The following is a 57,671-nucleotide window of genomic DNA, read 5'->3' as shown; positions in this document are numbered from 1 at the left end:
GACGTTCCAAAAAATCGAGTTTGGAACAAAAACATCACATTGGAACAGATTATTATGTTCCTGGAACAAAATAAAAGAAGTTCGTCACATAGTTAGGAACAGCAATCAACCTATGTCGTATAAGGGTTTGTAAAAAACATGTTCCAATGTTCCAAGAAAAATATGATATTAGGAAAATATAAGAATATAGGATAAAATCACGCAAATACGCATATACGCGCGTAAGAAAGTTTAAAAACGTTTGGAACAGGAGAGTTTGGAATGCGAGAAAAATCTATCGAGTTAAAATTAAGCAAAGCGGTCAAAAATATGAAGGGTTTATCTATTAAACTTACATCACCAGGTTTTGATGGATTGCCCGATCGGTTAGTGTTACTACCAAACGGGAAAATTGGCTTTATTGAAGTGAAATCCCCAGGAAATAAACTCAGACCGCTTCAGCAGAAAAGAAAACAGCAGTTAGAATCACTAGGTTTTATAGTCTTTTGTCTAGATGATCCTGAAAGTATTGGAGGGATGTTGGATGAAATTCAAGCCACATAAATATCAGGAGTTTGCAACAAACTTTATTATAGAAAATCCTATATCGGCAATATTTCTTGAAATGGGTCTAGGTAAGAGTGTTATTACATTGACTGCTATTTACGAATTGATGTTAGAGCGATTTGAAGTTAATAGTGTTTTAGTAATCGCACCGCTCAGGGTTGCTAGAAATACGTGGCCAGAAGAAATTGAAAAATGGAGGCACTTGAAAGGATTAACTTATGCAGTTGCTGTTGGGACAGAAAAAGAGCGCTTAGAAGCATTATATTTAGACGCGCACATTTATATCATTAACCGAGAAAATGTAGAATGGTTGATTGCTAGAAGCGGTATCGATTTTAATTTTGATATGGTCGTTATTGATGAATTATCATCGTTTAAATCTCATCAATCAAAACGCTTTAAAAGTTTGATGAAAGTGAGACCTAACATTAAAAGAATAGTTGGTTTAACAGGAACACCTTCATCGAATGGCTTAATGGACTTATGGGCGGAGTACCGATTACTTGATATGGGTGAAAGGCTTGGAAAATTCATTGGACGTTTTAGAGAATCCTACTTTGATCCTGACAAAAGAAATCAACATATGATTTTTTCATATAAACCAAAACCAGGGGCAGAAGAAGCGATATATGAAAAAATAAGCGATATCACTATCAGCATGAAAGGGACGGACTATTTAAAACTACCCGATTTAGTCATGAATGAAATGCCTGTTTCGTTAAATCAGAAAGAAAAAGAAACGCTTGATGTCATGAAACGTGATTTGATTACAACGATAAAAGGTGAGGACATAACCGCTTCAAATGCAGCGGCTTTATCAAATAAACTTCTTCAAATGGCAAATGGTGCAGTTTACGATGATAACGGTTCTGTCACTCAAATACATGACCGAAAACTCGAAAAGTTAGAAGATATCATTGAAGCGGCAAACGGTAAACCTGTATTAATTGCTTATTGGTTTAAACATGACCTTCTCCGAATACAAAATCGGTTTAAAGTAGAAATTTTAACAAGTAGTGATTCCATTAAAAAATGGAACGGGCGAAAGATTCAAATTGCAGCCATTCATCCCGCATCCGCAGGACATGGTTTAAATTTACAAGCGGGTGGTTCAACACTCGTATGGTTTGGACTAACCTGGAGCTTGGAGTTATACCAACAAACAAATGCAAGGCTGTACAGGCAAGGACAAACAGACACAGTGATTATCCATCATTTAATCGCAAAAGATACAATGGACGAACGAGTGATGGATGCTTTAAATAAAAAGAATAATACGCAGTCAGCACTCATTGATGCGGTGAAGGCAACATTAAAAGGGGGAATTCCTGTATGAATATTGTATGGCATTATTTGGATAAACGAGCAGCAACGATTGATGTGCTAAAAGATTACAATAGCATGAAACATATTATCGATAATACCGATGATGATATTGCAATCCTTCATGACGGAATGTTGTCCCCAAGTGCACCAGTGAATGATGGCATGCCTTCTGTTCACAATCCAAAAGCAAATGAAAATCGTATTGCATATAGCATCGATAAAATTGATGTGCTGAAAGAAAGATTAAGACAGGCCATCGAATATATGAATTGGTTCCAGCCTGCTTGGGATGAGTTAACTGAAGATGAACAGTTTGTTTTGTATGAATTTTATATGGTGGAAAACCAAAGACGAACCGATGCTGTGCATACGATTTGTGATTACTTTAAGATTGAAAGGTCATCCGCCTACAACAAAAAGAATAGAGCGTTGGATAGGTTGACACTACTGCTTTATGGCAAGTGAGTAAAATCGCGGATGCATTTAGACATTACGCAGGTTATAGTGGTAGTATGGAAAAAGTATCAAAGAGAAACAAAATGGACCTTTGAATATTCAAGTGAGTAATATTGCGGACGCTTTTTGACATTTAGCATGTTATGGTATTAATATAGACAAAATATTGAGAGCCTTCGTGGGAGAAATCCTGCGGGGGCTTTTTTGTTTGGAGGTGAAAGTTATGCCAAGGAAACCAAAGCGACCTTGTTCACAGCCAGGATGTCCTGAGTTAACGCGTGAACGCTTTTGTGATGAACACCGGAAGGCAGAGGCGAGAAGATATGAAAGGTATCAACGTGATCCAAACACCGCAAAGCGATACGGACGTGCCTGGAAGAGGATACGTGACCGTTACGTTTCAAAGAACCCGCTCTGCGAAGAGTGTAAACGAAACGGAAAGCTAACCCCAGTGCAAGAAGTACACCACATCCTACCGCTGTCAAGAGGTGGAACGCATGACGAAAGCAATCTGATGTCTGTTTGCACACCTTGTCACTCATCGATTACCGCACGAGATGGTGATCGTTGGCGAAGGGGTAGGGGGTAATCAATCTCTACAACTTATGATGTGGACAACGGGCGGGGAACGTCACGCAAAAAGTCGCGATTTCAAAGAGGGTATATAGGGGGCGAGCAGAAATGAGGTGTTGAAATGGCCAAGGATGGAACAAATAGGGGCGGTGCTCGGGTTGGTTCTGGGCGTAAAAGAAAGCCATTATACGAAAAATTAGAAGATGGAAATCCAGGTAGACGAAAATTAGAAGTGCTCGAATTTACACATGCACCTGACCTTCAAGGACAAGAAATGCCACCGCCAAGAGAGATGCTATCTGCCACTGAAAAGGACGGTTCAACTCTTGAAGCGGCAGAAATTTATGAAGAAACGTGGAATTGGTTAAATGAAAGGGACTGTGCTCATTTAATCATGCCGCAACTTTTAGAAAGGTATGCTATGAGTGCAGCAAGATGGATGCAGTGCGAGGCAGCTGTGACAGAGTTTGGCTTTTTAGCAAAACATCCAACAACGGGAAATGCTATGCAAAGCCCGTATGTTGCTATGAGTCAAAACTTCATGACACAAACCAATCGACTCTGGTTAGAAATTTACCAAATAATAAGAGAAAACAGTGCAACGGAATTTATTGGAGCGAACCCTCAGGATGATATGATGGAACGTCTATTAACGATGCGTAAAGGTAAATAAAAATTAATCGTAGCGGGCGAGCTCTCCTGTAACGATTTAGAGATAAATGAGGTGCATTAAAATATGATTATTGAAAAGATTAATTTAGAACAACTCATTCCCGCTGACTACAATCCGAGAAAAGATTTACAACCTGGTGATAGTGAATATGAAAAAATTAAACGGTCACTTGAAGAGTTTGGATATGTTGATCCCGTCATTTGGAACAAGACAACTGGAAGAGTGGTTGGGGGGCATCAACGTTTAAAAGTTTTGGCAAGCATGGGACGAACTGAAGTCGAATGTGTCGTGGTCGAATTAGATGAAGAAAAAGAGAAAGCATTAAACGTTGCTTTAAATAAAATTAGCGGTGATTGGGATAAAGAAAAATTAGCTGTACTGATGACAGATTTAGATGCAGCAGATTTTGATGTTTCACTCACAGGTTTTGACGCTGCTGAAATTGATGATTTGTTTAAAGATACACTTCGAGATGGAGTAGAAGATGATGACTTCGATGTCGATGAAGAACTTCAAAATCCACCAATAACAATGCAAGGTGATGTATGGATTTTAGGTAGACACCGACTTGTATGTGGGGATAGTACGAAAAAAGAAACGTTTGATAAGTTAATGGAGGATAAAAAGGCAAACTTGGTTGTCACTGATCCACCTTATAATGTTGATTATGAAGGCAGTGCGGGGAAAATTAAAAATGATAATATGGCAAATGATACATTTTACCAGTTTCTATTGGATGCTTTTAAGAACACAGAAGATGCGCTTGCGAAAGATGGCAGCATTTATGTGTTTCATGCGGATACAGAAGGTCTTAATTTCCGCAGAGCATTTGAAGAAGCTGGTTTTTATTTATCTGGAACTTGTATATGGAAGAAACAATCACTTGTACTTGGCCGTTCACCTTATCAGTGGAAACACGAACCGATATTATTTGGCTGGAAAAAGAATGGTAGACACCGCTGGTATTCAGATAGAAAGCAATCGACTATTTGGGAGTTTGATAAACCTAAACGAAATGCCGACCATCCAACGATGAAACCAATTGCCTTAATTGCCTATCCAATTATGAATTCAAGTTTAACAAACAGTATGGTACTTGACCCGTTTGGTGGTTCTGGTTCGACTTTAATTGCATCGGAACAAACCGACCGAATATGTTACATGATTGAATTAGATGAAAAGTTTTGTGATGTGATTGCGAAACGATACATTGAACAAGTTGGAACGGATGAGAACGTGTATGTCATTCGAAATAATAAAAAGATTGCTTATAGCGAACTTGAAGCGAGTAAGAGTGCTTAAAAATTAATATTAACTGTTCAAAACACTTGATATAAACACCTTTTAGAGTGATATATGTATGTACCAAAATTGAAAGGTGGAATAAAAAATGATTGTAAAATTTAATGTGAAGGGGAAGGAACGGAAAAAGCTGGTCGAATCTGTAAGCAAACATTTGAATATTCCTTTTGATTACAAAGGAACACCAAGCTTTGCATATCAGATTGGAGATTATGTAGTTGATAGGTTTGGCACATTGGAAGGACCACCTAATGACGAGTTAATCCAAACGTTGAAAAGTGAACATAGCTTTGAAGCACCGCAGGATGAGAAACTAGAAACTTATATCCTTTCTATCGAATACCCGCGGGAAGCCTTTGATGAACAAACAATCGAGAATTTAGAAAAACTGATTCAAAGTAAACGTACATTAATTAAGCGAGCACTAGCTATTAAAACAACTAAAATTGTACTGGAAGATGACCGTATAAGTTTTCCTTGGTTTGAAAGAGAGTTGACACCAGAGGAACTAGAAACATATACAAAATTCATTGTCGCATTATGCGAAACAGCCCTGAAACAAAAACGAGTGACGGCAGTTGAAAAACAAGTCGAAAACGAAAAATATGCATTTCGATGTTTCCTGTTAAAGCTGAATTTTATAGGCGGTGAATATAAAGCCGACAGAAAGCTTCTGATGTCAAAGTTGTCAGGTGATTCTTCATTTAAAAGAACAAAAAAGATGGAGGAAGCTTCATGAACAACATAACGAAAGAATCGCTGACCAAGTTAAAAAAGCAATATCAGCCTGGAACAAGAGTACGTTTGATTGAAATGGATGATCCATATTCAAATCTTATCCCAGGTGATGAAGGAACAGTTTCCTACGTTGATCATATAGGAACAATTCACATTAAGTGGGATAAAGGAAGTTCACTCGGCATTGTATTTGGAGTCGATAAGTGTCTAATCATCGAACAATAAAAACACAGCCCAAAAGTGTAGGTAACACTTGATATATAAGGCTTTTAGAGTGATATATGTATGTAACGAAAACACACATACACTCTAAAAGGGGATGATAAAATGTTAAACGAAAAGTTTGGAATTGAAATTGAATTTACAGGAATTACAAGAGAAAAAGCATCGAAGGTAGCGGCAAAGTTTCTTGAAGGAGAATACATCGAAGGTGGAACATATTACGATGTAAAGAAAGTGAAGGCTCCAGACGGACGGATATGGGAATTTGTTTATGACGGAAGTATTCGAACGCAAGTTAGTCGAAGCGGCAGAAGGGTTAATGCAAACAGAGATTACAGTGTTGAAATTGTAAGCCCAATTCTAACTTACCGAAAAGACATTGACACTTTACAGGAGCTTGTTCGAAGGATACGGAAAGCGGGAGCCTTTACAAATTCATCTTGTGGCATTCACATTCACTTAGACGGTAGTCCACATACACCAAGAAGCATAAGAAACTTTGTAAACATCATCGCAAGTAGAAACGACTTATTTTACAAAGCACTAGAAATCAAGAATGAGAGAATGCGTTATTGCAAACGGATGGATGACATTTTGGTTGAAAAGATGAACCGAAAAAAGCCAAAGACAATGCGAGAAATCGAGGACATTTGGTACGAAGGCTACAATGAAAGCAGAAGTAGACACTATCACAATAGCCGATACCACTTTCTAAACTTACACAGCTTTTTCAGAAGAAATCGAACCGTTGAGTTACGAGGCTTTAACAGCGTTCTTCACGCCGGGAAGATTAGAAGCTTTATCGTTTTGTCCTTAGCGATAAACAACCAAGCATTAACACAGAAAAGTGCATCATCGAAAAAGCCCCAAGTTGAAAATGAAAAATTCGCCATGCGAACATACCTCAATCGAATCGGATTGATTGGAGAAGAATTTGCAAACTGTAGAGCGCATTTAACTAAACCTTTATCAGGGTCAGCAGCATGGAGATTCCGGGTTGGTTAAGCCACCTGGGATCATTCAAAAGTAAATTGTGAAAGGATTGAAATGATGGTGAAATTATATATTGCCTACGGATCAAATTTAAATCTAGAGCAAATGGCAAACAGGTGTCCAACCGCAAAGGTAGTAGGAACAAGTGAAATAAAGGACCACAAACTCGTTTTTAGGGGGCCACACGCGCATGCAGTTGCAACGGTTGAACCATGCAAGGGGGAAAGCGTTCCAGCCCTTGTGTGGCAGATTACGCCCAATGACGAAAAAGCACTCGACCGGTATGAGGGATGGCCCCATCTATATAGAAAAGAAATGATGAAAGTTAAAGTTGATAAAAAGACAGTAAATGCGATGGTCTATATTATGAATGAAGGCAGACCACTTGATCAGCCGAGTTGTTACTATTACTCAACCATTTTAGAAGGTTATCAAAGTGCAGGATTTGATGATGAATATTTACATAGAGCAGTTGAAGGTTCATATGAAAAAGATAGTGTTACCTTAGAAAATGAGTCTAATGTGGGAGAATTAGAGAAGTTCGAATAATTATGATAATATATAAACAAAGTTGAATGTTCAGCAAAAGGACCGTTTTGCGTAAGAAAAGCTATGGTAAACCTTGTTAAATAAAATAGTGACATAAAATAAAGAAGGGTGAATTATATGAGCAAATTTAGTGAGGTTGAGATTGAAAATTGGATAAAGTATCAGGATGAAAATGTACTTTCGAAAGAAGAATTTTTAGGTCGATGTTTTGCATGTGGCGAATTTCTTAGTGAATTAGAGTTGCCTGAGGGTCCAGAAAAGAAAGTTGTTTGCTTAGAAGATCGAGGTTTTTTTGTAGAACAGTACGAAGAATTGAAGGAAATGGGAGAAATTTGATAACAATCAATGTCTAATCATTTCATAACAGCAAAGGAGGGAGAGCTAATGACAAGAAAAAGGTTTTATGATGAACATGGAAATGAGATTCGATCAAGACCACGAAAACCAATTTACAAGAAATGGTGGCTTTGGATGATCGTTGTACTCGGTGTAACATTCGGAATTATTGAGTTTTATACTTTTGGTAGTAAAGATGAAATTGTAGATGAACCAAAAGACCTGGAAGTAAGGGGAGAGACTGATAAAGAAGAAACAAGAGTGAAGGATCCGGAAATTGAAAGACCAGAGAATGAAATTGTTGAAAATCAAACGTATACATATGAAGATTTCAAAGGTACATATGTGGTATTTGAAGGCGAACCCTATAATTCGCCTATAATATCAAATATCCTAGTCTTAGGAGACGATGATTATCGAACTTTTAATCGTTGGGATTACGATATGACGTCTATCATTCAGGACAAACATATAGATGAAAACACTTTGGAAATAGATGTAGATAGCGATGAAAATGAAGCTTGGGGTTCTCATAGCGAAAGCGGAACAGAACAATTCGAGTTACGTTTTGATGGAGATCAAAAAGTTCTTTATCACCAAGATACGGAAGACTTTATTTATTACCCCATGTCTGACAAGGAATTACAAGAGAATTATAAGCAATCAGAAATCGATTATGCACGAATTATTATGACACTAAGGGGTGTACCAAGTCTTGATTTCTGGGAAGCATTTAGTTCAGAATATGACGGCGATAAACCAGTTATTGGTGTAACCTACAATAACAAAGGTGACTTTATTCCACATACTATTGATGAGGGTGACGTTGAATATCCAGAAGATGTCACTAATATATATTTAAAAAATAAAACAAGACGAGATGAAATTAGTTATACTTATTCATCTGTTGAGGATGGCTATATCAGAGTATATCCAATACCTTTAAATCATGCCCTAAAAACGGGAGAAGAAGTTATAGATGATGCTAAGGAACAGTATATAAAACCCTTTGAACCCTATGAGGTTGCGGATTTTATAGGGAATGTTGAGTTTGATGAAGAATAAAAAATTATTATTTTTTGTCATTAAATGCTTTCATGCTATCAATTCTCAATAAGTTATTGATTTAGTATATCACTTCTTTTTAGTGTTTTAGGTGATAATCGCATAATATATATAATTTTTATGAAAGACCGAACCGCCTCGATTGTTTAATAACTTTATTCAATCATCGGGTGCGATTGTGGAGCAATTAAATAGGTATTCTAAAGCTCAGACTTCGGTCTGGGCTTTTTTGACATGCAAATTTTTATAAATACATTTAATTTTTTAAAATTATTTGCTAGGGGAGGTGGTGGCAATTAGAAAGCTTGAAGTATATAAACCTACGATTTTTAAAGCGGAACAATCATACTATGACAAAGATGCGGCTGACATGGCAGTAAATTTTATTAATTGTTTAAAACACACAAAGGGTGAATGGTTCGGAAAAAACTTTGATTTGATTGATTGGCAAGAACAAATTATTCGAGATGTGTTTGGAACAATGAAGCCGAATGGTTATCGACAGTTTAATACTGCCTATATTGAGATAGCCAAGAAACAAGGAAAATCAGAACTTGCTGCTGCGGTTGCCTTACTTTTAACATGTGGTGATTTTGAACATGGTGGAGAAGTGTATGGATGTGCTGCGGATAGGCAACAAGCATCGATTGTATTTGACGTTGCTGTCGACATGGTGGAACAATCACCCGCACTTAAAGCACGATTTAAACCAGTCCTTTCACAAAAGCGATTGATTTATAAACCATTGGGTAGTTTTTATCAAGTGCTATCTGCGGAAGCTTATACAAAACATGGATTGAACGTTCATGGGGTTGTATTTGATGAGCTTCATGCACAACCGAATCGAAGGTTATATGATGTTATGACTCATGGTTCAGGAGATGCCAGGAAACAACCACTGTACTTCTTAATTACAACAGCAGGTAATGACCAACACTCAATTTGTTACGAAGTACATCAAAAAGCAAAAGATGTACTTGAAGGAAGAAAAATAGACCCTACTTTTTATCCTGTTATTTATGGTGCAGAAGAAGATGATGATTGGACAGATCCAGAAGTTTGGAAGAAGGCAAATCCATCACTAGGAATTACAGTTGATATTGAGAAAGTCGAACAAGCATGTGAAAGTGCGAAACAAAATCCAGCTGAGGAGAACTTGTTTAGGCAGTTACGACTGAATCAATGGGTAAAGCAATCTGTCAGATGGATGCCAATGGAAAAGTGGGACAGATGTGGTTTGCCAGTTGACCCTGAAAGTTTAATTGGTAGAGAGTGCTATGCGGGACTCGATTTATCATCGACAACAGATATAACCGCATTTGTCTTAATCTTTCCACCAGAATATGAAGATGATAAATATGTGATATTGCCATACTTTTGGATACCAGAAGAAAATATTAGACAACGTGTGGATAGAGACAGAGTACCTTACGATGTGTGGGAACAACAAGGTCACATGCTAACAACAGAAGGAAACGTTGTTCACTATGCTTATATTGAAAAGTTCATCGAAGAATTAGGAAAGAAATACAATATAAAGGAAATAGCATTTGACCGTTGGGGTGCTGTTCAGATGACGCAAAACCTCGAAGGATTAGGCTTTACTGTAGTTCCTTTTGGACAAGGTTTTAAAGATATGAGCCCATCATCAAAGGAATTAATGAAATTAACATTAGAAGAAAAACTTGCTCATGGTGGACACCCAGTTTTACGTTGGATGATGGATAACATTCATGTTCGAACGGATCCAGCTGGAAACATTAAACCTGACAAGGAAAAATCAACGGAAAAGATTGATGGTGCGGTGGCAACAATTATGGCACTTGACCGAGCGATAAGAAGAAGCGGAACAAGTGATTCAGTTTATGATGATAGAGGATTGATTGTGTTCTAAAGTTAAGGGGGTGATATTCATATGCGGTGGTTTACAAATTTATTTAAAGCAAGAGATAAACCACAAAACTATTCATTTGGGAGCAATTATAGTTTCTTCTTTGGAAATTCTAGTAGTGGAAAATCCGTTAATGAATTTACAGCAATGCAAATGACTGCAGTATATTCGTGTGTACGCATATTAGCTGAAGCGGTAGCTGGTTTACCACTGCACTTATATAAGTACACAGATACAGGTGGGAAGGAAAAAGCAATATCCCATACCTTATATTTTTTACTTCATGACGAACCAAATCCTGAGATGAGTTCATTTGTGTTTAGAGAAACATTAATGACTCATCTTTTATTATGGGGAAATGCGTATGCTCAGATCATTCGCAATGGAAAAGGGGAGGTTATTGCACTTTATCCACTTATGCCAAATAAAATGTCAGTCGAAAGAGATGCGAGAGGTAATCTGTATTATTTATACACAAAAACATTTGAGGAAATGAATGGGTCAGAGAAGACAACTATTGCATTAAAAGCTGAAGATGTACTTCATATACCCGGACTTGGTTTTGATGGTTTAGTTGGATATTCACCTATTGCGATGGCTAAAAATGCAGTGGGTCTAGCAATGGCAACTGAGGAATATGGTGCAAAGTTTTTTGCTAATGGAGCGGCACCAGGTGGTGTCTTAGAACATCCGGGAACTATCAAGGACCCCCAAAGAGTAAAGGATAGTTGGAATAAAGCTTATCAAGGTTCAAGTAATGCCCATCGAGTTGCTGTATTAGAAGAAGGGATGAAGTATCAACAAATCGCAATTGCACCCGATCAAGCACAATTTCTTGAAACAAGAAAATTTCAGATTAACGAGATTGCTCGAATTTTCCGAGTGCCACCTCACATGGTAGGTGACTTGGAAAAGTCGAGCTTTTCTAATATAGAGCAACAATCGTTAGAATTCGTTAAATACACACTTGATCCATGGGTTATTCGGTGGGAACAAGCAATTAGTCGTTCACTATTTACTAAAAGTGAAAAGAAAGCGTACTTTGTGAAATTTAATGTGGATGGATTGCTTAGAGGTGATTATGCTTCACGAATGAGTGGCTATGCAACAGCGAGGCAAAATGGCTGGATGAGTGCTAATGACATTCGTGAACTTGAGAATTTAGACCGGATACCGGATGAACTTGGGGGAGATTTATATTTAATCAATGGGAATATGACGAAACTCCAAGACGCAGGTGTGTTTGCAAAGAAATATGAAAAGGAGGAAACCGAAGATGAAGAAGTTTTGGAACTGGACAAAGAATAATGAAACTGATAAACGAACCCTTCATTTATATGGGGCAATAGCAGAGGAGAGTTGGTTTGATGATGAAGTCACACCATCTGCCTTTAGGGAAGAACTCGTGCAAGGCAAAGGCGATATTGAAGTTTGGATTAATTCGCCAGGGGGTGATTGTATTGCAGCTGCGCAAATTTACAACATGTTGATGGAATATCCAGGTGATGTCACTGTCAAAATTGATGGGATTGCCGCATCGGCAGCATCTGTGATTGCGATGGCAGGCACTGAAATTCAAATGTCACCAACGTCCCTAATGATGATTCATAATCCATTTACTGTCGCAATTGGTGATAGTGAAGAAATGAAAAAGACGGTGCATATGCTTGACGAAGTAAAAGAAAGCATTATTAACGCATATGAAATTAAAACAAGTTTATCAAGAAATAAACTATCCGAATTAATGGATGCTGAAACGTGGCTTAATGCACATAAAGCAATTGAACTCGGATTTGCGGATGCCATTATGTTCGCAAATGGTAAAGATGAAAACCAACCTGAGAACAGCTTTGTTTTTAGTAGACGAGCAGTAACAAATTCATTAATAAACAAGATACAAAAACCACAAAAAGGTCAATCGGTTGATCCGCTTTATGAGCGGCTTAATTTATTGAAATATTAGGAGGAAACCAATATGAATAAAATTTTAGAATTACGTGAGAAAAGAGCAAAAGCATGGGAGGCTGCTAAAACTTTTTTAGATACTAAACGTGGAAGTGATGGTTTGGTATCGGCTGAAGATGCACAGATGTATGATCGTATGGAAGAGGATATTATGAATTTAGGCAAAGAAATTCAACGATTAGAACGGCAAGAGGCTTTAGATGCAGAATTAAATCGTCCAATAAATACACCTATCATTGGAAATCCATCTGTTCCAGGAATGGAAACAAAGAGTGGACGAGCTTCTGAAGGTTATACAAAGGCATTCTGGAATGCGATGAGAAGTAAAAATCCAACACAAGAAATTATGAACTCACTATCAGTGGGAACAGATTCAGAAGGAGGATTTTTAGTTCCCGATGAATTCGAGCGTACACTTGTACAGTCATTAGAAGAAGAGAACGTATTCCGAAAACTTGCTAAGATTGTAAAAACGTCCAGTGGCGATCGTAAAATTCCAGTTGTCACTACTAAAGGTTCAGCGGCATGGTTGGATGAAGGAGAAGAATTTGAAGAAAGCGATTCAGTGTTTGGACAGACTTCAATCAGTGCTTATAAGTTAGGTACAATGATTAAAGTTTCGGATGAATTATTGAATGATAGTGTATTTAATTTAGAGAATTACATTTCAACTGAATTTGCTCGAAGAATTGGAGCAAAAGAAGAAGAAGCGTTTCTTGTCGGTGATGGAGCAGGAAAGCCGACTGGAGTGTTTCATGATACTGGTGGTGCAGAATTAGGAGTTACTGCCACATCAGCAACAGCTATTACTGCAGATGAAATTATTGACTTAGTTTACTCTTTAAAAGCACCATATCGTAAAAATGCTGTATTCATTATGAATGATGCAACAATAAAAGCAATTCGAAAATTAAAAGATGGTCAAGGTCAGTACTTATGGCAACCATCACTAACTGCCGGTACACCAGATACGTTATTGAATCGTCCAGTATTCACTTCAGCTTATGCACCGACTATTGAAACGAAAGCAAAGTCTATTGCCTTTGGTGATTTCGGATATTATTGGATTGCAGACAGACAAGGTCGTTCATTCAAGCGTTTAAACGAACTTTTTGCAACAACAGGGCAAGTTGGTTTCCTAGCAAGTCAACGTGTCGATGGAAAGTTGATTTTGCCAGAAGCAATTAAAGTCTTACAACAAAAATAAATAAAGGAGTAGAATGCGATGGGGTATAACGCTAAGAATTATACGGAACAAGGCGGAGAAAAAACGGTGATTGGCGGGGAACTTGTTATTGAAGAAGGGGCGAAGGTCACTGGCCTTCCTTCTTCTTCAAATGAAAAAATGGCAAATCAATCGGATAGTACAGCAGAAACAATAGAAGACTTGGTTGCGGATTTTAATGCATTACTATCGAAATTAAAAACATCTGGTTATATGTCAGAAGAATAAAGGTGGCGAAAGTGATGACATTACTAGAAAAAGTAAAGGCTAATTTAATACTCCAACATGATAAAGATGATGCTTTAATAGAAATGTACATCACTGCCGCCATTTCTTATGCAGAGAGTTATCAACATATTAAAGAAGGCACATATTTAGATGAGAATATGCCCGCGACAACGGAACAAGCGGTTATCATGTTGGCATCACACTTTTACGAAAGTCGAGATGGCAGTACAGGTGGATTTTTCGCAGATAGCGCACTTGCTGGAGAGCAAGTTTGGAAAACAGTCAACCTTTTATTAAGGCTAGATAGAGATTGGAAGGTATAGCGTATGAGTTTTGGTAAAATGCGTACATTTATCGATATCGTAACACGTGAAATTGTAAAAGATGAAGAGTCTTTCAGTGAAGAAACCGATAGAATCCTAGCATCTGTGACAGCATACAAAGAAGAACGCTTTGGTAGTAAGACTTGGGCAAATAGGGCAGCCTTTTCTGAAGCGAATGCGTTATTTCGTTTTAGAAACATTCCCGATTTAACCATTAAACCGAAAATGTTTATTGTATGTGATGATGGGCGATATGAAGTAGTAAGCGTTGATAATGTGAAAAATAGAAATATGTATATCGAGGTTTTAACAAAAAAGGTGGTGGCATCAGATGGCTAAAGTTAACATTATAATGCCAGAAGAATTCTTGATGAAGATTTCAAGATTGGGAAGTAAAACAGATGAAATCGTTCCGAGGGTTCTTGAAGCAGGTGGAGAAATTGTATTAGATAAAATGAAGTCTAATTTAAGCTCGGTTATTGGGAAGGACACAAAACTTCCGAGTAGATCAACTGGTGAGTTGGTATCTGCATTAGGAGTATCACCTGCCTTAGTTGACCGAAGAGGAAATCATAATGTTAAAGTAGGGTTTAATGAACCACGTAAAGATGGGGTTAGCAACGCTAAATTAGCTAATATAATCGAATACGGAAAATCGGGTCAACCTGCAAAGCCATTTTTAAAACCAGCAAGAAGAACATCAAGGCAACCTTGTATGGATGCGATGATTAAAAAATTGGAAGAAGAAGTGGAAAGCATATGAATGTATTAGCCGAAGTAACTCAAATTGCGGAACAATGTGGTATTCCAGTTGAAACAGGTATCTTTTCAGATACTGCTCCTGATTTATACATTGTAATCACACCAATCGTTGATATGTTTGAATTACATGCAGATAATATTCCAAAGTATGATGTACAAGAAGTTAGGGTTTCGTTGTTTTCAAAAAAGAATTATACATCAATTAAAAATAGTTTAGTCCGCACTCTTTTGGGTGCGGATTTTGTTATTACAGATAGGAGATATATCGGTCATGAAGATGATACTGGATATCATCATTTAGCTATTGATGTAGCAAAATATTATGAATTTGAAATGGAGGAATAATTTATGGCGACTATTGGTCTTGATCGGCTTTATTATGCAAAAATAACAGAAGGAGAAAATAGTGAAGAAACCTATGAAACTCCAACACCTTTAGCAAAGGCGATTAGTGCTGAATTATCTGTTGAATTAGCTGAGGCAACTTTATATGCAGATGATGGTGCGGCTGAAGTGATTAAAGAATTTCAAAGCGGAACATTATCGCTTGGTATTGATGATATCGGTGTGGCAGCAGCTAGTGATTTAACAGGTGCAACAATTGACGATAATCATGTACTGATATCTACAAGTGAAGATGGTGGAGATCCAGTTGCGATTGGTTTTAGGGCGAAAAAGGCAAATGGGAAATACCGATATTTTTGGCTATACCGAGTGAAATTTGGTATTCCAGCGACAAACCTTGCGACAAAAGGGGACAGCATCACTTTCTCTACACCAACAATTGAAGGTACGGTTTTACGGAGAAACAAGCTTGATGGTCAAGGAAAACATCCATGGAAAGCGGAAGTTAGTGAAGGTGACGATGGTGTGAATCAAGAAATAATTACTGGTTGGTATAGTGAAGTTTATGAACCAGTATTTGCTGCGGGGACTGAAGGATAAAAGGAGCGAACAATTATGACGAGTGAAAGAAGTGCAAAGATTTCAATTGGTGGTTTGGACTATGAATTAATCTTAACAACAAAAGCAACAAAGGAAATTGCAAAAAGGTATGGTGGCTTAGAAGATTTAGGTGAGAAGTTAATGAAAGCTGAAAACTTTGAGATGGCTTTAGATGAGATTGTCTGGTTAATTACCCTACTTGCCAATCAAAGTATCCATATCCATAATCGATTGAATGAAGAAAAGAAAGATTTATTAACAGAAGATGATGTGGAACTGTTAACATCTCCTGCTGAGATGGCAACTTTTAAAGATGCAATTATGGAAGCAATGTTTAAAGGGACAAAACGACATATTGAGTCGGAGGAAACCGATACAAAAAACGAAGTGGTCGAGTAAACGATGAAGAAATGTTTGCTCGACTTATTTATTATGGAGTCACGCAGCTAAAAAGGACTGAAGAAGAAGTATGGTTGATGCCTATTGGCCATTTACTTGATCAATGGGAAATCCACAAACAATTCACGGGTCTCACAAAACCTAAAAATGAACTATCGATTGATGATGTTATTCCGTTAGGTATTTAAAAATTCTGATACAATAGTATTCAGAATATCTGAATGTGGGGGAATATTGAATGGAACTAATCAACGAGATTGATTCATTAATACAGGATGTGAGTAAAACGATAGGTAAACCTATTGTAGTAGAAGGATATGAAATTATTGATAGAGGTTTACCACATAAACCAAAATCGCTTCCTATTGGAATGATGGGAGTATATGCATTTTGGTATAATGACAGATTTTTAAAAATAGGCAAAGCAGGCTCTAAGAGTGGTCCTAGATTCTTAAGTCAACATTACAATCCGAAATCAGCCCAAAGCACGTTAGCCGCATCAATATTAAGGGATCCGGATATGTTGCAATTTGGTATAACTGAGGAAAACATTGGTGTGTGGATAAAAGAGAATTGCAGAAGGATTGACATTTTAGTGAATGTTGAGCTTGGCATATTTACATTGGGCTTGATTGAAGCGGTACTTCATTACAAATATGAACCAAAGTACGAAGGCTTTGCAACACAGCGTTAATATAAGGACATGGATTTGAGAGCAATCAATAGATTGTTCTTTTTTTATATCTATTTTAGGAGGAGGTGGCAGTATGGCAGACAATTTTGGTCTTAAAATTGGTGTTGAAGGGGAACGAGAATTTAAGAAATCTCTACGGGAAATTAACCAAAGTTTCAGAGTGCTAGGTTCTGAAATGAAATTAGTGACATCAGAATTTGATAGAAATGATAAATCGATTAAAGCTATAACAGCGAGAAATGCAGTATTAAATAAAGAGATTGATGCACAAAAGGAAAAAGTATCAACACTAGAAAAGGCTCTTGCCAATGCTGCTGAATCCTTTGGAGAAAATGATAGAAGAACATTGTCATGGCAAACTCAGTTAAATAATGCGAATGCCGAATTAAATAATTTAGAACGTGAACTGAAGGACTCACAAGAGGAAGTAAAGAAGCTTAACCGAGAAAAAGTTGAAAAACTTGTGAATGGTTTAAAAACAGCGGGTGAAATTGCGGGTAAAGTATTGGTAGCAGGCTTAAAAGCAGCTGCCGCAGCAATGGCTGCAATTGGGACTGGAGCGGTTGCATCAGGTAAGTTTATAAAGGACTCTTTAAATGTATATGGCGAATATGAAGATGCCATGAAGCAAGTTCAAGCAACAATGGGACTTACAGGAGAAGAAGGGGAAGAAGCCTTTAATAAATTATCTCAAGCAGCAAAAGATGCGGGAGCAAGTACACGTTTCTCCGCATCTGAATCAGCCGAAGCGTTAAATTATCTAGCTTTAGCGGGATATGATACAGAACAGGCGATAGGAGCACTTCCAGGTGTGCTTACACTTGCTGCCGCGGGTGATATGGATTTAGCAAGAGCATCTGATTTGGTTACAGACTCCATGGCTGCTTTAGGCCTTGAAATCGCTGATATGGACATGTACATGGACAAAATGGCGAAGACCTCACAAAAGTCAAACACAGATGTACAGCAATTAGGTGAAGGAATACTCGTTGCGGGAGCGACAATGAAAAATGCTGGGCAAGATTTAGATACATTAAATGTTATGTTAGGAGTTCTCGCTAACAGGGGGATAAAAGGAGCAGAAGGCGGAACAAAACTAAGAAACATCATTATGTCCTTAACTTCTCCCACATCAGCTGCTGCAAAAGAATTAGAAAGTCTAGGCATAAGCGTTACTGATTCATCAGGGAATATTCGAGATATGAACGATATATTCACAGATTTAAATAAAGAACTTGATGGATTGTCAGAAGCGGATAAAATGAACGCCTTAAGTAATATTTTCAATAAACAAGACTTAGCGGGTGTGAATGCATTACTATCTGGGACTGGCGATGAGATGAATAACCTTTATAAGGAACTTGAAAATGCTGATGGTGCTGCGCAGCAAATGTCAGACACGATGGAAAGTGGAATAGCGGGTTCTGTACGAAGTTTAAAATCAGCCTATGAAGGACTACAAATCGTTATCGGAGAACAGTTTGCAGAAATGGCCCAAGGGGCAGTTGGTGATGTGACAGAATTAGTTCGAGATATAACTGAAATATTAAATGATGGATTTCAAGAAGGTGATATTACCGCTATAGGCGAGAGAATATCATCTTTTTTAATTCAAGGAATTAATCGAATTACAGAGTATATCCCGGGTGCCATTGATATGATAGCCACAATGCTAACAGAGCTTGTGAATGTATTGGTAGAACTTTTGCCTACTTTACTGCCACCTTTATTAGAAGGTGCGATTGCTTTATTAACAGGGATTATTGAGGCGATTGTAGGGAATATCGAGCCGTTAGTTGAAATGGTCGTATATTTAGTAACAACTGTTGCGAAATTTATTATTGAAAATTTACCTATTTTAATTGAAGCGGCCATCCAAATTGTTATCGCATTAGCGAATGGGATAGCAGGTGCCTTGCCACAGCTAATTCCAGCGGTTATAGATGCAATCATTTTAATTGTAGATACGTTAATCAATAATTTAGGGCAAATATTAAATGCGGCTCTTCGAATTATTATGGCTTTAGCTGAAGGTATTGTTGCAGCTTTACCTAGATTGATAGCTGCCTTACCACAAATAATAAATTCAATTATTAACTTTATTACCTCAAACTTACCGATGATTATCGATATGGGGATCCGTATCATTTTGCAATTAGTAGTTGGCATAATTAAAGCTATACCTTCCCTGGTCGCTGCTTTACCACAAATTGTGATGGCATTAATTACGGGAATAGGAAAAGCAGCAATTGCAATTGTCGAAATCGGTCGAAATATTGTACGTGGTCTTTGGGATGGAATTGCCTCCATGGTTACTTGGATCAAAGATAAAATCAGTAATTTTGTAGGTGGAATTGTAAGTGGAGTAAAAGGTTTACTTGGTATTAAATCTCCATCAACTGTATTTGCTGGTATTGGTGATGATATGGCTCAAGGGTTAGGGGTTGGTTTTGATAAGGCAATGAGTCAAGTTTCTGAGGATATACAAGATGCAGTTCCGACAGATTTCGACATTCAATCAAACGTGAATGTAGGGGCAAACGGTATTACAACAAGTCAAGATGGATATGGATCATTAATTACGATCCAACAAATGATTGTCAGAAGTGAAGATGATATTAGAAAAGTTTCACAAGAATTATATAACTTAATTCAAACAGGGTCTCGAGCACAAGGGAGGTTCGTGCCAAGTTAGAAAGGAGTGGGATGAATGGGGTTTACATTTGATGGCGTTCATTCGAAAAACATGAAAATCACTGCAAGAATTGTTAGTTGGCAAGTTTCTCCCGCTCCTAGAAATGCATTTGAAGTTATACCTGGTCGAATGGGAATTGCCGATCTAGGTTCAGATACATCAGAAAAATATATCAAAGTCATTTGTAATATTTTTCCGCAGCATTCATTTACCGAAGTAATTCATCTATTGGATGATGTAGCTGAATGGTTGAACCCTAATTTAGGATTAAAACAATTAGTGCTAGACGATATTCCAAACAGATATTTTTTAGCACGTTTAGTAGAGGAAGTGGATTGTGAACGAATATTAAGAAGTGCAGGTTCCTTTGAACTTACATTTGTTTGTCCAGACCCTTATGGTTATGCGATTACAGATGAGCAATTTACGATTAATTCTACTGGTAGCCATGTAGTTGAAAGGGAGTTAGGCAATATAGAATCTTTCCCGATATATCGAATGAAAGGAAATATCAGTAGTTCAAGTTCAACATTTTTAACGGTTACCACAAATGGCGAAAGTTTAAAAGTTAATGGCCCATTATCATCAAATGAAATATTAATCGTTGATAGTGGATTACTAACTGCAAAAATAACAGATACAAGTGGAAATACGGTTCGGAATGGTTTATCTGTTTTAGATGAGTTAAATTTTCCAGTTTTATATCCTGGTAGTAATGAAATAAAAGTAAATAGTACAGGAGCAGCATTTACGGAACTTCACATATTAAGTCAAAGTAGATGGAGGTGATTTTATTATGGCGATTAAATCGGTTGTAACATCTCAAACAGATTTTACTGGTGAGTTTCCGATTCATGATGAAACAGTTGCATTATGGCATTTTAATGAATCACAACCAAATAATAATCAGTTAAAAGACAGCAGTATGAATAATCATCATTTTACTATATCAAATTGGTCTGGAACATCTGCCAGTTTAGTGGCAGGGAAGTTTGGGCGATTTTTCAGGCAGAATATTGTCAATCCAACAAGTGAAAAGACGTATCTCACCGCTACCAATGATGGTAGCTTTTTTACTGATTTAGGGGAGAAAATTGTTGTCGGTGGCTGGATAAATCCAACAACCTACTCAATCGGTCAAACATTTATTCCTATATTTAGTACAAGAAATGGACCAGGACAACCAATTTTCTATATATCTTTATATCAAGGAAGACTACGATTAATGCTTTATAACAATGCTGGGACATTAATTTATGATACATCCGAGACACCAAGTATTAGCTTTGTAAATAATGGCTGGTATTTTATCACAACAATTATTAATAGAAACAATAAAACAATTCAAAACTTTATCGGTGATAGGTCGAATGGGGCGACTTGGCAATCACTTGTAAGAAATTATACAGGTGTATTGAATGAAGAATGTACCGCTGACATTGTCATGGGTATGTTACAAGATACGTATTACTATGCTGGAGGTTTTGATGATTGGTTTTTTGAGAAAGATTCAAAGTTAACAATGGAAGATATACACTTATATTTTAAATCTTCTATTCAAGCAAATGGTGCAGATAGTGCATCCCAAGTAGATGCATTAACGGAACCAGGTGCTGTTATTTTAAAGCAAGAAGATAACAAGTATCCAGGTAGTGGTGTGCTCTATACAATACCTAAAAAGTGTAGTTTAGGTGGCAATGGTAGAGTTTCAGTAACTAGTGAATATATTGCTGGAACAACTGCGATTAGTTTAGTAGAAACATCCACATCAGATGACCTTGAGGATTGGACTTCGTGGCAAACAATTGGACCAACAGGTGAATTAATTTCACCTAATAGAGCCTATATCCGCTATCGCATTACTTTAACGACAGAAGATGAAACGAAAACACCGAAACTAATAGAAGTTATATTGCATGATATCCCAAAACCTGCCTATGAAAAACTTGGATTTGCTAGGCCTGTCGTTTTGGATAGTAATGGAGCATGGGATGCAGTTTTAGAAAATGCGTTTGATGTCATTGTTACAAGTGAAATTAATGGTGCTGACATCTTAGAGTTTAAGATTCCTTTTCATGATTTAAAAAGGGAAAGTATTGAAAACGAAAAACAAATTCAAATCGTAGACGATGTGTATCGCATACGAACGATAACCGATGAAAAAAGCCAAGAAGGTAATATCATCACTCACGTATATGCAGAAGCAGATTTTTATGACTTAGCTTTTAGTACGGACAAACAGCCTATTGAATTTAATGCAGATACTGCTGATGTCCCGATGAAATATGCGGTAGAAGGAACGGAGTGGTCTGTTGGAAATGTGAATGTAACTACAAAGCGGACGTGGGAATCAGAGGAGAAAAATGCATTATCTATATTACGAGAAGTGCAAAATATCCATGGTGGGGATTTAATTTTTGATAGTGCGAATCGTTTAGTTCATTTACTGACAATTGGCGGTAAAGATAGTGGTGCGTTATTTAGCTATAGAAAGAATATGAAAAGTATTCAAAGAACAGTGGATACAAGAAGTTTAGTGACAAGATTATACGCATACGGTAAAGATGGCATGACATTTTCATCTATCAATAATAACAAAGCATATGTAGAAGATTATAGTTTTACATCGGAAGTTCGAATTGCAACACTTGATGCCTCATCATTTAGCAATCCTTATCAAATGTTAGAGTTTGCAAATATGAGGTTAGGTCAATACGCAAAGCCAAGAGTGTCTTATGTTTTAACTGCTATGGACTTATCCGTACTAACAGGTTATGAACATGAAGAGTGGGATCTAGGAGATATTGTTACCGTTAACGATAAAGAATTAAATTTACAAGTGAAGACTCGTATCGTACGCAGGCAGTACAATTTGCAAGAACCATGGAAAACAGTGATTGAATTATCGACAAAATTAAAAGAATTAGGTGATTCATCAGCCCAGTGGGATAAGGCTGCAGATATGCTACATGACACAGATGTGCTTGATCGGCAGGAAATAAAAGATTTAGTACCGTTTAACCATTTAAGAAACTCCAGAGCAGATGATGGATTTACTTACTGGGTGAATTCTGGTTTTAATGTTGATACGAATAATGGTGCAAGCGGTGATGCATCTTTTAAAGCAGAAGGTGTTTTGGGAATGACGAAATCTATGTATCAAACCGTATATCCAGCAAATCGAAAGAATTATACTATATCCGCACAAATTGGTTCTGAAAATCTAGAGAAAGGGCCAAATGGGCAAGTAGGGATTGAAGTGGAAATTGAATACGAAGATGGATCGATTGAAAAGAGAATTATTGATTTATATTAGAGGTGTTTGAAATGGTTTTTTTAACTCAAACTGCACATGCAATTACTCCAAAAGGATCTGGGAAAATTAAGAAATTAACAATTCGATTATTTGTAAAAGATTGCACTGGGACAGTGTATTTTACAGATATTCTTTTGCAAGGTGGCTCAATCGCTACTGGGTGGGTTGGGCATGTATCAGAAATAAAGTGGACTCTTGATGGTTAGGTGATTCGAATGGCGATACAATTTACTCGATTTAGTGAAACGATACGTGTGAAAGAAGATAAAAGAGTCGTAAATGTAACTTTGAAATTGTTCGTTACAGACTGTACGGGGACGATTTATTATACAGATATACAACTTCAAGAAGGCGATAAGCTAACGGGATATGTCTTAAACACAGAAACCTCACTTGAAAAATATAGAGAAGAAAGCGGGGTTCTCCCAGTTCGTTTCTATAATGGAGTGGTTAGAAGTAAAGAAATGATTGTCATATTTAATCTGGGAACAACATCTGCAGGACTGGATTGTCATATCACACCCCTTCAATCAATGAAAGCAGGAAGTATTAAACTTTCGCAAGGATATGGATCCCACCATATGAAATTTAAAGCTGTAGCAAATCCAGATGACACATTTTCATTATTGGCTTCAAGTAGACAAGCGTTGCGAAATCAAAGCAAAACAGAAAAAGAAGGGTTTTATCAATATACCGCAGCATCTGATAGTAAGCACATTGTAGAACTCGAAGAAGGAAAAGCAGCACGAGTTTTATTTGAATTCCAGGAAATGCAAGAAGGAAGTGGCAAGCAATGAGTCAATATCTAGAAGGCAAAAAGACAATGGTGTGGAGTTTCATGGGAAACGCAAGAATGTATGAGGCTTTAAACAAATACGGGGATAGGCTTGATACGGTAGGTATATTTACATTTGAGGTAGATATTACAGGTACTATTAAAGAAACAGGGACAAGTATATCGAGCATGATGCCGTATATTAATAAATGGCCTCATATAAAGTGGCTGCTAACAATCATGAATCATGGAACGGCATCTATATTTACAGCAATCAGAAATAACACAAATGGTGCAAAGGATAAGTTTTTATCTGAAATCGTTCGAATCATGAATAAGTATCCATGGTGTGATGGTGTTGATATTGATTTGGAACGTGGTGGTGGTTATGAAAATAAAGATGCTGCGAACCTCCTGTTTAAAGATATCTATCAAACTGTCAAACAACATGACTCATCAAAACTAGTCAATATCTGCTTACCTGGAATGACAGGGGTTCAAGGTTCTGTTGGTGGAGAAAACTGGTGTGTTTATGAAAACTTAGATCCTTATTGTGATACGGCTGCGATTATGAGTTATGGGATGGCTTGGGCGGGTTCCGCTCCTGGTCCTGTTTCCCCGCGAGATTGGTTGGAAGGTATTTATAATTATGCAACAAGCGTCATGTCTCCAAAGAAGATATTCTTAGGTCTTCCAGGTTACGGTTGGAACTGGCGAATTGATGATACTCCTCAGAATTTAAATAGGGTTTATCGTGGTACGTCCAACACCTATTATGCTGCACAACTTTGGATGACAGGTGGTTATAACTTTACAAATGATGCACCACCGCAACCGATGATTCCTATCATTGCTTATTGGGATGATTACGATAAAGTCCCATGGGCATTGCCACATGTCTATGATTACATGGAAGGTCCAGATGCAGTTACGAGAACCAATCCATTAATTGCAGAAGATTATAACCGAAGAAGCTTTTTAACAGCGTATAGTAAACAACAAAAGACGGAGTTTGGAAATATATATATTGACCGTCAAGGCAGTAATTATGATAGTCATGCGGGAATTGTAACTGATTCTTCTCAGATGGTTACTCTCGGTGAAAACGGTGAAACGATATATAATTTCACATTACAATCTAGTGGAACTTATGACATTGCAGTAAGAATTGGTTTTCCATTTTGGGATAAGAATTCTATTAAGATATCAATTGATAATGATGAAACAACTATTAAAGAGAGAAGGCTATGGTGGCCTTATTGGAGAACAACTTGTTGGTTAACGTTAAAGAAGAATATATCCTTAACAGCAGGTGCACATACCATCAAAGTTAAAGCAGGAATACCTGGTGTACAGTTTTATGGTTTTAGAGTTTGCTCAGACTTCAGGCAATCATCTAGCGCGGGTGAAGCAGAATTTTTACTTGCCCCGCGAAAATTTAAAGGGGTAAATGGTCAAATGGTAGAACCTGACCGGGCATTTAAATTAACGACCGAAGTATTGAGAAGAAAACCAGACTCAGCCCTTATTTGGTACGAAGACTTCAGGGATGAAAATCCGCTACCTAGCAATTATTGGACAACCCTAAGCGGTGAATGGGAAGTATGGAAAAAAGATGATTTTAACAATCCACGTCCTTATGCACAGCTTGATGGAAAAGGTGAATTGACATGGAGATATTCAGATTTTAAAGATATACACATTAGAGCAAGAATTGGATTCCCACAAAACGGAAGTGGGAGAGCAGGAGTTTTTTGTGGAGATTTGTTTTGCTGTTTAAATTATACTTCTCAACGTCTAGAGTTGTATAAAAGTAATTCATTACTGGGTAGTTATAATGTTCAAATTGAACGAACATCAAACGCTAATTTACGAACTGCTCCTAATCTGTACACGATTGAAATGCGAATTCGTAATAATTCTGTCAGGGTGTATTCCGGGGCAGCAAACACATTCAGATTTAAAGTGGATATAAACGATTTCAGTGGAGGCTATGCAGGAATTCGTTCAGATAACCGCATGATATCTGACTTACTCCGTTTAGGAGATGCATGGACATACGAACCATATGAAAGTGTAGATATAACTTTTCCAAATGGAAACACAGTAGAATTTGGAAGAATACCAAGAACAGGAGTTACCTGGGATAATGAGTTCCAAGTCTTTAAAGTAAATAATGATGTAGAAGAAATAAGCACAAGAAATGATGATATATCAATGGATTATGATTTCTTCCACTCACAAGAATTACCACTAATTGCGGGAAATGATTATACCGTCAAAATAAAACCAAAGGATATTAATCTTTGGATATCACGATTATTTCTAGGAGATGCCGATGGTTTTTCGATTCTTTATTATCAAGATGTCGATAGTCTGGTTTATTGGGCAAATGAAGCGGCTTACCGATGGAAATTACGAGGGATTGCCATTTGGTCATTAGGGCAGGAAGATATGCGAGTGTGGGAAGCATTACCCAAACAAATATGAATAATTCAAGGGTGTCTACAAAGTGTGGATGCCCTTTTTATATAGATGTTTTTAAAATTGAAGGGGGAAATATTCAATGAAGGACGTATGGAACTGGATACAAATCATCGTTACAGCACTAGGTGGATTTATTGGTTGGTTTTTAGGAGGGCTAGATGGCTTTTTGTATGCCTTGATCATATTGGTTGTTGCTGATTATATCACTGGAATTATGTGTGCAATTGTTGATAAGGAACTATCAAGTGAGATTGGTTACCGAGGAATATTTAAAAAAGTATTAATTTTTATGTTGGTAGGTGTCGGGCATATGATTGACACGCATTTGATAGGGGATGGCAGCGTTCTTAGAACAGCAGTCATCTTTTTTTATTGCTCGAATGAAGGAATTTCCATGCTAGAAAATGCTTCGCGATTAGGCCTACCAATACCTGAGAAGTTGAAAAATGTACTTGCTCAGTTAAACAATAAGGGAGGAAATGAATAATGAAATTAAAACAATTATTTTTAACGAAGAATGAATGTTACAAAGCTGGAAGGAAAATCACGCCAAAGGGAATTATGGTCCATAGCACAGGGGCAAACAATCCGAATTTAAAACGTTACGTTGGTCCAGACGATGGTTTGTTAGGAAAGAATCAATACAACAATCACTGGAACCAGCCACGTCCAGATGGTAGACAGGTGTGTGTTCATGCTTTTATTGGAAAGTTAAAAGATGGATCGATTGCAACTTACCAAACACTACCTTGGAATCATCGAGGATGGCATGCGGGAGGTGATGCAAACAACACACATATTGGTTTTGAAATCTGTGAAGATAATTTAACAAATAAAACTTACTTTAATAAGATTTATAAAGAAGCGGTTGAACTTGCTGCTTATCTTTGTAAACAATACAAATTGACAGAGAAAAATATTATCGGACATTACGAAGGTTACCAAAAGAAAATCGCTAGTAATCATGGTGACCCGCGTCATTGGTTTTCAAAACATGGTAAGTCAATGGAGACATTCCGAGCAGATGTGAAGAAAGAATTAGCGAAAGGAACAACGACATCTAAACCATCAACTGGCGGTAAGAAATTATATCGTGTGCAGATTGGAGCTTATAGTGTTAAAAAGAATGCAGATAAGCAATTGGAAAAAGCAAAGAAGGCTGGCTTTAAAGATGCGTTTGTGAAGTATGAATAAAATAAATTATCCCAAAGAGTCCAATGCTCTTTGGGATAGCTATGTTAGCTGAATTTAAATTTAGAGTGGTTTATTCAACAACAAATGTGATTTGAATAATAACTTTAGTGCTTTCTATGCCACTCCGCAATTGCTCTTGAATGTTCTTTCTGATAGAGTTCCATTGCTTCTTCAACTTTGCGGGTTAAATTATTGTCATGAATATCAAGTGCTTCCATAATATTTTTCATGTTATCAAAAGTTGCAAGTTCTGAAATGTACTCTTCCATGCTTGTATATTTTCTATTATAAAATGTGCTAAGACTTCCTTTGTTGACTCTTAAATCTCTTGAATACTCCCAAACCGCCTTCTTACTTTTAGCTGCTGAAAAATAAGCAAACCATTGTTCAATGTAATTTTCTTTAAAATAAGATTTTATTTCTCTAGCCAATGTATCTAATCTCTTACGTTCTTCTATTAATTTATTTTCAATTTCTTCTGCTTTAAGTTTACAAATTGGGCAGTTAATTGTTCGATGAACTCTTATTCTGTTCCAATCGTCCATCTCTCTAACTTCAGTATATGTGCCCTTACCACATTCACACGGATAAGTGTCTGTGCTCATTATATCCCATCCCATTTTTCGAACCTCCTTTCCTTGTTTAAATATTATTGTTTATAGATTTAATATCTTTTAATAGTTTAGGTTCCTCATCTGAAGTAATTTCAAATATACTTAATTCACAAATTCCATTTCTTATTGCAAGGTGTTCTCTTTGGTCTATAAGCATTTGCATTCTATTAATAGTGTACTCAGCTTTTTTAACGTAATCATGGCAACACTTTTTAAACTTTAATTTACTACCACACTTACACTTATCGTTTCGCTTTAACTTTCTATATGAAAACACCTTTCCGCCAATAATAAATTCGAAAGTGGAAGAATCTTCTTCATAGAAAAAGAGTTCTTTTTTTATAATGAATTCTTTATGTACTCCATCAGTATATTTTGCAAAAGAACTAGAGGGGCTTTCTTTTTCAAAATAGGGGAGGATATTTTCGAATTGAGTATCTACTGGTGCAATGCATTTTTTATAGGAATTATTCAAAATAACTCTATTAATCTCTAGTGTTTCCTTATCTGTTAATTCACTGTATGCATAATCATTTAAATAATAAGGTTTTTTACCGTTAAAAAAAACAAAATAATAGTCTTTCGACATTGGAATTAAGATAATTACATCTTTCATACCCATTTGTCTGTTACTAACATTCGAAAATCTACCTTTAATAGACAAAGCAGCGGTACTGATAAATTGATCGCTTAATAAAAAATTTGAATTGTTACTTTTAATAACACTCCACTTATACCCTTTTATTATAGATTGCGATAAGGCAATTAAATAATCAATGTTTATAATTTTTGAAATAAGTAATTCAATTTTCTCTTCTTGTGATATTGAATCATACCGACTAGAAAATTCATGTAAAAGGGCGCCACTACGATAATAGAAAATAAGGATTTCATATAAGTTGCTACTTATTATTCGGGCAACATTTTGAAAATCCTGTTTATTAATGTATGGTTCAATTTTATAGAATTCATTAGCAAACTTACCTTCAATTTCACTAAAAATAGATTCTAAAGAATTCTTTTTTAAATGGTCATGTTCATATATGAATTTTTCGCTCATGGCTTTATTAGTATTGGTTATATAAAAACGATTGGTTGGTATTAAAAACTCACACACTTGATTGCTTTTATTAGCAAACCTTTTTAAAATGAATTGCGAAACATAATGTTGATTCTTGACAAATTCAGACAAATTACATCCCCCATTTAATGTGGATTAGTGTTAATGTCAGCTAAAGGATTTAATAACATCAACATTTCCAATCCAGTCATATTTGGTAACATTTTTAGAAAATCATCAAAATGCTCCCTGGTACCAAAAGAAAATGAAGCTAATTTCTGAATAGGTTCAAATGAGCTAGATTTATTGTTAAATAGTAATTGATAGATCCTCATGATGTGTTCTGAATCTTGGAAATGGGATAGAACTGCAATACCGATTTGATCTGAATTAGTCGGAAAAAACGTATCCTCTATCTCCATTTCGGCTAACATTTCATTAGGGAAAACAACGTTTTTTGAAGCTTCCATAAAATCACCTCACTTTATTTAAAACTCACAAATTATTGCAATATTCCATTTTTATGTATGGCTAATATTATACCACGTTTAAATCTATTGGTAATTTTAATTAAGTATTAGGGGTTCGAATTCCCTCTATTTTTCGCATATAGGTAGAAGACTATTTAGGAGGAAAACCATATGCGAATGACACAACTCTCACCAAATCATCAAACAACTGAAATAAAACCATCAAGACCAAATAAAGAACAACTTCAAAATGAACTCAATTTTCATCTTGCTGAAAAAATGCTTATGAAACTATATGAAGAAGAGCTTATTTCGCGGGAAGAATTCGATCAAATAAGTAAATTAAATCGTCAAAAATTCAATCTATTATTAGGCCCTTTAATGTGCGATAAACCTTGATATAACAGTGTTCTAACGCTAATATGTCACATACAAGAAACGGGGGTGAGTGGATGAGAAAGATAACAACACTTGATGTGACAACATCTTCAGTAGTAAAACCGAAACAAAAGGTAGCCGCATATATACGAGTGTCAACATCAAATGAGGATCAGCTTATTAGTTTAGAAGCACAAAGGCGACACTACAAAACTTTAATTGAAAATAATGATGAATGGCAGCTAGTTGATATTTATAGTGATGAAGGTATTACAGCAACGAAAAAGGATAGACGGTCAGAATTGCTTCGCTTAATATCTGATTGTGAAAAAGGAAAGATTGACCTCATTTTAACAAAATCTATTAGTCGATTTGCGAGAAACACGATTGACTGCCTGGAACTGGTTAGAAAATTGATGGACTTAGGTGTGCACATTTATTTTGAAAAAGAAAACATCAATACAAATTCTATGGAAAGTGAACTCATGCTTTCAATCTTAAGTAGCCTTGCAGAAAACGAATCAGTGTCACTTTCAGAAAACAGTAAGTGGTCGATTAGACAACGATTCAAACGAGGGACTTACAAATTGTCATATCCGCCATACGGTTACGATTATATCGATGAAAGGGTGGTTGTAAATGAAGAACAAGCACCAGTAGTCAAGCGGATATTCAATAGTGTGCTTAAAGGAGTGGGAACAGAGCGGATTGCTAGGGAATTAAATGAGGAAAAAATTACCACAAAACGAAATGGCAATTGGACAGGTTCTACGATACGTGGAATTGTTAAGAACGAAAAATACACTGGAGATGTGCTACTTCAAAAGACTTTTACTGATGAGCATTTTAATCGAAAAGTAAATCAAGGTGAATTGGATCAATACCTAATTGAAAATCATCATGAAGCGATTATCACACATGCTGACTTTGAAGCGGCTAATCGAATGCTAGAATATCAAGCAAGCCAAAAGAATGTAGCAGTCGGAAGTAAAAAATATTTAAACCGCTATCCTTTTTCAGGAAAGATTGAATGTGCGGAATGTGGCCATACATTTAAAAGAAGAATTCATACTTCAACCCATAAAAAATATATCGCCTGGTGCTGTTCAACACATATCAAATACAGAGACGAATGTTCAATGCTTTTTATAAGGGAAGAACGTATTCATCAAGCATTTATTACGATGATGAATAAACTAAAGTTTGGTTATAGTTATGTATTAATCCCACTATCCAAACAACTAGAAACGTCAAATCAAGATGAAAACTATCAAATGATTTCTGAAATAGAAGCACAACTCGAAGTTACAAAAGATGAACTGAATACATTAATTCAATTAATGACAAAAGGCTTTTTAGAACCTGCTATTTTCAATCAACAGAAAATTGAATTGTCCCAAAAGAATATGAAGCTAAAAGAAGAAAGAGAGCAGTTACTGTATTTAATCAATGACAGTTCAAATCAGCTAAGTGAAGTAAAGCGGCTTATTAAATACTTTAAACAAGGAATATTTATAGATGCATTTGATGAAGAATCTTTTCAAGACATTGTAAAAAAGATAATCGTATATTCACCAAATGAGATAGGATTTCATTTGAATTGTGGCATTACACTTAGAGAAAGGATTGATCGCTAATGGCACATACACCTTTTGGATATGCAATAGTAAACGGAAAAATTGAAGTTCATGCCAAAGAAGCTGAGCAATTAAAGCTTTTAATCGCATCATACTTATCGGGCCAATCTGTAGCTAATGCAGCAAGGGAATCTGGTATTAATCGGTCACATGGCGGAATTACTAGAATATTAACAGATGAAAGGTATCTAGGAAATGAATTGTTTCCGAGATTAATTTCAAAAGAACAATTTGAACAATTAAAAAACGAAAGATTTAAACGAGCGAAAAAACTAGGACGATTAAATAGAACGAAAGAGGAAGAGTCATTTACACCATGTTTTGAATTTACGATCGGAGAAGTGGAAGACAAATACAACAATCCAATTAAACAAGCAGAATATGTATACAGATTAATTAAAGAAGAGGTGACTTAAAATGGCTTTAGCAAGAAGCGTAACAGTTATCCCAGCTAGGAGAAGAACGAGAAATGTTGATGCAGAGGATAAGAAAAAGTTGAAAGTGGCAGCTTATTGTCGGGTTTCAACAGATAGCGAAGAACAAGCAACTAGTTATGAAGTTCAAGTGGAACACTACACTACCTATATTCAGAACAATCCTGAATGGGAGTTGGCAGGCATTTATGCGGACGATGGAATATCTGGGACAAATACCAAAAAGCGTGAGCAGTTTAATAAAATGATTGAAGATAGCATGAATGGCAAAATCGATATGATCATCACAAAGTCCATCAGTCGTTTTGCGAGAAACACGCTGGACTGTTTGAAATACATTAGACAGCTTAAGGATAAAGAAATACCTGTGTTTTTTGAAAAAGAAAACATCAATACAATGGATGCAAAAGGTGAAATTATGCTCACCATCATGGCATCCCTAGCACAACAAGAAAGTCAGTCACTTAGCCAAAATGTAAAACTAGGTATTCAATACCGATATCAGCAAGGCGAGGTGCAGGTAAACCATAATCGTTTTCTAGGCTATACAAAAGATGAACATAACAAATTAGTCATCAAACCAGAACAAGCAAAAATCGTTAAACGAATTTACCGAGAATATTTAGAAGGGGCTAGCTTGGTTCAAATTGCACGTGGACTTGAAGCGGATGAAATACTTACCGCAGCTAAACGATCTAAGTGGCGGCCAGAGTCGATTAAAAAGATTCTCCAAAACGAAAAGTATATCGGGGATGCATTACTTCAAAAGACATATACTGTAGATTTCTTAACCAAGAAGCGAGTTGTAAATAACGGACATGTCCCTCAATATTATGTTGAAAATAACCACGAACCAATCATTCCAAGAGAGATTTACCTACAAGTTCAAGAAGAAATGATGCGAAGGGCAAATATTCGAAACGGAAAAACTGGAAAGAAACGAGTGTATAGCAGCAAGTATGCCTTGTCGAGCATTGTCTTTTGCAAAGAATGTGAAGATGTTTTCCGAAGGGTACATTGGAATAACCGAGGATACAGATCTATCGTGTGGCGATGCGTTAGCAGGCTAGAAAGAAAAACACATCTTTGCAATGCAGAAACAATCAGAGAAGATGAACTTCACCAAGCAATAGTACAAGCCATCAATGAAGTGTTAGGAAACAAGGATAACTATTTGAATATATTAATGGAAAATATTGAAACAGTTTTGAATGAAAATGCGGATAAACCAACAACTGATATTGACAAAAAGTTAGAAGAGCTCCAAATGGAACTGCTCAGACTCGCAAATTCAAAAGAAGATTATGATGACGTGGCAGAAGAAATATACCGATTACGGGAACTGAAGCAGGAAGTCATGATGAAAAATGCAACACGAGAGGGACTTAGACAGCGGATTGAAGAAATGACAAAGTTTTTAAAAGAGCAACCGCAGCAACTTGAAGTGTATGACGATTTACTTGTGAGACGCTTGGTTGAAAAGATAACGATTCATGAAAGACAATTAACAATTGAATTTAAGTCAGGGATTGAGATTGCAAAAGAAATATAATATGAATACTTTACGAGCTCATGTCGGAAAAGGCATGGGCTTTTATTAGTGTTAAATTGACCGAAAATTTTAATAGTTATAGAATATAAGTAAACGAAATTAGATGGGGTGGTATTTTTGTTATCAATTTCTAGGGAAGATTTATATGGTGAAATCTGGTCTGTTGGAATGACAAAAGCAGCTAAGAAACTTGATATACCTTATGATAAGTTGAAAAAGGCATGTGTTAATCATGATATTCCACTACCAACTCAGTCTTATTGGAGTAAATTATATATGGGAAATGAAAAACCGTCTCAACCTGAATTGCCTAAGGCAGAAGATAATGTAGTGATTACAATTAAAAAAGCGAAAAAGCAACAAGTTAAATTAGCTCCAAAAAAGATTGTTAAGTCTACAAAACAAAAAGAAAAACAAGAATCACCACCATTAAAAACAAGTCACGGCAAATTATCAGAACAGGAAAAAAGTTATTTTTCTTACTTTAAACAAGATGAAGATAGGTTAATAGATATTTATAATAATTTAAAAATAAATAAAACACTATCTTCAAAACCACATAAGGCGATAGTAGGGTATCGTAAAAAAACTCAATCCTATCGAGAAGATAAATTGAGAATTAAATCGGCATCCGGAAAGATATTCCCGGAAGTCTTACCTTTTATAGATAGTTTGTTCAAGGCCCTTGAGAAAGTGGGAGCTAAGATTGTTCCCAAATATGATGAAACTGAAGTTATACTTAAAGATAAATATACTATTACCTTGAACTTTAAACTACCTTGTAGAAAAATTAACCTATCAACAGAAGATGAAAGATATTCTACTTATCATACATTTGAATATGAGACTAAAGGAATAATAAATGTGGAAGTTGGTTATAAGTTATCTTGGTATAGTTGGGGTAGAAGTGAAAAAAATATCAATCAAACGAAGAGGATGTCTATAGAAGATCTTATAAGAAAAGTGTTTGTCTATATATTTTCGTTACCTGAGGTAATAGATGAAGAAGAGAAGGCTTATATTATTAAGGAAAAGCAAAGGCTAAAAGAGGAAGAGGAAAGATTAATCTTACAGGAAAAGCGAGACAATGAATACACAAAAACACAGCAACTTATAAACAATTCTTTGAATTACTTCTATTCTAAATTAATTCAGGAATATGTTGCTGCTGAAATGAATAAAGATTCAGAGGAATATGAATGGGCAATGAGAAAGGTGAAATGGATTCGTGATTCAGAAAAATATCCTGATGAATTGTTAACAGAGAACGAAAAGGAAAAACTTTTTACTAAGAAAACTATCCGAATGAACTTTTAGTCCCGGGCTCAATATAAGGTGGGGTCAATGTGAATCTATTTAAAAATCTATTCAAGAAATAGAAAGAAAATTATAGTGAACCAAGTGAAGGGTCAATGGGTGGTTAACAATAAAATTATTTCCAGATAAAAATAGAATTTCAGTATCATGTTCACGAATGTGAAGTACCTGTATTATATACTTCATATGCAATTGCTTATCGTAAGTTAAAAGTTTGTGATAATGAGATAGCGATTCTAGATGAGGCAATCGAAAGATTTAGCTATGAAGATAATGTAGTATTAATTCAAAAGTTTAAAAATCATCGAGAACGAGTATTGAATGGAAAAAGAAAGGTGAATTGCAATGATTTATGATTTTACGTTTAGATTATAAATGTGTTCTCGCGTACCACAAAAATAGTCAACGTGTTTCCACACACGTAAGGTTTACTAAAATTCGCTAAACGACTAATACTATTCACTCAAAACCATGCAGCATCTGTTGAGTAGATGTCTAGGGAATAAACGTTGAAATAATAAGAATTTTAGATGAAACATTCTTTTGCTGGTCAGTGAGGGGCAGGATTTCGCTGTAAAGTATTATTATTATTATGCAGGACTGATTACCTGCCACCTAAATTTACAAATGATGATTTTGGAGAAGATGTTATGAACTATATTATTAAAGACGGTAGAAATTTTATGTCAATCTCAAATAAAATAGAAGCTGAGTACCATAAGCATTGGATGTTACAAATGTTCCTTAGTAGTCAAGAAGAAACAAGCATTGAAGTTAATGGGGAGCGTATCTTATGTAGTGCTATTCTTGTAAATATGGATACAGTTCATTCATTTAATTCAGAAAGTGAGTTTCATTTTACTATTCTAATGGATCCTACAACTGAACTAGGCTGTGCGGCAAAGAGACTATTAATGGATCAGCCTTATTATGTTTTTCCTTATGAAAAGACGATTGTTATGCAGGCGGATTTTAAAAAATTACTCAAACAAAAATGCAATGATGACATAATATTTTATTGCGAGAGCATTATATCTCATGTATCTTACGGTAATATAAAGGGTTTTGATGAACGGGTTACGAAAGTTTTAAATCTTTTGGATGATTGTATGTGTGAAGATGAATTACATCAGTTAAAGTATCTTTCTAAAAAGACATATCTTTCTGAAAGTCGTTTAGCTCATTTGTTCAAGGATCAAACGGGCATTCCCCTAAAAAGCTATATTGTTTTACATAAACTTCAGAAAGCATACGAGTTAATCTTCAATGGTGAAAATTTGACTGTAGCAGCTATTGAAGCTGGTTTTTATAGCCCGTCACATTTTGCATATACGAATAAGATGATGACAGGGATGTCAGCGACAAATATCGTAAAAGATAGCGAGTTTTTGAAAGTTCTTTGAGAGATATATTGGTAAAGTATAATCAAGTAAAAAGGAGGATTATACGATGAATAAGTACTTAAAAGAAACCCAAATGTTAAATTTTAGCCATAGGACAATACAGGAATTAGTAACGAAAAAGAAGTGGGGAAATAATGAGGAATTCCAAAAGATCCAGAAAATCTACAATTTTGTACGTGACGATATTGCATTTGGATATAATACAGATGATATGTTATCCGCTTCTGAGGTGTTAAAAGATGGTTATGGACAGTGCAATACAAAGGGAATATTATTTATGGCACTTCTAAGGGCCGTTGGAGTACCTTGCAGAATTCATGGTTTTACTATTGATAAGAAATTGCAAAAAGGTGCAATGACAGGTATTATTTATAAACTTGCTCCCAAAAGTATTATTCATAGCTGGGTTGAGGTTCAATATAAAGGGCATTGGTATAACATTGAGGGTTTTATTCTTGATAGCCAATATTTGAAGAAACTCCAAGAAAAGTTTTCTGATTGCAAAGCCAGTTTTTGTGGATATGGTGCTGCTACCGATAACTTTCAAAATCCACAAGTAGATTGGAATGCCAATGATACTTATATTCAAAAAGATGGTATTAACCACGATTTTGGTGTGTTCAATTCACCTGATGAATTCTTCGGAGAATATCAACAACAATTGACACCATTCAAAAAGTGGATTTATCGGAATATAGGACGTAAACTGATGAATCGCAATGTAGCAAGAATTCGCGCTTAGCATAAGATGGTGAACATCATTGGAAGCTAACAAATTCCAATTTATCTATTGAGTTATTAGCAGTGTTCGTAGCAAAAGTTAAACTCATTATTTTTATACAAATGCATTTGACATGTTTCCGCGAACGTACAAATAAGTCGATATGTTCCCACATACGAACATTACACTAAAATGTGTAGATACATCAATTCTATCAACTCGTCTCACGTTGAGTGCGTAGCATTGATGTCTAGGGAATAAGTGCATCAGTAATTAAAGTATTGATATAGCAAGGTTTGTAGGGTTTCATCTAAGTTTATTTTATGTGAATAAACAAGTGAAACCCTTTTTGTTATTGGCTTTAAAACCACTGAAATTCGGGGTTGAGTTGATAGAATGGATTTTGGGTAGGGAGTTGACAGGATAGATAACTGGGGGAAATCATGTTATATTTAGACTAATTAACATTGCCGAAAATACATTAAATGTGATTAGTCTAAGTATGATATTTTCAATACGATTTCTGGAGGATAAGAAAATGTCTGAAAATCGAAGGGTACATTTCATTCCACCAAAACCTGTTCAACGTGAGAAGCGGGTGGGGATATATTGTCGGGTAAGTTCAAACAGCATGGAACAATTAAATAGTTTAACAAACCAAGTATCTGCACTTACCAGGTTAACAGCCGTCACTCCGAATTGGTTGCTTGTTGATACATATATAGATATTGTATCAGGGAAGACAGGTTCAAAACGTAAAGAGTTTATGCGCATGTTAGAAGATTGTCAGGCAAAGAACATAGAGATCATTATCACTAAAAACATTAGTCGCTTTGGTCGTGATACAGTTGAAGTGCTAGAATCACTTCATAAATTGAGAGAACATGGGGTTCGTGTAATATTTGAACAAGAAGGACTCGATACAGCTGATACGGATAGTGAATTGATGATTTCTATTATAGAATCAATTGCACAAGCAGAAAATGAATCTCGCAGTGAAAATATTAAATGGGGCTATAGACGTCATGCAGCACAAGGAACATCAAAATTATATAACCGAAAATGTTATGGCTATGAAAATGATGCAGATGGAGAATTAATCATTAAAAAAGATGAATCTAAAAATGTTCGTTTAATTTTCGAACTGTACTTACGCGGGTTTAGCATTATTGGTATAAAGCGAGAATTAGAAAAACGAGGAATAAAAACACCAACAGGAAAAGAAAAATGGAGTAAAAGAACAATTGATGTCATGCTGAGCAATGAGAAATATATTGGTCTAGTAAGATTACTCAATGCAGGAGAACATCAAGAGTATTATGTGTCTGAAAACAATCATCCAGCAATCATTTCAAAAGAGCAATTTGAAGCGGTGCAAGCGGAAAAGAAGAATAGAAGTAATGTTGTGAAAAGGAAGAATGGGGTGAAACGGAAAGATACAAAATATAGTTCGAAAAGGAATAATACAGAATAGCCTAAGCAGAAAAAGCAACATGGCACCAAATGAATTTATTTCAGCAAGTATTGATAGATTAGTGATTACATTAGATGGGAGTGATTTGGTATGGAGATATTAATTACTATTTTAATCGTTAGTGCACTTCTAGTTGCTATATTAATATTTGGAAAGGTAAAAAATCATTTCAAGCCCACTGAAATTGAAATGCATGACAATGAAGGTAAAGAAATGATTGTTTCTCATAATTCACTAGCCGAGGGACGAATACAATTTCAAATGCTTCCCGCAACACAGAATGTTGATGATGCAAGACTAGTCGAAATAAAAGACAAAAGGGTAATCAGTCATTTTACCAATCTTGTACCTGAATCATTAAAGGTGTTGGCAAATGCCGACAGTGCAAAACAATATAAAAATGTTGTAAAAACAGGTGGTGAACTCTATCAAGCAATAATTCCCAAAGGAGCGGTGCTTGATAAATCCCGTGCTATGGCGGGAGCATCTAGGGGGACCTTCAGGACTGCTAGGAATATTAAGGGACATGCGAATTGGGTGCCAGCAAAATCCAACGTTGGTAAGATGGCACAAGTTAATGTTGCAAATGCAGCCATGGGCGTAGGGGCAATGGTTGTTGGACAGTATTATATGGAACAAATTAATGCCGAACTTAGAGAAATAAATGATGGCATTACTAAAGTTGCTGATTTTCAAGATAATGAATATAGAAGTAAGGTTTTTGCCTTGGTGACTCAAGTTCAAAAAACGGCACATTTTCAAATAGACATACTTGAAAACGAGGAATTAAAAATACGTGAACTATCCAATCTTGATAACAGGGAACAAATGTGCATTGAATTGTTGGGACAAGCCAATTTGACCATCGATGGCTTCTCAAAAAAGCAAAAGTTAAACTTTGAACAATATGAAAAAGAATTGATAGAAATCCAAAAGTGGATAGTTTATCAGAACACGCTCTTGGATGTCCTATGTAAAATTGCTGATTTGAACCATGCCTTAAATCTTGGTTCTGTATCAAGGGAGATATGTAATACACTGCCTATCAAATATTCAAAGCAGGTAAAAGAGGCCCAAGAAAGATTAAAAGAATGGCATTCTACCCAAATCAAAGATATGGGTATTGATGTTGAAAAAAAACGTAGGAAACGGGTTAAACTGAATAAAGTTATTTACAAACTCCCTGGATTAGTAAATGAAAACTACAACTTCAAGCCCGTTTCAGGTAAAACTATTGGTATTATCGCTAATCAAATTGCTGAAGACGAAAATGTGCACAAAATAGAGAAATCCGATTTATTCCAACAAGATGTTAAGGTAATTGTCAAGGAAGGAAAGTTATATTATTCACCTGAGGAATAGCCTAATCACTTGATTGTGGCTCGACTTGACAGAAAGACTTTCAAACATGCATCAATACACGGATGGTTGTGTATTTTCGTAGGAGTAAGAATAGCCTAAGTATATCATGTCGAGTTGGTAGCATTGATGTCAAGAGAAGAAACGTTGATATAACAAGGTATTAAGAAGAATCATCTATTTTGCTCACGTGGTGAAATAGATGTTTTTTATGTGGAAATCTTTAATTATAAAAGTATTATTGACGAAGAATAATTGTTATAAAGCTGGAAGGAAAATCACACCAAAAGGAATTATGATCCATAGCACAGGGGCGAACAATCCAAACTTAAAACGTTACGTTGGTCCAGATGATGGTTTGTTAGGAAAGAATCCATACAATAATCACTGAAACCAGCTACGTCCAGATGGCAGACAAGTGTGTGATCATGCTTTTATCGGAAAGTTAAAAGATGGATCGATTGCAACTTACCAAACATTACCTTGGAATCATCGTGGATGGCATGCAGGTGGTGATGCGAATAATACGCATATTGGCTTTGAAATCTGTGAAGATAATTTAACAGATAAAACTTACTTTAATAAGGTTTATAAAGAAGCGGTTGAACTTGCTGCTTATCTTTGTAAACAATACAAACTAACAGAGAAAAACATCATCGACCATTATGAAGGATACCAAAAGAAAATCGCTAGTAACCATGGTGACCCGCGTCATTGGTTTTCAAAACATGGTAAGTCAATGGACACGTTCCGGGAAGATGTAAAGAAGGAATTAGCGAAAGGTACGTCAACATCTAAACCATCAACTGGTGGAAAGAAACTATATCGTGTACAGATTGGTGCGTATAGTGTTAAAAGGAATGCTGATAAACAGTTGGCAAAGGCAAAGAAGGCAGGATTTAAAGATGCGTTTGTGAAGTATGAATAGGTGTAAATAGTCGAGGGATACAAACACTCCTCGACTATTTAATAAGTATATTATGAAAATAAGTTTTTTGTGTCGGCAAAAATCTTTATTCGCTCGCCAATTTCATCACGTACTCGTTGGAACTCTGACCACTCTTTTCCAGCTGGATCATCGAAACCCCAGTGTTCTCTTCGTACATGTGGGGGAGTGACAGGGCATTTATCAGCAGCATCTCCACAAAGTGTGACCGCCAATGTTGCTTGATTTAATATGTCTAAGTCAATGATATCTGATGTTTGATTAGATATGTCAATCCCTACTTCATTCATTGCCTTAATAGCATTGGGATTTACCCCGTGTGCTTCAATCCCAGCACTATGGACTTCCCACTCTTCCCCAAGAATTTCTTTTGCCCATCCTTCAGCCATTTGACTTCTACAAGAATTCCCCGTACATAAAAAGTAAATAATTTTTTTCGACATAACCTTCATCTCCTATTATAAAATTAATGTGATATAGAGTCCTAACAATGTAATAAATAATATAGGTAACGTTAAAATAATTCCTGTTTTAAAATACGTACCCCATGAAATTTTTATTCCTTTTTGAGAGAGTACATGAAGCCATAGTAATGTTGCGAGTGAACCGATAGGTGTAATTTTTGGACCTAAATCAGAGCCAATAACATTCGCATAAATAAGTGCTTCACGTATCACACCAGTTGTATTGGTCTCTGCAATAGCGATTGCATCAATCATGACAGTAGGCATATTATTCATAATAGATGAAAGGATAGCTGCGATAAATCCCATTGAAATCGTAGCAACGAATAAACCTTGTTCGGCACTTGTTTCAATAATTCGTGCTAATACATCTGTAAGACCTGCATTCCTTAAACCAAATACAACGACATACATACCGATGGAGAAAAAAACAATCGGCCATGGTGCACCAGTTATAACAGCTTTCGTATTGACAGCTTTACTATTTCTAGCGATGAATAAAAATAAAATCGCAACAATTCCTGCGACAATCGAAACAGGTAGTTGAATGAATTCACTTGTAAAATATCCAACCAATAATATTGCTAACACATACCAAGACAGACGGAATAATTTCATATCCTGAATCGCTTCATGTGGCTTTTTCAAGTCGGAAACATCGTAGGTCTTCGGAATACTCTTTCTGAAATAAATTAACAATACAAAAATTGTTGCAGTTAATGAAAAGATATTAGGTATGATCATTTTAGAAGCATATTCAATGAAACCGATATTGAAAAAATCTGCTGATACGATATTAACTAAGTTACTTACAACAAATGGAAGTGATGTCGTATCTGCTATAAACCCACTTGCTATAATAAATGGAAAAATCATTTTTTCTTTAAAGTTCAAGTTACGTACCATAGCAAGGACTATCGGGGTAAGGATTAATGCAGCTCCATCATTTGCAAAAAGTGCTGCAACAATTGCTCCTAAAATACTGACATAAATAAACATTTTTATACCACTACCTTTAGCTATGCGTGCCATATGTAATGCTGCCCATTCAAATAAGCCAATCTCATCTAAAATAAGCGAGATTAAAATGATAGCAACAAATGCTAAAGTAGCGTTCCATACAATACTAGTTACCTCAATTACATCACTAAAATCCACGACTCCTATGATCAAGGCGATAAGTGCTCCACCACATGCAGACCAACCAATTGACAATCCTTTTGGCTGCCAAATGACTAAAATGAGTGTTAGGAGAAAAATGAGTGATGCAAGTATAATTGATGATGACAAAATTAATTCCTCCAATCAATTGCACTGAATTCGTGTTCCATTAAGTTCTAATTTCTTTAATTTTTCATTTTGACATGGTAATAAATTTAACAATTTGATAAGAAAATCATAGTGTTCATATTCTTTATTTAAGGAATAGAATATCCACTGACCTCTTCTTTCTTCTTTGATTAATCCACTATCTTTTAACTTACGTATGTGTTGACTAATAGCAGGTTGAGTAGCTTGGAAAATTTCCACAAATTCACAAACACAACAATCATGATCGTCTAATATTTTTAACATTGTTAGTCGTGTTTCGTGACCTAATAACTTTAAAATTTCAGAAGCCATATCCATTTCAATGTTTATATTTAACATATGAAGCCCTCCTATCTGTTGAATCATTATATAAGCATATACTTATATATGCAACGAATTAAATTTCAGAACTTAAGAGGGTTCGAATCCCCCCTATTTTTCGCATATAGGTAGAAGACTATCTAGGAGGAAAACCATATGCGATTAAAACAACTTACATCCAGTAATCAAACGCTTTCAAATGAGCCACTAAAAATAACGGATGAACAACTTCAAAATGAACTTAATTTTCATCTTGTTGAAAAAATGTTTATAAAACTTCGTGAAGAAAAACTCATTTCTCAAGAAGAATTCAATAAAATAAGCAAATTAAATCGTCAAAAGTTTACCCCTTTATTAGGTCCTTTAATGTGCGATAAACCTTGATATAACAGCGCTCTAACGCTAATATGTCACATACGAGAAGGGAGGTTGAGTGGATGAGAAAGATAACAATGCTTGATGTGGCAACATCTTCAGCAGTAAAACCAAAACAAAAGGTCGCTGCTTATATACGAGTGTCAACGTCAAACGAGGATCAACTTATTAGTTTAGAAGCACAAAGACGACACTACAAAACTTTGATTGAAACAAATGAAGAATGGCAGCTAGTTGATATTTACAGTGATGAAGGTATTACAGGGACGAAAAAGGATAGACGGCCGGAATTGCTTCGCTTAATGTCCGATTGTGAAAAAGGAAAGATTGATTTTATTTTAACCAAATCAATTAGCCGATTTGCGAGAAATACAATTGACTGTTTGGAGCTTGTTAGAAAACTGATGGACTTAGACGTGCACATTTATTTTGAAAAAGAAAACATCAATACAAATTCGATGGAAAGTGAACTCATGCTTTCAATCTTAAGTAGCCTTGCAGAAAATGAATCAGTGTCACTTTCCGAAAACAGTAAATGGTCGATTAGGCAGCGATTCAAACACGGAACTTACAAATTATCATATCCTCCATACGGTTACGATTATATCGATGAACAGATTGTTGTAAATGAAGAACAAGCACCAGTAATCAGGCGAATATTTAATAGTGTGCTTAAAGGAATAGGAACAGAAAGAATTGCTAGGCAATTAAACGAAGAAAAAATTCCAACAAAGCGGGGTGGAAATTGGACAGGAACTACGATACGTGGAATTATTAAGAACGAAAAATACACTGGTGATGTGCTACTTCAAAAGACGTTTACGGATGAACATTTTAATCGAAAAGTAAATCAAGGTGAGCTGGATCAATACCTAATTGAAAATCATCATGAAGCGATTATCACACATGCTGATTTTGAAGCGGCCAATCAGATGATTGAATACCAAGCAAGTCAGAAGAATGTAGCAGTAGGAAGCAGAAAATATATAAATCGCTATCCATTTTCAGGAAAGATTGAATGCGCAGAGTGTGGCGATACCTTTAAAAGAAGAATTCACACTTCAACTCATAAAAAATATATTGCCTGGTGCTGTTCTACACATATCAAAAACAGAGATGAATGTTCGATGCTTTTTATAAAAGAAGAACGTATTCATCAAGCCTTTATTACGATGATGAATAAATTAAAGTTTGGATATAGTTATGTATTAGTCCCACTATCCAAAGAACTAGAAACTTCAAACCAAGATGAAAACTATCAAAAAGTCACCGAGATAGAAGAACAACTCGAGGCTATAAAAGATGAACTGAATACATTAATTCAAATAATGACAAAAGGCTTTTTAGAGCCGGCAATTTTTAATGAACAGAAAATCGAATTGACCCATCGGCATATAAGTCTAAAAGAGGAAAGAGAACAGTTACTGTATTCAATCAATGATGGTTCAAATCAGTTAAATGAATTGAAGCGGCTCATTAAATATTTAAAACAAGGAAACTTTATATCTTCATTTGACGAAGAAACCTTTCAAGATATTGTAAAAAAAGTAATTGTGTATTCACCTAATGAGATTGGGTTTTATTTGAAATGTGGCATTACACTTAGAGAAAGGGTTGAACGCTGATGGCACATACGCCTTTTGGATATGAAATAGTAAATGGAAGAATTGAAATCCATGCCAGAGAAGCTGAACAATTAAGGCTTTTAATCCAGTCGTACTTATCTGGAAAATCTTTAGCTAATGCTGCAAAGGATTCTGGTATTAATCGATCGCATGGTGGGATTGTAAGAATATTAACAGATGAGAGGTATTTAGGAAATGGAATATTCCCTAGATTAATATCAAAAGAGCAATTTGAACAGTTGAAAGAAGAAAGGATTAAAAGGGCGAAAAAACTAGGACGATTGAATAGGATAAAAGCGGAAGAAACATTTAAACCTATTTTTACATTCACAATCGGAAATGTGGAAGCTAGATACGACAATCCAACTAAACAAGCTGAATTTGTATACAGTTTAATAAAAGAAGAGGTGACTTAAAATGGCTTTAGCAAGAAGTGTCACAGTTATCCCGGCGAGAAGAAAGACAAGGAATGTTGACGCAGAGAGTCAGAAGAAATTAAAAGTGGCAGCTTATTGTCGGGTTTCAACAGATAGCGAAGAACAAGCAACTAGTTATGAAGTTCAAGTGGAACACTACACTACCTATATTAAGAACAATCCTAAATGGGAGTTGGCAGGTATCTATGCGGACGATGGAATATCTGGGACAAATACCAAAAAGCGTGAGAAGTTTAATAAGATGATTGAGGATAGCATGAATGGAAAAATTGACATGATTATCACAAAATCCATCAGTCGTTTTGCTAGAAACACGCTGGACTGTTTAAAATACATCAGGCAATTAAAAGATAAAGAAATACCTGTGTTTTTTGAAAAAGAAAACATCAATACAATGGATGCCAAAGGAGAAATTATGCTCACCATCATGGCATCTCTGGCACAACAAGAAAGTCAGTCACTTAGCCAAAACGTAAAACTTGGCATTCAATACCGATATCAGCAAGGTGAGGTGCAAGTGAACCATAATCGTTTTCTAGGCTATACCAAAGATGAGAACAACAAACTAGTCATCAATCCAAAACAAGCGAAAGTTGTGAAACGGATTTACCGGGAATATTTAGAAGGAGCAAGTTTAGTTCAAATAGCACGTGGACTTGAAACGGATGAGATACTTACCGCAGCTCAACGGTCTAAGTGGCGGCCAGAGTCGATTAAAAAGATACTGCAAAATGAAAAGTATATCGGGGACGCATTACTTCAAAAAACATATACCGTAGATTTTTTAACGAAAAAACGAGTTGTAAATAACGGGCATGTTCCACAATATTATGTTGAAAATAACCACGAACCAATCATTCCAAGAGAGATTTATTTACAAGTTCAAGAAGAAATGATGCGAAGAGCAAATATTCGAAACGGAAAAACTGGAAAGAAACGAGTGTATAGCAGCAAGTATGCCTTGTCGAGCATTGTCTTTTGTAAAGAATGCGAAGATGTTTTTCGAAGGGTACATTGGAATAATAGAGGATGCAGATCCATCGTGTGGCGGTGCGTTAGTAGACTAGAAGGAAAAACGCATCTTTGTAATGCGGAAACAATCAGGGAAGATGAACTACACCAAGCTATAGTACAAGCCATTAATGAAGTTTTGGGAAACAAAGATAATTACTTGAAAATATTAATAGAAAATATTGAAACAGTTTTGAATGAAAATGCGGATAAACCAACAGCTGATATTGATGAAAAGTTAGAAGAACTCCAAATGGAACTTCTCAGGCTTGCAAATTCAAAAGAAGATTACGATGATGTAGGAGAAGAAATATACCGATTACGGGAACTGAAGCAGGAAGTCATGATGAAAAACGCAGCACGAGAGGGACTTAGACAGCGGATTGAAGAAATGTCAAAGTTTTTAAAAGGGCAGCCAAAGCAACTTGAAACGTATGACGACTTATTAGTAAGAAGATTGATTGAGAAAATAACGATTCATGAAAGACAATTAACAGTTGAATTTAAGTCGGGAATTGAAATTGAAAAGGATATTTAAAATACATGGAGATTTAATTCTAATACATCTTAACATTTGTATAAAATATATTAATGCACTCTTTTAAGTTAGCCATAATTCAAATAAAGAGAAAACTTTGCAGATACCCAAAATTTATTATCATTTGTTTTGGGTATCTGTTTTAATTTTTTAAAATTCAACTTCTATTTATTTCTGTGATAATTTAATGAAAATTCAGAGGTGGTTAAATTAGGATTTGAAGTAGATATATATTAGGAACATTGATGTGGGAAAAATACACATTCTTAATATAGGTGAATTTTTACTTGTCAGGTGTTAGTAATTAAAATGTATATTCCATATTGACCATAACGGTCATTAGTGGTATATTGATTAGTGACCAGATAGGTCAAATTATAAAGTGGGAGGTGATTACGATTTACTCAAAATTTAATAACTTAAAACTAGAAAAACAAGAACAAATTATTAATGCGGCTATAAAGGAGTTTGTACAAAGTGGTTTTGATAAAGCTTCTACAAATGAAATTGTAAAAAGAGCTAACATTTCAAAAGGATCATTATTTAACTACTTTAATAGTAAAAAAGATTTGTACCTGTATTTAATTGAGTATAGTCGAAATATTATTAGAGATTTAAATGATCAAATTGATTTAACAGAAGAAGATTTATTTAACAGAATTGAAAAAGCAGGGCTGGAAAAGTTTTATGTACAACAAAAGCATCCACTAGTATTCGATTTTTTTGCTTCACTTAAACATGAAGAATCAGTTGAGGTTAAGGAAACTGTGAAGCAAAGTATAGCTTACATCTATAATGTAGCTATAAAAAGGTTATATCAAGATATCGATTATTCTAAATTTAGAGATGAGATTGATGTTGAAAAAGCGATTGAGATTTTGAATTGGACGATGTTTGGGCTAGGAGAGAAGGCGTTAGAACAAATAGTTACTTTTGAAGATGTTGATGATTTTGGTGAGTATTATTTTGAAGAGTGGAAGAAATACGCTGAAATATTGAAATATAGTTTTTATAAACAAAGTTGAAGGTGACGTTTAATAAATTGAAAAAGATATGAATATAGAAACTGAACAGGAGGTTAATGCGATGACTGAAATTGTTAAAGTACAAGGTTTACAAAAAAGGTTTGGTAAATTTCAAGCATTACGTGATGTGTCGTTCACTATAAAATCAGGGGAAGTAGTTGGGTTTATTGGTCCTAATGGTGCTGGGAAATCTACAACCATTCGCACGTTATTAGGAATTATAAAACGTGATTCAGGTATTGCTGAGATATTTGGAAAGGACGTTTGGAAAGATAGTCTTGAAATTCATAAGCGCATATCTTATGTTCCAGGAGATGTTGCACTTTGGGGAAATTTAACAGGTGGAGAAATCATCGATCTGTTTATTAATTTACATGGAAGTGGAAATAAAGAAAAGCGTGATTATTTAATTAAACGTTTTGAATTGGATCCTAAGAAAAAAGCAAAAGGATATTCAAAAGGAAATCGTCAAAAAGTTGGATTAATAGCAGCATTAGCAGTTGATTCTGATTTGTATATTTTTGATGAACCAACTTCTGGCCTTGATCCGTTGATGGAGCAAGTATTTCAAGAAGAAGTTGAAAAAATAAAAAAGGCTGGGAAAGCAATTTTGTTATCTTCTCATATATTGAGTGAAGTAGAACGGCTAGCAGATAAAGTTGTCATCATTCGTCAAGGTGAAATTGTAGAAACAGGGACACTTGATGAATTACGACATTTAACTCGTTCCACAGTTACATTAGTAACACAAGGGGATGTAGCTAATATAGCTTCTTTAGAGGGAGTGCATGACTTCGTTCAAACTGATGATCAATCTACGTTTTCAGTTGATAATCAACATCTCAATAAAGTATTGCTAGAAGCTAGCAAACTAGGTGTTACTAAATTTGAGTCAGTACCACCGACTTTAGAAGATTTGTTCATGCGTCATTATGAAAGCTAAGTAGTCGAAGGGAGGTTAATAATTATGAAAGAAAAATTTGCTCGTTGGGATACATTGTTTTTACAATATTTAAAAAGAGATTGGAAAAAGATTATTATATGGATATTGGGACTTGGGATGTTTTCGGCTGGATTTGTTCCGGCATTCAAAGAAATAGCAAAAGGGCAAGGTTTAGTCGGAATGTTTGAAACTTTGCAAAACCCTGCAATGATATCCATGGTGGGTCCGACTCCAATTGAAACAGGAGCTGATTATACTTTAGGGGCAATGTATGCGCATGAAATGTTGTTGTTTTGTGGTTTGTTTGCAATGATACTTTCAGTTCTTCACATTGTTGGGCATACGCGGAAAGAAGAAGATCTTGGCCTAACGGAATTAGTTCGTTCCTTTCAAATAGGCCGTCAAGCAAATTCTCTAGCGGCATTTGTAGAAGTAACCTTTATCAATACGGTACTAGCTCTTTTTATTTCAGGAGTGATGATTAGCTTTGGCGCCGATACAATTTCTGTTCACGGTTCTTTGTTGTTTGGTGCTTCAGTCGGAATAGCTGGGATTATAGGGGCAGGGATTGCATTAGTGATGGCACAAATTATGCCCACATCATCTGCCGCAACTGGTTCAACTATAGGTATTGTAGGTTTACTTTACATTGCTCGTGCTGGAACCGATGTCTCTGATGTTAACTTATCCATGATAAATCCTTTAGGATGGACATATTTAACTTTTCCTTTTACAGATAATAACTGGCTCCCAATTATTTTTGCTTTTATATTCAGTTTGGTATTGATATTTGTAGCTTTTTTACTTGAAGGAAAAAGAGATATGGGTGCAGGCTACTTACCGCAAAGAGAAGGGCGTGAAAGTGCAAAGCAGTCTTTGCTGTCTGTCCGGGGATTATTTATAAAGATTAATAAAGGTGTAATTATCAGTTGGTTAATCGCATTTGTTATTATAGGTGCTGCCTATGGTTCGATTTATGGAGATATGCAAACATTCCTAGAGAGTAATGAAATGATGAAACAAATGTTTTCTCAAACAGGATTTTCTATTGAAGAATCATTCACTGGGACAATTATGATGGTTATGATTAGTTTGGTTTCTATTCTACCAATTGCGATTGTAAATAAACTCTTTTCTGAAGAAAGCCGATTACATTTAAGTCAGATTTATGCAACAAAAGTAACTCGCAGTCAATTGTATTGGACTAGTATAGGGTTATCGATAGTAGGAGGATTATTAGGAGTTTTATTAGCATCAGGTAGTCTTGGAGGTACTGCTATCTCCGTAATGGGAGATAGTGGAGAAATGGATATAGTTGACTTTCTTGCTGCGGGCTTTAACCTTTTCCCTTCCGTTTTATTCTTTATAGGTCTGGCAGCGTTAGCTCTTGGATGGGCACCGAAACTAGGTAAAATAGTGTATATTTATCTTACATTCTCTTTTCTATTAAATTATTTTAGTGGCTTAATAGACCTTCCGGAATGGTTTTTAAATATCGCTATACAAAGTTGGATGCCTCAAATGCCAATGGATAATTTTGAAGCATCAGTTTTTCTTACAGTGACTATGATTAGCTTTGCTTTAATAGTAATAGGTTTCTTTGGTTACAGTAGAAGGGATATGAATGAAGGAGCTTAAATTGTTTGAATAGTAAATCGTGTAAACTAATGATTTAAATTCTGGTGTTGTAGGTTTTAACATTAATCGATGAAACCAATTAAATTTTATTATTGCAGGTTTCATATATTTGATAAGGATAGATGTATTCTAAACTAGAATTATATTTCGATTCTTTTGGCAACCATTAGAAAGGTAGTCGATATGTTCCCACGAACGTAAAAATTAGTCGATATGTTTCCACATACGACCGATTTGATGAAAATCGCAAATACATCCATTCTATCAACTCGTCCCATGTGGAGTTGGTAGCATTGATGTCTAGGGTGGAGAAGTAAATTTCATTGATTTTTGCATGTTTTTCATGTAAAGTGGATATAGATAGTAAAAGAGGAGCGATTCAACGCTCCTCTTTTTAAGTCTCAGCCATACAGGCAGAGGTTTGTTATAAGTTTTATTTACGATTTCCACCCTGTTGCTTGTCACGGTGTCGGGTGGATTTCTCTTTATCTAAAAATGTTTTTCGAAATATATACGTAATTATCGCACGTACAATCCCTTTCAACATTTCTTTTACAAACTTCAAGAAAGTTTCCATGATTATCACCTTCTTTCTTTTTAAGAAAAAGAAAAGATAACAAGTGACAACCATCCAACCGTAAAACTTTGATTGCAATGATATTTTACAATTTAAATTGGAGAACACAAAATAACAAGCTCATATGTTCGTATTCGTGCTAATCGGAAGTATATAATGCGAATATTGGTGTCGAATCAATTATTTTGTGGGAACTGAAGCAGGATGTCAGGATGAAAAATGCAGCAAGGGAAAGACTTAGACAGCGGATTGTAGGAATGACAAAATTTTTAAAAGAGCAACCGCAGCAACTTGAGATATATGATGATTTGCTTGTAAGGTGATTGAAATAGAAGTATAAAAAATTTTAAAATAGTCTTTTTCCACCTCCATGAATTTTTTTGTGGAGGTGTTTTAATTATATAATCATGTATATAGTCGGGGGTTGTTACAGTAAACCAAGAAAGAAATAAAGTTTGTAAGTACAGAACTGTCTAGAAGTATAAAAACACTTAAAAAATTTACCTAGCATTTATCAAATAAAAATATTTAAGCAACGAACAATCTCGAAAATTGATTGGTTGTTTCAATTTATCAAACTTGAAAAATTTCAAAAAGTATCCAAATTTTTCGATTACTTATTTTGAGAGAGGTATAGTATATTAAGTAGTTCTCTTACAGAATCAACAAGACCCATGTCGAGTACGTGGCTTTGTTAACGAGGGAAGAAAGGTTGATATAGCTAGAATTAAAGCAGAAACATCCATTTTACCCTCTTGATGAAATAGATGTTTTTTATGTGTCGGCATAAATATTACTTCTTCCTGTAAAGATAGAATTGTCTAAATCATTATGTTAAAATTTAATAATCTACATGGAACGTGAGATTTGAAAGATCTAATGAATAATTATCTAGAGAATTGTAGCAGAAAAACGTTCGCGATAGACTTCATTTTTTAGGAGAAATTAACGCATGTTGAAAAGCGAGCAGCCTCCTCCTACACTTTGAAGGATATACAGATATTCAAAAACCTTATCACGTTCCTACAAAATAATTAGGTTAGGAGAAAATTGTATGAAAAAAATACTAAGTTTATGGTTGGTGATGGGACTATCATTCTTATTAGTTGCGTGTGGTGGTAGTTCGGATGAGAAGGAGACAGACACATCAAAAGAAGAAGAAGTAAATGAGGAAGAGCCTGTAGAAGTAACAGAAGATGGTAAAGAACTATATGATGTTGGACAAACGACAGTTGTAGAGAGAGTTACTGGAATTAAATATGAAGTAACACCTACAAAATTTGAAGTATTAACTGACTATAATGGCAAGAATATAGAGGAGTATCTTAGTGGATCTATCGATGCCGATCGTATTCTAGTTGTAACATATACTGTGAAAAATATTGGTGAAAAAGAATTACAGCCAAGTCATGATACAGTGATTCACTTTGATGACAGAGGAAATTATTCGGGCTTCCCAATGGAGTTTAGAGATCGAGAAAAAGCGGATGAAATGCTTGCGTCAGGTGAAGAAATTGAATTAGAGCAATATTATACAGATAGAATTGATACTAAGGATGAATTCTTAGGAGCGTTTGATTTCGAAGAAGAAGGGGAAACGTGGTATAGATTCCCTATAACTCAGGAAGCAAAAGATTCAATAGGTAAAACTGAGGAAAATGAAGATTCAGAAGATACTACTAGTGATAATTCAACAGAAAATAAAGAAGTGGTTGAATTTGGAGAAACTGGTACTGTAGAGAAATTTAATGGTGCCAAATTTGAAATAACTATCGACAACTTTGAAATCTCAAATGGCAATGTCGTAGTTGACTACACAGTTAAAAATGTTGGAGAAAATGCGATAAGTCCTTACCATGATGCTGGTCTTCATTTAGGAACAGAAGATGATAATGGAAAAGCAATGCCATTTACAGATAATGATATAGCTGAGCAGCCGCTTGAACCAGGTGATGAGGTACAGCTTGGACATACTTACAGTTCAGATGATCTAGATGTAAGTAAAGAATATATTTTAAGAGCTACAACAAATGATGCTGGTGGCGGAGTAACTAAGTTTAAAACGAAATAATATATAAACAATAAGGAGTAAATATCATGAAAAAATTATTAAGCTTATTTTGTGTTATGGGACTATCATTCTTATTAGTTGCGTGTGGTGGTAGTTCGGATAAGAAGGAGACAGACACATCAAAAGAAGAAACTGAAACAGAAGAAGTAACTAAGGAAGAACCTGCAGAAGTAACTGATGATGGTAAGGAACTATATGAAGTTGGACAAACGACTGTTGTAGAGAGAGTTACTGGAGTTAAATACGAAGTAACACCAACTAAATTTGAAGTCTTAACAGATTATAATGGTAAAAATATCAAAGAGTTTATATCTGGTGCAATTGATGCGGATCGTTTCTTAGTAGTAACTTATACTGTAAAAAATATTGGAGATAAGGATTTAAAACCAAGTTTTGATACAGTTATCCACTTTGATGACAGAGAGTCTTATGCTGGAACACCAATGGATTTTAAAGATAAAGATGTAGCTGATGAGATACTTGCTCCAGGTGAAGAGATTGAGCTTGAACAATATTTTACAGATAGAATTGATAAAAGAACTGAATTCTTAGGCGCATTTGACTTTGAAGAAGACGGAGAAACTTGGTATAAATACTCAGTCAGTAGTGAGGCAAAAGCATCATTAGACAATACTGAAGAAGACGAAAGTTCTGAAGACTCAACTAGTGATAATTCAACAGCAAACAAAGAAGCAGTTGAATTTGGCGAAACGGCTACCGTTGAAAAATTTAATGGTGCGAAGTTTGAAATAACTATCGACAATTTTGAAATTACTTCAGGTTCTGAAGGTAAAACAATAACTTTAAATTACACAGTTAAAAACACTGGAGAAAATAGTTTTGTTCCTGTTAATGACGCTATTCTTGATTTAGGAACAGAAGAAGATAAGGGTGAAGCGATGCCATTAACAGACTTTGAAAAAGCAGAAGAGCCATTAGAACCAGGAGAAGAAATAAAACTTGAAAATATTTATACATCAGATGATATTGATGAAAACCAAGAGTATGTTTTAAGACACAAAGATTACGGAGTTGTTGCTGGCGGAGAAACTAAGTTTAAAACGAAATAATATATAAACAATAAGGAGTAAATATCATGAAAAAATTATGGGTATTCGGATTATCGTGTGGAAAAAATTTATAGTTAATTGTTGTTTATACAACCGTAAATCGGATAATTGTGTGGAAAATTATTTTTTACAACCTTATGACAAATAACTAAACGCTATTTAAACAATTCTCCACATGCTTAAAATAAGTGGGTAATTTAAAATAATTGTATCAGTAAATTCTATTTCCTTTTAAAAGGTTGGTATAATCCTAGGGTAAACTTACAGCAGTTCATGCTATAAATTATACAAATAGCTTGCGTTATCGAGAAGAAAAATAAATACTGTAAATTATTGATTTTTAAAATCCGATGTTTTAAGATAATAGTAATATTAAAATACTTGAAAAAACCCCTTGATAGATGGGGTTAATTTGTCGTGTGCATTTCAAGTATCAGTAGTCAATGAACTTAATCATCATAATGCCGTTAAATATACTGTCTGCACTCACGTGTAAAAGCAGTTTATAAATAAGGTTTATAAAAGGTCGTGATGAATCTTAAGGTGGTTCATTCACGGCTTTTTTGTGTTCTTAAAACGGCGTTCAAAAAAGTGGAGGCGTAAGTATGACTCTTTATTTTGCGAGCGTATTGTCTGGATTAGAATACGTTTTATCAAATGAAATTAACAACAAGGTGAGTGATTCTGAAATAATTCAAATAAATAGAGGGAAGGTTTTCTTTACCACAGCTGAGTCTTTTACATGCTTAAGTTCTTTAAGGTCAGCAGATAACTTGTTTCAAGTTATTGATCAATTTCAAATCGGTCCACATAAAAAGCACTTATCTCAGGTAAGCGAGCGAATATCCCAGTTGGATTTAGAATTTATTGATCATAAAGATTTATTTTGGGTAAATGCAAGCCGTAAAGGAAAACAAACCTATAGTCGCTTTGAATTAGCAAAAAAAGCAATGGAGGGTATTAATAAGCGTTACCCTGATTGGAACATTGGAACGTCTCAAAATCATCAGATAGAATTCAGACTCGACATTGAACATCATAATGTGATTTTTTCACTTCGGCTTACAGATGCGACGTTTCGTTTTCGAAATCAGACACGACGGTTCTCTCGTGCATCATTACTTCCTTCTGTGGCTCATGCGATGGTGTGGTTGTCAGATCCTGAATCGAAAGATGTTTTCGTAGACTTTTGTTGTGGTTCAGGCACAATTTTGTCTGAACGAGCCACATACCCTGCAAATCAGATAATTGGTGGAGATATATCTGAAGCAGTCACAAAGATAGCCAAAAGTAATCTCGATGATTCGAAGGTGCAAGTTAATGTTTGGGATGCACGGAAATTGCCTTTTTCTACTGGCTGTGTCGATAAAATTGTTACTAATCTTCCATTTGGAAGACAAATTTCCCCTGACGAGGACTTAGAATTGTTCAATCACCATATTATGATTGAAGTATGTAGAGTCTTGAAGCCAAATGGGAGAGCCGTTATTTTGTCTGAGAGTGTCAATCAATTGTTTTGGGAAGCAAAACGATTAGGCCTTTTTTGTCTGGAATCTTATCCTTTGAGTTTGAAGGGCGTGAATCCTACCTTGTTTGTGTTTGAAAAACAAGATGGACTTAGAAGGAAGTAGCAGAATGATTCATTCAAAGTAAAAGCAGATAGTAGTCAAGTAGTGAATATACTCAATCATTTGTTTGTTGATAATGTGTTGAAAGTTGTGTACAGAATGGTATCGATTTAAAGGTAATTTCAAAAAGAGAAATTATAATAAGGAGTAACAATGTTAACCAATATGCTTAACCTTTCAAATTTTAAAATTCTTGATATGCAAGAAAGTGAGAACGATTATCGTTTTTTGGTAGAGCCTAAGTCTCCACCTCCTACCCGTTGTCAAAAATGCGGTACTATTGCAAACCTCTATAAACACGGTAAAAAACGACAACTATTTTTCGACTTGCCTATGCATGCAAAACGTGTGGGAATTTACGTGAAGCGTCAAAGGTATAAGTGTAGAGATTGTAATGAAACTTTTTTTGAAAAACTTCCAGATTTGGATGATGCTCGCTCAGTTACAAAAAGACTAAATAATTTTATTCAAGAAGTCAGTCTTGAAAAGACATTCACAAGCGTTGCAGAAGAGATAGGCGTTGATGAAAAGACGGTACGAAATATCTTCAATGACTATGTTGCCGAACTTGAATCTCAAACAGACCTTAGAACTCCTAAATGGCTTGGTATTGATGAAGTCCATTTACTTAAAAACTATCGTTGCGTCATTACAGATGTTAAAAACAAGTCGGTAATTGATATTTTACGAAAACGTAATAAAGATACGGTTATCAGTTACCTATCAAAACTACAAGATATTGATAAAATTGAACTTGTAGCAATGGATATGTGGAATCCTTATAAAAGTGCTGTTAATACAGTGATACCACATGCCAAAATCGTAATTGACAAGTTTCATGTTGTTAAATTAGCCAATGAAGCCTTAGAGAAAATCCGAAAAGCTAACCGTCAAAATGTTACAGCCAAAGAACGTAAACAACTTATGAGAGATCGTTACGTGCTTCTTACAAGGAGTAAAGACTTAATAGACTTTGATGACCAGATAAAGCTACAAGTATGGACTCAAAACTTTCCATTGCTTGGACAGGCTTATGAACTCAAAGAGCAATTCTTTGACATCTATGAAGTCGAATCAATCAACGATGCCTATAAACTCTATCAAAATTGGCTTTCAAATGTACCTAAAGAATTAATGACTTACTTTGAGGATTTGATTAAGGCTATGAATAATTGGGAAGAAGAAATATTCAACTATTTCAACACTCCCATTACAAACGCTTATACGGAATCCCTGAATCGTTTAATCAAGACAATGAACCATGTTGGTCGTGGTTACTCTTTTGAAGCCCTTAGAGCAAAGATTTTGTTTACTCAAGGCTATCGTAAAGTTAAAAAGAAAAAGAAATTCAAAGAAGTTGAAGTTACTTTCGGAAAAATGTTACCTGATCAATTCCCAAATTGGTCACAAACTGGTTATGAATGGGTGTATGAAGAAATTTATGGTGCCGAATTTTCCACATTGACTAAGGCTATGGAAGAGGGTACTTTTTAACCCTCTTTCCACACTATTTTCCGATTACCCAAAATTATTAAGCTTACTATGTGTCATGGGTTTATCATTTTTATTAGTTGCGTGTGGTGATAGTTCGGAT

63 protein-coding genes (1 of these 63 running past the window's edge) are annotated in these 57,671 nt (G+C 35.5%); 56 read left to right on the top strand and 7 right to left on the bottom strand.

Translation table 11 applies throughout. The features are described from left to right. From SPD45_RS10415 to SPD45_RS10250, 34 genes are all read left to right on the top strand, one after another. Positions 1-2, top strand: a 2-nt sliver of a protein-coding gene (locus SPD45_RS10415; protein WP_336267677.1) for a virulence-associated E family protein. The gene continues 2,344 nt to the left of window position 1, outside the view; only 2 of the gene's 2,346 nt are visible here; the start codon falls outside the window, past its left edge; the stop codon is cut by the window's left edge — 2 of its three bases fall inside, at positions 1-2. Between the two features lie 259 nt (positions 3-261). Further along, a complete protein-coding gene (locus tag SPD45_RS10410) occupies positions 262-543 on the top strand; it encodes a VRR-NUC domain-containing protein (RefSeq protein ID WP_336267676.1) in 282 nt (93 codons plus the stop codon). Further along, a complete protein-coding gene (locus tag SPD45_RS10405; protein ID WP_336267675.1) occupies positions 524-1,882 on the top strand; it encodes a DEAD/DEAH box helicase in 1,359 nt (452 codons plus the stop codon). The genes SPD45_RS10410 and SPD45_RS10405 overlap by 20 nt, the downstream gene beginning before the upstream one ends. Continuing rightward, positions 1,879-2,337 (top strand): hypothetical protein, encoded by a 459-nt coding sequence (locus SPD45_RS10400; protein ID WP_336267674.1) that lies wholly within the window; start codon positions 1,879-1,881, stop codon positions 2,335-2,337. The genes SPD45_RS10405 and SPD45_RS10400 overlap by 4 nt, the downstream gene beginning before the upstream one ends. 214 nt (positions 2,338-2,551) lie before the next feature. Next, complete coding sequence (locus SPD45_RS10395) at positions 2,552-2,917, top strand: HNH endonuclease (RefSeq protein ID WP_336267672.1); 366 nt, start codon at positions 2,552-2,554, stop codon at positions 2,915-2,917. Between the two features lie 105 nt (positions 2,918-3,022). Continuing rightward, positions 3,023-3,574 (top strand): P27 family phage terminase small subunit, encoded by a 552-nt coding sequence (locus SPD45_RS10390; RefSeq protein WP_061114380.1) that lies wholly within the window; start codon positions 3,023-3,025, stop codon positions 3,572-3,574. 63 nt (positions 3,575-3,637) lie between these two features. Further along, on the top strand, positions 3,638-4,876 hold the full coding sequence (locus tag SPD45_RS10385) for a site-specific DNA-methyltransferase (RefSeq protein ID WP_336267671.1): 1,239 nt from the start codon (positions 3,638-3,640) through the stop codon (positions 4,874-4,876). Between the two features lie 88 nt (positions 4,877-4,964). Further along, positions 4,965-5,615, top strand: a complete 651-nt coding sequence (locus SPD45_RS10380) for a virulence protein (RefSeq protein WP_336267670.1) — start codon at positions 4,965-4,967, stop codon at positions 5,613-5,615. Next, positions 5,612-5,839 (top strand): DUF4314 domain-containing protein, encoded by a 228-nt coding sequence (locus SPD45_RS10375; RefSeq protein ID WP_336267669.1) that lies wholly within the window; start codon positions 5,612-5,614, stop codon positions 5,837-5,839. Before SPD45_RS10380 ends, SPD45_RS10375 begins: the two co-directional genes overlap by 4 nt. 102 nt (positions 5,840-5,941) lie before the next feature. Continuing rightward, a complete protein-coding gene (locus SPD45_RS10370) occupies positions 5,942-6,841 on the top strand; it encodes an amidoligase family protein (protein WP_336267668.1) in 900 nt (299 codons plus the stop codon). A gap of 42 nt (positions 6,842-6,883) precedes the next feature. Then, positions 6,884-7,378 carry a gamma-glutamylcyclotransferase family protein gene (locus SPD45_RS10365; protein WP_336267667.1) on the top strand — a complete coding sequence of 165 codons (495 nt, stop codon included), beginning with the start codon at positions 6,884-6,886 and terminating at the stop codon, positions 7,376-7,378. A gap of 117 nt (positions 7,379-7,495) precedes the next feature. Beyond that, positions 7,496-7,714 (top strand): hypothetical protein, encoded by a 219-nt coding sequence (locus tag SPD45_RS10360; RefSeq protein WP_336267666.1) that lies wholly within the window; start codon positions 7,496-7,498, stop codon positions 7,712-7,714. 48 nt (positions 7,715-7,762) lie between these two features. Beyond that, entirely contained in the window at positions 7,763-8,779 is a 1,017-nt protein-coding gene (locus SPD45_RS10355; RefSeq protein WP_336267664.1) for a hypothetical protein, read from the top strand. A gap of 295 nt (positions 8,780-9,074) precedes the next feature. After that, positions 9,075-10,673, top strand: coding sequence for a terminase large subunit (locus SPD45_RS10350; RefSeq protein WP_336267728.1), 1,599 nt, complete (start codon positions 9,075-9,077; stop codon positions 10,671-10,673). 21 nt (positions 10,674-10,694) lie between these two features. Then, a complete protein-coding gene (locus SPD45_RS10345) occupies positions 10,695-11,978 on the top strand; it encodes a phage portal protein (protein ID WP_336267663.1) in 1,284 nt (427 codons plus the stop codon). Next, positions 11,947-12,633, top strand: coding sequence for a head maturation protease, ClpP-related (locus SPD45_RS10340; RefSeq protein ID WP_211651034.1), 687 nt, complete (start codon positions 11,947-11,949; stop codon positions 12,631-12,633). The genes SPD45_RS10345 and SPD45_RS10340 overlap by 32 nt, the downstream gene beginning before the upstream one ends. Before the next feature lie 12 nt (positions 12,634-12,645). Further along, positions 12,646-13,842, top strand: coding sequence for a phage major capsid protein (locus SPD45_RS10335; RefSeq protein WP_186088517.1), 1,197 nt, complete (start codon positions 12,646-12,648; stop codon positions 13,840-13,842). Positions 13,843-13,860: 18 nt separating this feature from the next. Further along, positions 13,861-14,088 carry a hypothetical protein gene (locus SPD45_RS10330; RefSeq protein ID WP_061114370.1) on the top strand — a complete coding sequence of 76 codons (228 nt, stop codon included), beginning with the start codon at positions 13,861-13,863 and terminating at the stop codon, positions 14,086-14,088. 2 nt (positions 14,089-14,090) lie between these two features. After that, positions 14,091-14,411 (top strand): head-tail connector protein, encoded by a 321-nt coding sequence (locus tag SPD45_RS10325; RefSeq protein ID WP_442962018.1) that lies wholly within the window; start codon positions 14,091-14,093, stop codon positions 14,409-14,411. Between the two features lie 3 nt (positions 14,412-14,414). Continuing rightward, the gene (locus SPD45_RS10320; protein WP_061114368.1) at positions 14,415-14,750 is read left to right on the top strand and encodes a head-tail adaptor protein; all 336 of its coding nucleotides are present in this window, start codon (positions 14,415-14,417) and stop codon (positions 14,748-14,750) included. Next, positions 14,743-15,174, top strand: coding sequence for an HK97-gp10 family putative phage morphogenesis protein (locus SPD45_RS10315; protein ID WP_336267661.1), 432 nt, complete (start codon positions 14,743-14,745; stop codon positions 15,172-15,174). Before SPD45_RS10320 ends, SPD45_RS10315 begins: the two co-directional genes overlap by 8 nt. Further along, positions 15,171-15,518 (top strand): hypothetical protein, encoded by a 348-nt coding sequence (locus SPD45_RS10310; RefSeq protein ID WP_123317344.1) that lies wholly within the window; start codon positions 15,171-15,173, stop codon positions 15,516-15,518. The genes SPD45_RS10315 and SPD45_RS10310 overlap by 4 nt, the downstream gene beginning before the upstream one ends. Before the next feature lie 3 nt (positions 15,519-15,521). After that, positions 15,522-16,118: a major tail protein gene (locus tag SPD45_RS10305; protein ID WP_336267660.1), complete on the top strand. Its 597-nt coding sequence runs from the start codon at positions 15,522-15,524 to the stop codon at positions 16,116-16,118. A 15-nt stretch (positions 16,119-16,133) separates the two neighbouring features. Next, entirely contained in the window at positions 16,134-16,517 is a 384-nt protein-coding gene (locus tag SPD45_RS10300; RefSeq protein ID WP_336267659.1) for a hypothetical protein, read from the top strand. 11 nt (positions 16,518-16,528) lie between these two features. After that, complete coding sequence (locus SPD45_RS10295; RefSeq protein ID WP_336267658.1) at positions 16,529-16,705, top strand: hypothetical protein; 177 nt, start codon at positions 16,529-16,531, stop codon at positions 16,703-16,705. A 50-nt stretch (positions 16,706-16,755) separates the two neighbouring features. After that, positions 16,756-17,211: a hypothetical protein gene (locus tag SPD45_RS10290; RefSeq protein ID WP_336267657.1), complete on the top strand. Its 456-nt coding sequence runs from the start codon at positions 16,756-16,758 to the stop codon at positions 17,209-17,211. Between the two features lie 73 nt (positions 17,212-17,284). After that, entirely contained in the window at positions 17,285-19,906 is a 2,622-nt protein-coding gene (locus SPD45_RS10285; RefSeq protein ID WP_336267656.1) for a phage tail tape measure protein, read from the top strand. 15 nt (positions 19,907-19,921) lie between these two features. After that, on the top strand, positions 19,922-20,695 hold the full coding sequence (locus SPD45_RS10280) for a distal tail protein Dit (RefSeq protein WP_211651040.1): 774 nt from the start codon (positions 19,922-19,924) through the stop codon (positions 20,693-20,695). A 7-nt stretch (positions 20,696-20,702) separates the two neighbouring features. Beyond that, positions 20,703-23,222, top strand: coding sequence for a phage tail protein (locus SPD45_RS10275; protein WP_336267655.1), 2,520 nt, complete (start codon positions 20,703-20,705; stop codon positions 23,220-23,222). Positions 23,223-23,233: 11 nt separating this feature from the next. After that, on the top strand, positions 23,234-23,428 hold the full coding sequence (locus SPD45_RS10270; RefSeq protein ID WP_057995379.1) for a hypothetical protein: 195 nt from the start codon (positions 23,234-23,236) through the stop codon (positions 23,426-23,428). A 9-nt stretch (positions 23,429-23,437) separates the two neighbouring features. Beyond that, positions 23,438-24,019, top strand: coding sequence for a hypothetical protein (locus SPD45_RS10265; RefSeq protein WP_336267654.1), 582 nt, complete (start codon positions 23,438-23,440; stop codon positions 24,017-24,019). Beyond that, entirely contained in the window at positions 24,016-26,487 is a 2,472-nt protein-coding gene (locus SPD45_RS10260) for a glycosyl hydrolase family 18 protein (protein ID WP_336267653.1), read from the top strand. The genes SPD45_RS10265 and SPD45_RS10260 overlap by 4 nt, the downstream gene beginning before the upstream one ends. 76 nt (positions 26,488-26,563) lie before the next feature. Beyond that, complete coding sequence (locus SPD45_RS10255; RefSeq protein WP_336267651.1) at positions 26,564-26,971, top strand: phage holin family protein; 408 nt, start codon at positions 26,564-26,566, stop codon at positions 26,969-26,971. Then, positions 26,971-27,678: an N-acetylmuramoyl-L-alanine amidase gene (locus tag SPD45_RS10250; protein WP_336267650.1), complete on the top strand. Its 708-nt coding sequence runs from the start codon at positions 26,971-26,973 to the stop codon at positions 27,676-27,678. The genes SPD45_RS10255 and SPD45_RS10250 overlap by 1 nt, the downstream gene beginning before the upstream one ends. A gap of 104 nt (positions 27,679-27,782) precedes the next feature. On the opposite strand, the gene SPD45_RS10245 is transcribed toward SPD45_RS10250, so the two are convergent. Genes SPD45_RS10245 through SPD45_RS10235 form a run of 3 tightly spaced genes read right to left on the bottom strand, consistent with a single transcriptional unit; the run spans position 27,783 to position 29,822 of the window. Next, complete coding sequence (locus tag SPD45_RS10245; protein ID WP_336267649.1) at positions 27,783-28,298, bottom strand: hypothetical protein; 516 nt, start codon at positions 28,296-28,298, stop codon at positions 27,783-27,785. 22 nt (positions 28,299-28,320) lie between these two features. After that, complete coding sequence (locus SPD45_RS10240; RefSeq protein ID WP_336267648.1) at positions 28,321-29,484, bottom strand: DUF4238 domain-containing protein; 1,164 nt, start codon at positions 29,482-29,484, stop codon at positions 28,321-28,323. A gap of 14 nt (positions 29,485-29,498) precedes the next feature. Continuing rightward, positions 29,499-29,822 (bottom strand): hypothetical protein, encoded by a 324-nt coding sequence (locus tag SPD45_RS10235; RefSeq protein ID WP_336267647.1) that lies wholly within the window; start codon positions 29,820-29,822, stop codon positions 29,499-29,501. Positions 29,823-29,993: 171 nt separating this feature from the next. Here SPD45_RS10235 and SPD45_RS10230 point away from each other — a divergent pair, with 171 nt between their 5' ends. The 11 genes from SPD45_RS10230 to SPD45_RS10185 all read left to right on the top strand — a co-directional run bounded on the left by SPD45_RS10230 (position 29,994) and on the right by SPD45_RS10185 (position 41,025). Next, positions 29,994-30,221, top strand: a complete 228-nt coding sequence (locus tag SPD45_RS10230) for an SHOCT domain-containing protein (RefSeq protein ID WP_336267645.1) — start codon at positions 29,994-29,996, stop codon at positions 30,219-30,221. A gap of 53 nt (positions 30,222-30,274) precedes the next feature. Further along, positions 30,275-31,837, top strand: a complete 1,563-nt coding sequence (locus SPD45_RS10225; RefSeq protein WP_336267644.1) for a recombinase family protein — start codon at positions 30,275-30,277, stop codon at positions 31,835-31,837. Then, the gene (locus SPD45_RS10220) at positions 31,837-32,253 is read left to right on the top strand and encodes a recombinase (RefSeq protein ID WP_336267643.1); all 417 of its coding nucleotides are present in this window, start codon (positions 31,837-31,839) and stop codon (positions 32,251-32,253) included. Before SPD45_RS10225 ends, SPD45_RS10220 begins: the two co-directional genes overlap by 1 nt. Position 32,254: 1 nt before the next feature. Then, on the top strand, positions 32,255-33,823 hold the full coding sequence (locus SPD45_RS10215) for a recombinase family protein (protein ID WP_336267642.1): 1,569 nt from the start codon (positions 32,255-32,257) through the stop codon (positions 33,821-33,823). A gap of 108 nt (positions 33,824-33,931) precedes the next feature. Further along, positions 33,932-35,140, top strand: coding sequence for a hypothetical protein (locus SPD45_RS10210; RefSeq protein WP_442962017.1), 1,209 nt, complete (start codon positions 33,932-33,934; stop codon positions 35,138-35,140). Positions 35,141-35,790: 650 nt separating this feature from the next. Continuing rightward, positions 35,791-36,543, top strand: a complete 753-nt coding sequence (locus SPD45_RS10205; protein WP_146938719.1) for a helix-turn-helix domain-containing protein — start codon at positions 35,791-35,793, stop codon at positions 36,541-36,543. 46 nt (positions 36,544-36,589) lie between these two features. Continuing rightward, positions 36,590-37,285, top strand: coding sequence for a transglutaminase-like domain-containing protein (locus SPD45_RS10200; protein ID WP_146938720.1), 696 nt, complete (start codon positions 36,590-36,592; stop codon positions 37,283-37,285). A gap of 517 nt (positions 37,286-37,802) precedes the next feature. After that, positions 37,803-38,738 carry a recombinase family protein gene (locus tag SPD45_RS10195; protein ID WP_336267640.1) on the top strand — a complete coding sequence of 312 codons (936 nt, stop codon included), beginning with the start codon at positions 37,803-37,805 and terminating at the stop codon, positions 38,736-38,738. Positions 38,739-38,828: 90 nt separating this feature from the next. Then, positions 38,829-40,100, top strand: coding sequence for a hypothetical protein (locus SPD45_RS10190; RefSeq protein ID WP_336267639.1), 1,272 nt, complete (start codon positions 38,829-38,831; stop codon positions 40,098-40,100). 208 nt (positions 40,101-40,308) lie between these two features. After that, the gene (locus SPD45_RS14425) at positions 40,309-40,488 is read left to right on the top strand and encodes a hypothetical protein (RefSeq protein ID WP_442962016.1); all 180 of its coding nucleotides are present in this window, start codon (positions 40,309-40,311) and stop codon (positions 40,486-40,488) included. A 27-nt stretch (positions 40,489-40,515) separates the two neighbouring features. After that, complete coding sequence (locus SPD45_RS10185; RefSeq protein ID WP_442962015.1) at positions 40,516-41,025, top strand: N-acetylmuramoyl-L-alanine amidase; 510 nt, start codon at positions 40,516-40,518, stop codon at positions 41,023-41,025. Between the two features lie 50 nt (positions 41,026-41,075). Here the strand turns inward: SPD45_RS10185 and arsC are convergent, their stop codons facing one another. The 3 genes from arsC to SPD45_RS10170 are packed head-to-tail and all read right to left on the bottom strand — an operon-like array spanning position 41,076 to position 43,157. Beyond that, a complete protein-coding gene (gene arsC / locus SPD45_RS10180) occupies positions 41,076-41,486 on the bottom strand; it encodes an arsenate reductase (thioredoxin) (RefSeq protein WP_336267638.1) in 411 nt (136 codons plus the stop codon). 15 nt (positions 41,487-41,501) lie between these two features. Beyond that, the gene (locus SPD45_RS10175; RefSeq protein ID WP_336267636.1) at positions 41,502-42,797 is read right to left on the bottom strand and encodes an arsenic transporter; all 1,296 of its coding nucleotides are present in this window, start codon (positions 42,795-42,797) and stop codon (positions 41,502-41,504) included. Between the two features lie 15 nt (positions 42,798-42,812). After that, complete coding sequence (locus SPD45_RS10170) at positions 42,813-43,157, bottom strand: ArsR/SmtB family transcription factor (protein WP_336267634.1); 345 nt, start codon at positions 43,155-43,157, stop codon at positions 42,813-42,815. Positions 43,158-43,295: 138 nt separating this feature from the next. On the opposite strand from SPD45_RS10170, the gene SPD45_RS10165 reads away from it, so the two are divergent. The 7 genes from SPD45_RS10165 to SPD45_RS10135 all read left to right on the top strand — a co-directional run bounded on the left by SPD45_RS10165 (position 43,296) and on the right by SPD45_RS10135 (position 50,731). Beyond that, the gene (locus SPD45_RS10165; protein WP_336267633.1) at positions 43,296-43,523 is read left to right on the top strand and encodes an SHOCT domain-containing protein; all 228 of its coding nucleotides are present in this window, start codon (positions 43,296-43,298) and stop codon (positions 43,521-43,523) included. Between the two features lie 53 nt (positions 43,524-43,576). Further along, positions 43,577-45,139: a recombinase family protein gene (locus tag SPD45_RS10160; protein ID WP_336267632.1), complete on the top strand. Its 1,563-nt coding sequence runs from the start codon at positions 43,577-43,579 to the stop codon at positions 45,137-45,139. Beyond that, complete coding sequence (locus tag SPD45_RS10155) at positions 45,139-45,555, top strand: recombinase (protein ID WP_336267631.1); 417 nt, start codon at positions 45,139-45,141, stop codon at positions 45,553-45,555. Before SPD45_RS10160 ends, SPD45_RS10155 begins: the two co-directional genes overlap by 1 nt. A gap of 1 nt (position 45,556) precedes the next feature. Next, complete coding sequence (locus SPD45_RS10150; RefSeq protein WP_336267630.1) at positions 45,557-47,125, top strand: recombinase family protein; 1,569 nt, start codon at positions 45,557-45,559, stop codon at positions 47,123-47,125. A gap of 389 nt (positions 47,126-47,514) precedes the next feature. Next, positions 47,515-48,150, top strand: a complete 636-nt coding sequence (locus tag SPD45_RS10145) for a TetR/AcrR family transcriptional regulator (RefSeq protein WP_336267628.1) — start codon at positions 47,515-47,517, stop codon at positions 48,148-48,150. Positions 48,151-48,211: 61 nt separating this feature from the next. Next, positions 48,212-49,093 (top strand): ABC transporter ATP-binding protein, encoded by an 882-nt coding sequence (locus tag SPD45_RS10140; protein WP_336267627.1) that lies wholly within the window; start codon positions 48,212-48,214, stop codon positions 49,091-49,093. 24 nt (positions 49,094-49,117) lie between these two features. Then, positions 49,118-50,731, top strand: coding sequence for an ABC transporter permease (locus SPD45_RS10135; protein WP_336267625.1), 1,614 nt, complete (start codon positions 49,118-49,120; stop codon positions 50,729-50,731). Positions 50,732-51,164: 433 nt separating this feature from the next. On the opposite strand, the gene SPD45_RS10130 is transcribed toward SPD45_RS10135, so the two are convergent. Next, positions 51,165-51,308 (bottom strand): hypothetical protein, encoded by a 144-nt coding sequence (locus tag SPD45_RS10130; RefSeq protein ID WP_336267624.1) that lies wholly within the window; start codon positions 51,306-51,308, stop codon positions 51,165-51,167. 1,054 nt (positions 51,309-52,362) lie between these two features. On the opposite strand from SPD45_RS10130, the gene SPD45_RS10125 reads away from it, so the two are divergent. From SPD45_RS10125 to SPD45_RS10110, 4 genes are all read left to right on the top strand, one after another. Continuing rightward, the gene (locus SPD45_RS10125; protein ID WP_336267623.1) at positions 52,363-53,379 is read left to right on the top strand and encodes a hypothetical protein; all 1,017 of its coding nucleotides are present in this window, start codon (positions 52,363-52,365) and stop codon (positions 53,377-53,379) included. Between the two features lie 26 nt (positions 53,380-53,405). Next, positions 53,406-54,449 (top strand): hypothetical protein, encoded by a 1,044-nt coding sequence (locus SPD45_RS10120; RefSeq protein WP_336267622.1) that lies wholly within the window; start codon positions 53,406-53,408, stop codon positions 54,447-54,449. A gap of 605 nt (positions 54,450-55,054) precedes the next feature. Next, entirely contained in the window at positions 55,055-56,080 is a 1,026-nt protein-coding gene (locus SPD45_RS10115) for an EmtA family 23S rRNA (guanine(2470)) methyltransferase (RefSeq protein WP_010721600.1), read from the top strand. Positions 56,081-56,230: 150 nt separating this feature from the next. Next, positions 56,231-57,571 carry an ISL3 family transposase gene (locus tag SPD45_RS10110; RefSeq protein ID WP_010721601.1) on the top strand — a complete coding sequence of 447 codons (1,341 nt, stop codon included), beginning with the start codon at positions 56,231-56,233 and terminating at the stop codon, positions 57,569-57,571. Positions 57,572-57,671: the final 100 nt, after the last annotated feature.

Source organism: Pseudogracilibacillus sp. SO10305, assembly GCF_037072005.1.
Classification (GTDB): Bacteria; Bacillota; Bacilli; order Bacillales; family Amphibacillaceae; genus Pseudogracilibacillus; species Pseudogracilibacillus intestinigallinarum.
Note: the sequence above shows the minus strand (reverse complement) of the source record. Positions and strands in the feature narration are given on the sequence as shown.

Coding starts and splice junctions, on each gene's coding strand:
- SPD45_RS10410 (WP_336267676.1), top strand. CDS start 262: ATGCGAGAAAAATCTATCGAGTTAAAATTAAGCAAAGCGGTCAAAAAT.
- SPD45_RS10405 (WP_336267675.1), top strand. CDS start 524: ATGAAATTCAAGCCACATAAATATCAGGAGTTTGCAACAAACTTTATT.
- SPD45_RS10400 (WP_336267674.1), top strand. CDS start 1,879: ATGAATATTGTATGGCATTATTTGGATAAACGAGCAGCAACGATTGAT.
- SPD45_RS10395 (WP_336267672.1), top strand. CDS start 2,552: ATGCCAAGGAAACCAAAGCGACCTTGTTCACAGCCAGGATGTCCTGAG.
- SPD45_RS10390 (WP_061114380.1), top strand. CDS start 3,023: ATGGCCAAGGATGGAACAAATAGGGGCGGTGCTCGGGTTGGTTCTGGG.
- SPD45_RS10385 (WP_336267671.1), top strand. CDS start 3,638: ATGATTATTGAAAAGATTAATTTAGAACAACTCATTCCCGCTGACTAC.
- SPD45_RS10380 (WP_336267670.1), top strand. CDS start 4,965: ATGATTGTAAAATTTAATGTGAAGGGGAAGGAACGGAAAAAGCTGGTC.
- SPD45_RS10375 (WP_336267669.1), top strand. CDS start 5,612: ATGAACAACATAACGAAAGAATCGCTGACCAAGTTAAAAAAGCAATAT.
- SPD45_RS10370 (WP_336267668.1), top strand. CDS start 5,942: ATGTTAAACGAAAAGTTTGGAATTGAAATTGAATTTACAGGAATTACA.
- SPD45_RS10365 (WP_336267667.1), top strand. CDS start 6,884: ATGATGGTGAAATTATATATTGCCTACGGATCAAATTTAAATCTAGAG.
- SPD45_RS10360 (WP_336267666.1), top strand. CDS start 7,496: ATGAGCAAATTTAGTGAGGTTGAGATTGAAAATTGGATAAAGTATCAG.
- SPD45_RS10355 (WP_336267664.1), top strand. CDS start 7,763: ATGACAAGAAAAAGGTTTTATGATGAACATGGAAATGAGATTCGATCA.
- SPD45_RS10345 (WP_336267663.1), top strand. CDS start 10,695: ATGCGGTGGTTTACAAATTTATTTAAAGCAAGAGATAAACCACAAAAC.
- SPD45_RS10340 (WP_211651034.1), top strand. CDS start 11,947: ATGAAGAAGTTTTGGAACTGGACAAAGAATAATGAAACTGATAAACGA.
- SPD45_RS10335 (WP_186088517.1), top strand. CDS start 12,646: ATGAATAAAATTTTAGAATTACGTGAGAAAAGAGCAAAAGCATGGGAG.
- SPD45_RS10330 (WP_061114370.1), top strand. CDS start 13,861: ATGGGGTATAACGCTAAGAATTATACGGAACAAGGCGGAGAAAAAACG.
- SPD45_RS10320 (WP_061114368.1), top strand. CDS start 14,415: ATGAGTTTTGGTAAAATGCGTACATTTATCGATATCGTAACACGTGAA.
- SPD45_RS10315 (WP_336267661.1), top strand. CDS start 14,743: ATGGCTAAAGTTAACATTATAATGCCAGAAGAATTCTTGATGAAGATT.
- SPD45_RS10310 (WP_123317344.1), top strand. CDS start 15,171: ATGAATGTATTAGCCGAAGTAACTCAAATTGCGGAACAATGTGGTATT.
- SPD45_RS10305 (WP_336267660.1), top strand. CDS start 15,522: ATGGCGACTATTGGTCTTGATCGGCTTTATTATGCAAAAATAACAGAA.
- SPD45_RS10300 (WP_336267659.1), top strand. CDS start 16,134: ATGACGAGTGAAAGAAGTGCAAAGATTTCAATTGGTGGTTTGGACTAT.
- SPD45_RS10295 (WP_336267658.1), top strand. CDS start 16,529: ATGTTTGCTCGACTTATTTATTATGGAGTCACGCAGCTAAAAAGGACT.
- SPD45_RS10290 (WP_336267657.1), top strand. CDS start 16,756: ATGGAACTAATCAACGAGATTGATTCATTAATACAGGATGTGAGTAAA.
- SPD45_RS10285 (WP_336267656.1), top strand. CDS start 17,285: ATGGCAGACAATTTTGGTCTTAAAATTGGTGTTGAAGGGGAACGAGAA.
- SPD45_RS10280 (WP_211651040.1), top strand. CDS start 19,922: ATGGGGTTTACATTTGATGGCGTTCATTCGAAAAACATGAAAATCACT.
- SPD45_RS10275 (WP_336267655.1), top strand. CDS start 20,703: ATGGCGATTAAATCGGTTGTAACATCTCAAACAGATTTTACTGGTGAG.
- SPD45_RS10270 (WP_057995379.1), top strand. CDS start 23,234: ATGGTTTTTTTAACTCAAACTGCACATGCAATTACTCCAAAAGGATCT.
- SPD45_RS10265 (WP_336267654.1), top strand. CDS start 23,438: ATGGCGATACAATTTACTCGATTTAGTGAAACGATACGTGTGAAAGAA.
- SPD45_RS10260 (WP_336267653.1), top strand. CDS start 24,016: ATGAGTCAATATCTAGAAGGCAAAAAGACAATGGTGTGGAGTTTCATG.
- SPD45_RS10255 (WP_336267651.1), top strand. CDS start 26,564: ATGAAGGACGTATGGAACTGGATACAAATCATCGTTACAGCACTAGGT.
- SPD45_RS10250 (WP_336267650.1), top strand. CDS start 26,971: ATGAAATTAAAACAATTATTTTTAACGAAGAATGAATGTTACAAAGCT.
- SPD45_RS10245 (WP_336267649.1), bottom strand. CDS start 28,298: ATGGGATGGGATATAATGAGCACAGACACTTATCCGTGTGAATGTGGT.
- SPD45_RS10235 (WP_336267647.1), bottom strand. CDS start 29,822: ATGGAAGCTTCAAAAAACGTTGTTTTCCCTAATGAAATGTTAGCCGAA.
- SPD45_RS10230 (WP_336267645.1), top strand. CDS start 29,994: ATGCGAATGACACAACTCTCACCAAATCATCAAACAACTGAAATAAAA.
- SPD45_RS10225 (WP_336267644.1), top strand. CDS start 30,275: ATGAGAAAGATAACAACACTTGATGTGACAACATCTTCAGTAGTAAAA.
- SPD45_RS10220 (WP_336267643.1), top strand. CDS start 31,837: ATGGCACATACACCTTTTGGATATGCAATAGTAAACGGAAAAATTGAA.
- SPD45_RS10215 (WP_336267642.1), top strand. CDS start 32,255: ATGGCTTTAGCAAGAAGCGTAACAGTTATCCCAGCTAGGAGAAGAACG.
- SPD45_RS10205 (WP_146938719.1), top strand. CDS start 35,791: ATGAACTATATTATTAAAGACGGTAGAAATTTTATGTCAATCTCAAAT.
- SPD45_RS10200 (WP_146938720.1), top strand. CDS start 36,590: ATGAATAAGTACTTAAAAGAAACCCAAATGTTAAATTTTAGCCATAGG.
- SPD45_RS10195 (WP_336267640.1), top strand. CDS start 37,803: ATGTCTGAAAATCGAAGGGTACATTTCATTCCACCAAAACCTGTTCAA.
- SPD45_RS10190 (WP_336267639.1), top strand. CDS start 38,829: ATGGAGATATTAATTACTATTTTAATCGTTAGTGCACTTCTAGTTGCT.
- SPD45_RS14425 (WP_442962016.1), top strand. CDS start 40,309: ATGTGGAAATCTTTAATTATAAAAGTATTATTGACGAAGAATAATTGT.
- arsC (WP_336267638.1), bottom strand. CDS start 41,486: ATGTCGAAAAAAATTATTTACTTTTTATGTACGGGGAATTCTTGTAGA.
- SPD45_RS10170 (WP_336267634.1), bottom strand. CDS start 43,157: ATGTTAAATATAAACATTGAAATGGATATGGCTTCTGAAATTTTAAAG.
- SPD45_RS10165 (WP_336267633.1), top strand. CDS start 43,296: ATGCGATTAAAACAACTTACATCCAGTAATCAAACGCTTTCAAATGAG.
- SPD45_RS10160 (WP_336267632.1), top strand. CDS start 43,577: ATGAGAAAGATAACAATGCTTGATGTGGCAACATCTTCAGCAGTAAAA.
- SPD45_RS10155 (WP_336267631.1), top strand. CDS start 45,139: ATGGCACATACGCCTTTTGGATATGAAATAGTAAATGGAAGAATTGAA.
- SPD45_RS10150 (WP_336267630.1), top strand. CDS start 45,557: ATGGCTTTAGCAAGAAGTGTCACAGTTATCCCGGCGAGAAGAAAGACA.
- SPD45_RS10140 (WP_336267627.1), top strand. CDS start 48,212: ATGACTGAAATTGTTAAAGTACAAGGTTTACAAAAAAGGTTTGGTAAA.
- SPD45_RS10135 (WP_336267625.1), top strand. CDS start 49,118: ATGAAAGAAAAATTTGCTCGTTGGGATACATTGTTTTTACAATATTTA.
- SPD45_RS10130 (WP_336267624.1), bottom strand. CDS start 51,308: ATGGAAACTTTCTTGAAGTTTGTAAAAGAAATGTTGAAAGGGATTGTA.
- SPD45_RS10125 (WP_336267623.1), top strand. CDS start 52,363: ATGAAAAAAATACTAAGTTTATGGTTGGTGATGGGACTATCATTCTTA.
- SPD45_RS10120 (WP_336267622.1), top strand. CDS start 53,406: ATGAAAAAATTATTAAGCTTATTTTGTGTTATGGGACTATCATTCTTA.
- SPD45_RS10115 (WP_010721600.1), top strand. CDS start 55,055: ATGACTCTTTATTTTGCGAGCGTATTGTCTGGATTAGAATACGTTTTA.
- SPD45_RS10110 (WP_010721601.1), top strand. CDS start 56,231: ATGTTAACCAATATGCTTAACCTTTCAAATTTTAAAATTCTTGATATG.